This window comes from Roseicyclus amphidinii (assembly GCF_030163755.1).
Lineage (GTDB): Bacteria > Pseudomonadota > Alphaproteobacteria > Rhodobacterales > Rhodobacteraceae > Roseicyclus > Roseicyclus amphidinii.
Map to the genome: position 1 here is coordinate 1 of NZ_JASJOE010000011.1, position 55967 is coordinate 55967.

The 55967-nt window shown below is 63.8% G+C and carries 54 protein-coding genes (1 of these 54 running past the window's edge); 6 read left to right on the forward strand and 48 right to left on the reverse strand.

Features of this window, described 5'->3' with window-relative positions:
* Window positions 1-309 precede the first annotated feature (309 nt).
* Together QQK83_RS05545 and QQK83_RS05550 are read left to right on the forward strand one after the other, a co-directional pair.
* Window positions 310-6705, forward strand: coding sequence for a P-loop domain-containing protein (locus QQK83_RS05545; RefSeq protein ID WP_284262434.1), 6396 nt, complete (start codon window positions 310-312; stop codon window positions 6703-6705).
* A gap of 22 nt (window positions 6706-6727) precedes the next feature.
* Complete coding sequence (locus tag QQK83_RS05550) at window positions 6728-7273, forward strand: hypothetical protein (RefSeq protein WP_284262435.1); 546 nt, start codon at window positions 6728-6730, stop codon at window positions 7271-7273.
* Window positions 7274-7438: 165 nt separating this feature from the next.
* On the opposite strand, the gene QQK83_RS05555 is transcribed toward QQK83_RS05550, so the two are convergent.
* From QQK83_RS05555 to QQK83_RS05580, 6 genes are all read right to left on the reverse strand, one after another.
* The gene (locus QQK83_RS05555) at window positions 7439-8527 is read right to left on the reverse strand and encodes a 5-methylcytosine restriction system specificity protein McrC (protein WP_284262436.1); all 1089 of its coding nucleotides are present in this window, start codon (window positions 8525-8527) and stop codon (window positions 7439-7441) included.
* Window positions 8527-10335, reverse strand: a complete 1809-nt coding sequence (locus QQK83_RS05560; protein ID WP_284262437.1) for an AAA family ATPase — start codon at window positions 10333-10335, stop codon at window positions 8527-8529. Before QQK83_RS05560 ends, QQK83_RS05555 begins: the two co-directional genes overlap by 1 nt.
* A gap of 85 nt (window positions 10336-10420) precedes the next feature.
* Window positions 10421-11863, reverse strand: coding sequence for a type I restriction-modification system subunit M (locus QQK83_RS05565; RefSeq protein ID WP_284262438.1), 1443 nt, complete (start codon window positions 11861-11863; stop codon window positions 10421-10423).
* A gap of 10 nt (window positions 11864-11873) precedes the next feature.
* A complete protein-coding gene (locus tag QQK83_RS05570) occupies window positions 11874-12206 on the reverse strand; it encodes a hypothetical protein (protein ID WP_284262439.1) in 333 nt (110 codons plus the stop codon).
* Window positions 12203-13621, reverse strand: a complete 1419-nt coding sequence (locus QQK83_RS05575; RefSeq protein WP_284262441.1) for a restriction endonuclease subunit S — start codon at window positions 13619-13621, stop codon at window positions 12203-12205. Before QQK83_RS05575 ends, QQK83_RS05570 begins: the two co-directional genes overlap by 4 nt.
* Entirely contained in the window at window positions 13621-16530 is a 2910-nt protein-coding gene (locus QQK83_RS05580; protein ID WP_284262443.1) for a type I restriction endonuclease subunit R, read from the reverse strand. Before QQK83_RS05580 ends, QQK83_RS05575 begins: the two co-directional genes overlap by 1 nt.
* A gap of 2065 nt (window positions 16531-18595) precedes the next feature.
* Between QQK83_RS05580 and QQK83_RS05585 the strand changes: the two genes are divergently transcribed.
* Window positions 18596-18865 carry a hypothetical protein gene (locus QQK83_RS05585; RefSeq protein WP_284262444.1) on the forward strand — a complete coding sequence of 90 codons (270 nt, stop codon included), beginning with the start codon at window positions 18596-18598 and terminating at the stop codon, window positions 18863-18865.
* A gap of 114 nt (window positions 18866-18979) precedes the next feature.
* Window positions 18980-19348, forward strand: a complete 369-nt coding sequence (locus QQK83_RS05590) for a hypothetical protein (RefSeq protein WP_284262445.1) — start codon at window positions 18980-18982, stop codon at window positions 19346-19348.
* A gap of 403 nt (window positions 19349-19751) precedes the next feature.
* Here the strand turns inward: QQK83_RS05590 and QQK83_RS05595 are convergent, their stop codons facing one another.
* From QQK83_RS05595 to QQK83_RS05750, 32 genes are all read right to left on the reverse strand, one after another.
* Entirely contained in the window at window positions 19752-21662 is a 1911-nt protein-coding gene (locus tag QQK83_RS05595; RefSeq protein WP_284262446.1) for a site-specific integrase, read from the reverse strand.
* A gap of 250 nt (window positions 21663-21912) precedes the next feature.
* Entirely contained in the window at window positions 21913-22179 is a 267-nt protein-coding gene (locus QQK83_RS05600) for a hypothetical protein (RefSeq protein ID WP_284262447.1), read from the reverse strand.
* Window positions 22124-22471 (reverse strand): hypothetical protein, encoded by a 348-nt coding sequence (locus QQK83_RS05605; protein WP_284262448.1) that lies wholly within the window; start codon window positions 22469-22471, stop codon window positions 22124-22126. The genes QQK83_RS05600 and QQK83_RS05605 overlap by 56 nt, the downstream gene beginning before the upstream one ends.
* Window positions 22468-23187 carry a D-Ala-D-Ala carboxypeptidase family metallohydrolase gene (locus QQK83_RS05610; RefSeq protein WP_284262449.1) on the reverse strand — a complete coding sequence of 240 codons (720 nt, stop codon included), beginning with the start codon at window positions 23185-23187 and terminating at the stop codon, window positions 22468-22470. Before QQK83_RS05610 ends, QQK83_RS05605 begins: the two co-directional genes overlap by 4 nt.
* Window position 23188: 1 nt before the next feature.
* Entirely contained in the window at window positions 23189-23470 is a 282-nt protein-coding gene (locus tag QQK83_RS05615) for a DUF6127 family protein (RefSeq protein ID WP_284262450.1), read from the reverse strand.
* Window positions 23467-23922 carry a hypothetical protein gene (locus tag QQK83_RS05620; RefSeq protein ID WP_284262451.1) on the reverse strand — a complete coding sequence of 152 codons (456 nt, stop codon included), beginning with the start codon at window positions 23920-23922 and terminating at the stop codon, window positions 23467-23469. Before QQK83_RS05620 ends, QQK83_RS05615 begins: the two co-directional genes overlap by 4 nt.
* Entirely contained in the window at window positions 23922-24284 is a 363-nt protein-coding gene (locus tag QQK83_RS05625) for a DUF1353 domain-containing protein (RefSeq protein WP_284262452.1), read from the reverse strand. The genes QQK83_RS05620 and QQK83_RS05625 overlap by 1 nt, the downstream gene beginning before the upstream one ends.
* A complete protein-coding gene (locus QQK83_RS05630) occupies window positions 24284-24598 on the reverse strand; it encodes a hypothetical protein (protein ID WP_284262453.1) in 315 nt (104 codons plus the stop codon). The genes QQK83_RS05625 and QQK83_RS05630 overlap by 1 nt, the downstream gene beginning before the upstream one ends.
* Window positions 24591-24758, reverse strand: a complete 168-nt coding sequence (locus QQK83_RS05635) for a hypothetical protein (RefSeq protein ID WP_284262454.1) — start codon at window positions 24756-24758, stop codon at window positions 24591-24593. The genes QQK83_RS05630 and QQK83_RS05635 overlap by 8 nt, the downstream gene beginning before the upstream one ends.
* Before the next feature lies 1 nt (window position 24759).
* The gene (locus QQK83_RS05640; RefSeq protein WP_284262455.1) at window positions 24760-25476 is read right to left on the reverse strand and encodes a hypothetical protein; all 717 of its coding nucleotides are present in this window, start codon (window positions 25474-25476) and stop codon (window positions 24760-24762) included.
* A complete protein-coding gene (locus QQK83_RS05645) occupies window positions 25476-25892 on the reverse strand; it encodes a putative Ig domain-containing protein (protein WP_284262456.1) in 417 nt (138 codons plus the stop codon). Before QQK83_RS05645 ends, QQK83_RS05640 begins: the two co-directional genes overlap by 1 nt.
* Window positions 25893-25911: 19 nt before the next feature.
* The gene (locus QQK83_RS05650; RefSeq protein ID WP_284262457.1) at window positions 25912-26187 is read right to left on the reverse strand and encodes a hypothetical protein; all 276 of its coding nucleotides are present in this window, start codon (window positions 26185-26187) and stop codon (window positions 25912-25914) included.
* 42 nt (window positions 26188-26229) lie between these two features.
* The gene (locus QQK83_RS05655; RefSeq protein ID WP_284262458.1) at window positions 26230-27522 is read right to left on the reverse strand and encodes a pyocin knob domain-containing protein; all 1293 of its coding nucleotides are present in this window, start codon (window positions 27520-27522) and stop codon (window positions 26230-26232) included.
* Window positions 27519-30068: a hypothetical protein gene (locus tag QQK83_RS05660; RefSeq protein WP_284262459.1), complete on the reverse strand. Its 2550-nt coding sequence runs from the start codon at window positions 30066-30068 to the stop codon at window positions 27519-27521. Before QQK83_RS05660 ends, QQK83_RS05655 begins: the two co-directional genes overlap by 4 nt.
* A complete protein-coding gene (locus QQK83_RS05665) occupies window positions 30044-33676 on the reverse strand; it encodes a hypothetical protein (RefSeq protein ID WP_284262461.1) in 3633 nt (1210 codons plus the stop codon). The genes QQK83_RS05660 and QQK83_RS05665 overlap by 25 nt, the downstream gene beginning before the upstream one ends.
* Window positions 33673-35736: a hypothetical protein gene (locus QQK83_RS05670; protein ID WP_284262463.1), complete on the reverse strand. Its 2064-nt coding sequence runs from the start codon at window positions 35734-35736 to the stop codon at window positions 33673-33675. Before QQK83_RS05670 ends, QQK83_RS05665 begins: the two co-directional genes overlap by 4 nt.
* Entirely contained in the window at window positions 35733-36248 is a 516-nt protein-coding gene (locus QQK83_RS05675; RefSeq protein ID WP_284262466.1) for a hypothetical protein, read from the reverse strand. The genes QQK83_RS05670 and QQK83_RS05675 overlap by 4 nt, the downstream gene beginning before the upstream one ends.
* A 14-nt stretch (window positions 36249-36262) precedes the next feature.
* Window positions 36263-38509, reverse strand: coding sequence for a phage tail protein (locus QQK83_RS05680; RefSeq protein ID WP_284262467.1), 2247 nt, complete (start codon window positions 38507-38509; stop codon window positions 36263-36265).
* Window positions 38506-39099, reverse strand: coding sequence for a phage connector family protein (locus tag QQK83_RS05685; protein ID WP_284262469.1), 594 nt, complete (start codon window positions 39097-39099; stop codon window positions 38506-38508). The genes QQK83_RS05680 and QQK83_RS05685 overlap by 4 nt, the downstream gene beginning before the upstream one ends.
* A gap of 53 nt (window positions 39100-39152) precedes the next feature.
* The gene (locus QQK83_RS05690) at window positions 39153-39611 is read right to left on the reverse strand and encodes a hypothetical protein (protein WP_284262471.1); all 459 of its coding nucleotides are present in this window, start codon (window positions 39609-39611) and stop codon (window positions 39153-39155) included.
* Window positions 39612-39680: 69 nt separating this feature from the next.
* Window positions 39681-40616 (reverse strand): phage capsid protein, encoded by a 936-nt coding sequence (locus QQK83_RS05695; RefSeq protein ID WP_284262473.1) that lies wholly within the window; start codon window positions 40614-40616, stop codon window positions 39681-39683.
* Between the two features lie 251 nt (window positions 40617-40867).
* Window positions 40868-41899 carry a hypothetical protein gene (locus QQK83_RS05700; RefSeq protein ID WP_284262476.1) on the reverse strand — a complete coding sequence of 344 codons (1032 nt, stop codon included), beginning with the start codon at window positions 41897-41899 and terminating at the stop codon, window positions 40868-40870.
* A complete protein-coding gene (locus tag QQK83_RS05705) occupies window positions 41896-42201 on the reverse strand; it encodes a hypothetical protein (protein ID WP_284262478.1) in 306 nt (101 codons plus the stop codon). Before QQK83_RS05705 ends, QQK83_RS05700 begins: the two co-directional genes overlap by 4 nt.
* Window positions 42198-43835, reverse strand: a complete 1638-nt coding sequence (locus tag QQK83_RS05710; RefSeq protein ID WP_284262479.1) for a portal protein — start codon at window positions 43833-43835, stop codon at window positions 42198-42200. Before QQK83_RS05710 ends, QQK83_RS05705 begins: the two co-directional genes overlap by 4 nt.
* Before the next feature lie 17 nt (window positions 43836-43852).
* Complete coding sequence (locus QQK83_RS05715; protein ID WP_284262480.1) at window positions 43853-44047, reverse strand: hypothetical protein; 195 nt, start codon at window positions 44045-44047, stop codon at window positions 43853-43855.
* Window positions 44048-44090: 43 nt separating this feature from the next.
* Window positions 44091-44588 carry a hypothetical protein gene (locus QQK83_RS05720; protein WP_284262481.1) on the reverse strand — a complete coding sequence of 166 codons (498 nt, stop codon included), beginning with the start codon at window positions 44586-44588 and terminating at the stop codon, window positions 44091-44093.
* Window positions 44589-44591: 3 nt separating this feature from the next.
* A complete protein-coding gene (locus QQK83_RS05725) occupies window positions 44592-44861 on the reverse strand; it encodes a hypothetical protein (protein WP_284262482.1) in 270 nt (89 codons plus the stop codon).
* Between the two features lie 3 nt (window positions 44862-44864).
* Window positions 44865-45401 (reverse strand): DUF2829 domain-containing protein, encoded by a 537-nt coding sequence (locus QQK83_RS05730; RefSeq protein WP_284262483.1) that lies wholly within the window; start codon window positions 45399-45401, stop codon window positions 44865-44867.
* Between the two features lie 4 nt (window positions 45402-45405).
* Entirely contained in the window at window positions 45406-45729 is a 324-nt protein-coding gene (locus QQK83_RS05735) for a hypothetical protein (protein ID WP_284262484.1), read from the reverse strand.
* A 4-nt stretch (window positions 45730-45733) separates the two neighbouring features.
* A complete protein-coding gene (locus tag QQK83_RS05740) occupies window positions 45734-47455 on the reverse strand; it encodes a hypothetical protein (protein WP_284262487.1) in 1722 nt (573 codons plus the stop codon).
* A gap of 204 nt (window positions 47456-47659) precedes the next feature.
* The gene (locus tag QQK83_RS05745; protein WP_284262489.1) at window positions 47660-48397 is read right to left on the reverse strand and encodes a hypothetical protein; all 738 of its coding nucleotides are present in this window, start codon (window positions 48395-48397) and stop codon (window positions 47660-47662) included.
* Window positions 48398-48820: 423 nt separating this feature from the next.
* Entirely contained in the window at window positions 48821-50656 is a 1836-nt protein-coding gene (locus tag QQK83_RS05750; RefSeq protein ID WP_284262490.1) for a hypothetical protein, read from the reverse strand.
* Window positions 50657-50793: 137 nt separating this feature from the next.
* On the opposite strand from QQK83_RS05750, the gene QQK83_RS05755 reads away from it, so the two are divergent.
* Entirely contained in the window at window positions 50794-51015 is a 222-nt protein-coding gene (locus QQK83_RS05755) for a hypothetical protein (RefSeq protein WP_284262492.1), read from the forward strand.
* Entirely contained in the window at window positions 51015-51215 is a 201-nt protein-coding gene (locus QQK83_RS05760; protein WP_284262494.1) for a helix-turn-helix domain-containing protein, read from the forward strand. Before QQK83_RS05755 ends, QQK83_RS05760 begins: the two co-directional genes overlap by 1 nt.
* Before the next feature lie 42 nt (window positions 51216-51257).
* Here the strand turns inward: QQK83_RS05760 and QQK83_RS05765 are convergent, their stop codons facing one another.
* The 10 genes from QQK83_RS05765 to QQK83_RS05810 all read right to left on the reverse strand — a co-directional run.
* Window positions 51258-51593: a hypothetical protein gene (locus QQK83_RS05765; RefSeq protein WP_284262497.1), complete on the reverse strand. Its 336-nt coding sequence runs from the start codon at window positions 51591-51593 to the stop codon at window positions 51258-51260.
* Between the two features lie 147 nt (window positions 51594-51740).
* A complete protein-coding gene (locus QQK83_RS05770) occupies window positions 51741-52052 on the reverse strand; it encodes a hypothetical protein (RefSeq protein ID WP_284262499.1) in 312 nt (103 codons plus the stop codon).
* On the reverse strand, window positions 52042-52446 hold the full coding sequence (locus QQK83_RS05775) for a hypothetical protein (protein WP_284262501.1): 405 nt from the start codon (window positions 52444-52446) through the stop codon (window positions 52042-52044). The genes QQK83_RS05770 and QQK83_RS05775 overlap by 11 nt, the downstream gene beginning before the upstream one ends.
* Window positions 52436-52792, reverse strand: coding sequence for a hypothetical protein (locus tag QQK83_RS05780; RefSeq protein ID WP_284262503.1), 357 nt, complete (start codon window positions 52790-52792; stop codon window positions 52436-52438). The genes QQK83_RS05775 and QQK83_RS05780 overlap by 11 nt, the downstream gene beginning before the upstream one ends.
* Window positions 52789-53088: a hypothetical protein gene (locus QQK83_RS05785; protein ID WP_284262505.1), complete on the reverse strand. Its 300-nt coding sequence runs from the start codon at window positions 53086-53088 to the stop codon at window positions 52789-52791. The genes QQK83_RS05780 and QQK83_RS05785 overlap by 4 nt, the downstream gene beginning before the upstream one ends.
* Window positions 53085-54215, reverse strand: a complete 1131-nt coding sequence (locus tag QQK83_RS05790; protein ID WP_284262506.1) for a DUF7146 domain-containing protein — start codon at window positions 54213-54215, stop codon at window positions 53085-53087. Before QQK83_RS05790 ends, QQK83_RS05785 begins: the two co-directional genes overlap by 4 nt.
* Window positions 54208-54492, reverse strand: a complete 285-nt coding sequence (locus tag QQK83_RS05795) for a hypothetical protein (RefSeq protein WP_284262508.1) — start codon at window positions 54490-54492, stop codon at window positions 54208-54210. The genes QQK83_RS05790 and QQK83_RS05795 overlap by 8 nt, the downstream gene beginning before the upstream one ends.
* Window positions 54489-55619 carry a DUF3310 domain-containing protein gene (locus QQK83_RS05800; RefSeq protein ID WP_284262510.1) on the reverse strand — a complete coding sequence of 377 codons (1131 nt, stop codon included), beginning with the start codon at window positions 55617-55619 and terminating at the stop codon, window positions 54489-54491. Before QQK83_RS05800 ends, QQK83_RS05795 begins: the two co-directional genes overlap by 4 nt.
* Window positions 55616-55957 carry a hypothetical protein gene (locus QQK83_RS05805; RefSeq protein ID WP_284262512.1) on the reverse strand — a complete coding sequence of 114 codons (342 nt, stop codon included), beginning with the start codon at window positions 55955-55957 and terminating at the stop codon, window positions 55616-55618. The genes QQK83_RS05800 and QQK83_RS05805 overlap by 4 nt, the downstream gene beginning before the upstream one ends.
* Window positions 55950-55967, reverse strand: partial view of a hypothetical protein gene (locus QQK83_RS05810; RefSeq protein WP_284262513.1) — the 3' end only. It continues 249 nt past the right edge of the window; only the last 18 of its 267 coding nucleotides appear in the window; the start codon falls outside the window, past its right edge; the stop codon is at window positions 55950-55952. The genes QQK83_RS05805 and QQK83_RS05810 overlap by 8 nt, the downstream gene beginning before the upstream one ends.

Here is a 55967-nt window from a genome sequence, read left to right on the forward strand (position 1 = left end):
ACTTTCCCCATAGGATTGTCCAACACCCCCGCGGCTTCCTCCTTGGGAGGTTTTCCAACGCGGGTCGTGGTCGCACATCAACGCCACCGTTACGCCGCGACCCGCATCAGAAAACCTTCACCATAGCCGACGTTCACGGGGCGAATTCGATGCTGCGTCGCGGCCCGTCATTGACGCCGTTCGCTGCAGCCGCAAAATCGCACGGAGAAGTAAAGACCGTGTCCAGGGACTTGTCTCTAGATGCTAACGGTGAGAGCCTCATAGAGGACACCTCAACAAGATCCACTTAGGAATTGGAAAGAAGAAGTATTGAGTAGACCTATAGATGTACTTGGCGCACCAGCATCAAACGCCGGAGATGAGTTTCATGAAGCCTGGGCGCTCGGAAACGCCCTGAAATTGCTGGACCCGACTACAGGTCTAACTGAGTTAACTGTTGAGGGTGTTAGGGACGCCGCAGAAACAAATGATAACGCCTATTGGGACGGCGTGGACTGCGCACTATACTTTGATGACACCGAAAATTCCGAAAACTCACGCGTTGAACTCGTTCAGCTAAAGTACTCGGTAACCGGTCAGAAAAAAAGTTGGACGCTGGCTCGTTTTTGCTCATCAACAAAGAAGACAGGCAATAACTCAGTGGCGCGGAGGCTTGCAGACGCATTCAAGGGCGCGGCCAAAGGGAAAAGTCCTCGTAAAGTGGAGGTATCGCTGAGCATCAAGCTCGTAACGAACCAGCCAATAGCAAAAGACCTGCTAAGTATTATAGCCAAGGCGGCAAATAGAACGTTGCAGGGAAACGATTACGACACGCTAAAACACGCTACGGGTCTCGGAAAAATCCAACTAGCCCAGTTTTGTAAGGTACTATCACTCGAAGGCGGAGAAAACGCCAGAGCAGAGCTCCGTGAACAGAACACAAAGGCAATCGCCGAACTCGTTTTGAACCCAGTCAAAGACATGGCTGACAATCTGCGGGTGCGCATTCAGGAGCTGCTTGGGCCGGAAGGGAACAGAGCAGTCAAGCGCGACACAGTGTTAAGCTGGTTCAACCTGGGAAGAGGCCAAGGATTGTTTCCTTGCGAACCAAAATTCGAGCCCCTTTCAGAAACGATTCCGCGATCCATTACGGAAACTCTCGCTGGTGCGGTTCAAAAGCACTCACTGGTAGTTCTGCATGGGAAAGGCGGCTGTGGGAAAACGACGACAGCTCGAAGTCTAGAAACCGCTTTGTTACCTGGCTCCCGAACCGTAGTCTACGACTGCTACGGCGCAGGCAGCTATCGTGACCCGTCTAGGCCAAGGCACAATTCGTGGCAGGGGTTCACGCAGTTATCCAATGAACTTGCAAGGTTAACCAATACGCCGCTGTTCTTTCCGTACAAAGAACGCGAAGATATGGCTCCGTCATTCCGCCAGAAGTTGGAAACGGCGTCTGAAATATTTGGTCGAGAGAATCCTGATTCACTGTTGGTGATTGTCATCGACGCTGCGGACAATATTGTAATCCACGCAGCTTCACATACTCCGCCAGAAAGGTGCTTTCTGGATCAGTTGGTTGCGTTCACAGACCTTCCCTCCAACATTCGCATTGTGGTCACGTGTCGCACCTCTAGGCTGCCCAGAATGAATCTGCCTGAGGGAACAGAAAAAGTCCTATGTCCCGAGTTTTCTCTAAGTGAAACAAAGGCAATAGTCGCGCTACATGGTTTGGAAGGAAGCGAGACAGAGATCAGCGATTTTCACGCGCTTTCGCGGTGTATTCCACGTGTTCAAACAAGTGCATTGGCCGGAGCAAGGTCTTTAGCAGATGCGATAGAATTCCTTCGCCCGAATGGAAAGTCACTCAACGAACTCTTTGATGCAAAGGTTAGCGAAGCATTCGACCGTAGTGGAGTCGACATACGGCGGAGCTATTGGTGCGCAGCGTTGGATGAACTCTTCGCTCCCATACCCATCGACGTGCTATCCCGAGTTTGTGAACTTAACAACGAGGTCACCGAAGACATTGTGAACGACCTTGCCCCGAACCTACGCGTAGGTGATCGGGGCGTTGAATTTTCCAACGAGGATTTCGAAGAGTACACTGAGCACACCGCTAAGGAGGCAACGGAAGCGGTTCGTTCGGTGATCGCTGAAGTTCTTGTGTCAGAACGGCTGAACTCGAGTTATGCGGCATCGCATCTGTTCGACGCACTTATCGCTTGCGGCAGAAAATCTGAGATGGGGAAATTTCTTGGGGAAAAGGACGGTACTGCCTCAATCTCAGATCCGATTGTGAGGAGAAGAGTAGATCTTTCACGCCTCCGAGCAGCACTCCACATTGCTTCAAATGATCAAGACGAAATATCAGTTGGAGAGACAATATTTGTTGGGGCCGAGGCGATGCGCACTTCTGGCAAGGTAGACGATCTAATATTGGCGAACTCTGATTTATCGGCTGCGTTTCTCGAAGAAACCATTGGCGCTCTCGTGCTCAATGACCCCGAGCAGCGCAGTAGGCAAGGCTCAGTTTTGTTCCACCTTGCAAGAGAAAAAGTCAGGCAGGGCAAACCCTTTGAAAGCCGCCTAAATCTGCAGGCCGCTGAAGAGTGGATGCGCCAGACCTTCAAAGATGAAAACCGACATCACGATTGGAGCACACAAAGGCGTGACGTAGTAGCAAGGCTTTTGACGTTCTTCGCGCTTCGAGGATGGTCGCTGGTCGAGCGGGATTGTGATCGATGGACGGACGCCGCTTACAGTGTAGCCCTACGCAAATGGGTGCTCGCGAAGATTGTGGTCCAATTCGGCCCGAGCGTGATCGCTGATGTCTTAGGGGGAATGGACCTCCGCTACCATTTTCTGGCAATCAATGCCCTGCGTCGAGCCGATGCTACGCCCTCACCCGAGCAGCTCGAAAATGCTCTCATCGGACTCTCCAAATTCGATTTTGAGATGATTGCGAAAGATGACGGATATGGTTCCGGACCGTCACTTACAGCAGAATTAAGAGATGAAATCCTACTATTTCTCGAGGGGTTAGTGCTCACGGGGGAAATTGCGAAGGAACGTCCGAAGTTAATCTTGGATAGACTTCGAGTTGATTGGCCGCCAAATTTCCAAGGTATTCATCTAACCTATCCTTACCGCATAGACTTTGCGCTTCGCACAGCCATTTTGACGTCGCATTCAAACAGTGAGGAGCCTGACCTCAAAGCTTTCTTGACTGAACCGGAAAGGCCCAAAGAAGAAGAGCAAACTGAGGACAGCGAGAGGGAGTTCAGAATCGCAAAAGAGCGTTATGATGAGGTCTGCGGACTGCTCCCGGTGTATGAAGCTTACGCATCTTTGCTAGGTGGCAGGAATAGTACAGCCACTAAGCATTTGGATCAGAAGATAACCAGCCTGGGTAGCGCAAGTAGCAGGAGTTATCACTTTTCATACGTAAAGAATATTCTGCGCCTCAGAGCGACCGATCTACTGCTTTCGTCTGGGTTGGACCGATCAACCAAAGTCACTTTCTTGAAGTCCTCGCTGGCCAAAGGCGAGGGCTTTTCTGACCATGATGCTGAGCTGTGTACGATAATTCTGCACGATCCCTCAATGAAAGCGGTAGTTGCCGAAATATTGGAGCAAAAGTCTGGGGAAGTTCGACGGCTTCACGTGAGGGCAACCGAAAAATCTGAGTATTTGCTTTCAATAGCGCGCGTTTTCATGGACTTCTCTAAAGACCATGCATCGGCGATCTTTTCGGACGCGCTGAAGACTGCAGAGGAGGTCGATCTCGAAGCATTAGACGTGTTACATGCTTTGTGCCGTGTCGTGAAACGGGAACGCCCAGATACATCAGAAACCAGAGAACTATTGTGCGCGTTTGCGAGCGTTGTACGGCACGCCGGTGAGTTGCTAGGTTCGGAAGATGGGTTTCCATTGGAAGAAGCTTTGGAGGCGATCTCTTTTTCAAACCCACCTGTCGGCGCGATGACAGCTTCTCGTTGGGGGGACGAGGGATTCACTAAACGCTGCGATGAAATGAAGCTCTTCCTAAGAGCTACACTCGACACAGGCTGGCTTAGCGGACCCGATGGATACACACTTGCTCAGATCTTGGGAGATGTCCCGCCATCGCTTGAAGACAGAATTCTGATTGGCTTAGGTGAGGCTTCTGACGATGTACGGGATGAGTTGTTAAGCCATCTCGTTGAGCGAAAGATTTTGGCAACGACACCCTACTCTGATGCCCACATTCCCGACAATCTTGAGAAGTTGTGTCGATCTGGGAAATCCGCAGCGGGAGCATGGTTCCGTCTTGAACGGATCAGGAATTTCAAGGCGAGGGCCCAAGCGCCTCAAAATCCTAATCGCGGAAAAAACAATACAATCCCACCCGAACCCACAAAGGCAAGTAATAAGGATAAAGGTAGAGCTAACTGGGCCTCCGTTGATCCGTTGTCCGCTGATAAAATCGTTGAAGCTCAAGAAGCAGACCGAAATGCAAAAGTCTTCGACTTCAAAGAACGTCTGCTTGAGTTGCGTGCGCGAGTTCAATTTTCAGATCGGACAAAGCACCTCAACACGCTGGCTCAATGCGCACGGACATCAAGATGGCCCGACACAGAGATAAAGGCGATCTTTGCGGCTTTGGACGATTGGCCGGGAAGAGCAACAAGCGATTGGTGCGCAAACGAACTTCCTAAGCTGACTGTGGACCTTGGCGGCAGAACGTTGGGATACAACTGGTATCATGGAGAACAGTTTACAGAGCTCCAGACGCGCTCCGGGCTGCCTGCGGCAGGCAGACGTAAAGTTGTCTTGGACTTGGTTGAACAGAATGCCGCAAAGCTGGGTGCAGCCAGTCTTCTGAAGCTTTTGGCCGAGTATGCGAATAATTTGGATCAGCGTACAGCGGACGAATTATTGGCTCGACTGATCGACCGTACTGAAGTACGCCTACACCTTGGCGACAGTGTACATGAACGGTACTCATTTGATCCGCAAGAACTGCCCTCAATAAAGAGTGAGGTCATCTCTGCTCTAATTTACAGGTATTTGGGCGACATTGATGCAAGAGTGCGCTGGCAGGCTTCTCACGCACTCTTGTGTGCCGTAAAGCTTGGCCTATCTGATTTGATAAAAGGCATCTTTGTCCATGCTATTGGGCCTTTCAATCACCACTACACCCTGCCAGATTGCCCCTTTCAAGAAATGAATGCTGACCAACAATTTTCACTGGTGTTAGCTCGAGCGTCATCGCAACACCCAAATATTATTGAGGAACACGAGGCTGATATACTCAAAGTCTGGGAAAAAAATCAGCCCCACATCCTGATCGGTCACTTCCTGGCGAGAGCTCTTAAACAGGCACGAAAATGCGGCGCGAACGTGGAAGTAGATGAAGTAGCCTTAGTATCAATGAATGGCTCGGCTTCTGAAAGAGCACCGAGATTGAAGGACCGCTATGCTCGTGATTTCGATAGCCACGCAGACCCAGGGTCGAGATTTAGTTTCGACAGCATGGACATCGTACCCTATTGGTACTCCCCTGCCTGCCGCATGTTCGTGGATCTATCATCGAGCGAGTTGATCCAAGTTGCCGAAGAATGGATCGTAGATCGCTGGGGTGGGCACAAAGAGACCAGCCGCTGGGTCAATGAACCCAGAAAAAGACGTATAAGAGATGAAGAATTTGGACTTCATTCGGCGGACCATGGCTCACGACCGACAATCCATCGACACTCGGTCTACTTACAATGGCACGGTTTACACATGGCGGTCGGAGAGCTACTTAAGACGCGCCCGTTGGTCGAGTACGACAACGATCATTACGACGCATTTGAAGGTTGGTTGGAACGCGACGACACGACCTACCCAACAGTCTGGATGTCTGATCTCCTCGGACCGTTGCCTCTCTCAAACGGATATTGGCAACAACCTGAACCTGACCGGGAGGATTGGGTTGGTGAAATCGATACGGTTCATCCGCTGGAAGAAATAGTCGGAGAAGACGGCAGACTGGTTCTTGGTCAATATCGAGAGCACGCGATGTACGAGTATGGAGAGCAAGCAGCCCATAGCGAAGTTCGCAGTAAAGCTGCATTCGTACCAAGCAAAACGGCACCTGCACTTTTGAGGGCCTACGCAGCCACAGCGGATTACTATGACATCTTCATTCCTGACCCCGACGATTTTGAAGAGAATGACGGGAAAGACAGCGATTTTAGCATCATCTCAGCTATCCAGCGGCCTTTGGCCGGTCGTGACCTCGGAGTTGATGAGGAAGACCCGCGCTGCTTCAAGGGGCGCGGTGTTCAAGCAGCCCCCTCAAGGACAGTCCTCGATGTTCTTCAAATACCGTCTGGTCCATCGTGGTCCTCATCTTGGGGCGTTGAGGAGAATGGGATTGCCGATTTGAGCTATAGCGCTTGGAGCACCACTCCGAACGACAGCGAAAGATCGATGCGACATCGATCTTATTCCTACGTCGACGGCTATAGGTTGAGCGTAACTGAACAGGCACTTCAAAAGTCCATGAATGCACTGGAATGTGATTTACTAGTTACAGTAAACCTAGAACGTTCGATTAGGAGCGAATATGGTAAAATCAGGAAAAAAAGCACCACCAACAAAAGGGTCGAAGTCATCCGGCTCGGTCGGGACGGAACGTACGAAACGCGATCAGGCCATAGAGGAACTTGGACGCAAGCTAATCAGCGATCTGGATGATCGGGACATAACCTCGAAATGGATGGCTGCTTATTTGTCTGAGCAGATGATCGCCTCTGATGAAGATGCAACACTCAAACAGGAAACTGCTGATCTGATTTTGAAGCTTTGGCGGGAACGACGCCACTACCCTGGCAGAGATCCAATGCAACGATATGAAAAAGCACTTTCTGCCATGGAGTTACAGCTATCCATCGGTAATCCAGTTTTCCAAATCCGGACACCGTTTGAACCGACGAATGGCGCCAATGAGGATAAACTCAGCTTGGCCAGAAAGCTGAAGCACCATTCTGCAAGTTTGGCCTCCATATTGGTTAAGGAAGTCGTGGCAGAACTAGATCTCGATCAAGACCAGCTTGCTGAGATTGCCAATATTGCCGATCCAGACGCAGAAACACGCTTTCTAAATGTCTTGAAGGTTGTGGTGTACGATACGGAAAAGGGAGACGATCAAAACGACCCGCACGGAGAAATTCGAGAGGCGATATCTGATCTTCGATATACTCTTGAAAGGCTTGAGGCAGCTCTTCTGCAAGAGGTCAAAAATGCGAAGCGAATAAAAAACTAATTTGATGCGCAATCTTGAGACATTGCCTTCCCATAGGATTGTTCATCCTTCTACGCTGTGCGGCACCGCTCTGAGTAAGTAGCGAACGGCAGCTTTGTAGGCAGCGTGCTGGGCCCTTAGCAACTGCCGCGAAGGTCCGCTTCCCGCCCTTCACGGCGCGACCACTCACGGAGGATCTCGTCGACCATTGGCACGCAAGTCTAATATCTGTTGTAACTGACCCTCAAACTGACCCGGGGCTCCGGATAGGTCGATCGTTTTGAAGCGCAAAACATGGCCTTGCAGCTCCATGAGCTCGTCCACGGCTCCACCCGTCTGTGGATGAAGGAGCATGCCTTCCGAGGTAAGGCTGTGCGGATCGTCAGCCCGTTCCTGTGTGCGCAGGTAGGCGTAGAGCTGATAGAGATAGCCGCTCTTGAGGATCTCACTGCGGTAGGTCGAACTGGAGAAGATCGCAGCGAATTTCGTGTCGATCACGATTCTTCGCCCCGTTGGGGGGTGCGAGAGCTGAATGTCTGTCTGCATCCCGGGCAGGATGGCGGCTAGACCGGGACTTTGGGCGGTCACTGGCCAAGACAAGCGGCGCCCCTGCGTCACCGTCCACCCGATCGGTTCCAATTCCAGTCGCAGCGCATTGCCGACCGCCTTTTCGAACAGTCGCCGGATCAATTGGTCCTGAGCTTCCGGCATGGAGCCGGTGGAGCGACCTGCTTCTTCCGAAGGAATGACCGTCTCGAAGACCATCCTGGCAAGGGCCACCATCAAGCGGTCGCTTGTTTCGTTTCTCCCAATCTGGTCGCTGGATATCTCGCCCCAAGACGGGCGCGCCCCGGCCACTCCCATGCGTGTGAAATCTCCGGCAAGCTCGCGGCAACGATGTGCGACGAGGTCATTGGCGACACGCGTAGCCAGCCGTTCCAGCGCGGCTCGGACCAAGCGATTTCTGGGGGTGTCCATGGTATGTTCTTCGAAGCGGCAGGCGACGAGGCCGCGATCCATCAACCGACGTGAATTGGTCTCCAGCATGTCGAGCCGCCCCCGGACCCGGGAAAGCGTAGCCCTGCTGGGTTGGTATCCGCGGGATAGGTTCCGCCGTAACCGCTCTTCGACGACCTTGCTGAGCAGACGCGCCACCAAATCGGGCAGGTCGCGCGCCATCTCAACTTCGCTGTCGAAGCGATCGCGGAACCGAACCAGATCAGCCGCATAGAGGAATAGAAGCCAGATGTTGCGGAGAGGGATCGTGGCCGCCATCAGAGCCCGCTGCGCAGGGCTACGATCGCGTCACGCGCACGATCGGGGGCATCGAACCAGTATTCAGCCAGCAAAGGACCGATCTCGGTGTCGATGACTTGTGAGAACCAACTGGTAGGATCAGCGATGTCATCACCCGATGGCGTTACATATGAGTGACCCACTCGGAACTGGGGTCCCAAGGCTCGGTCCTGAGCGATCGTGTCGTTCAGTGCCATCATGCGATCCCGGATCAGGGCGATCACGTCTTCTGACAGGCCGTGGTTGCGACACCAATCCGCCCAGGCACCATTGAGCGTCGGCTCTAACGAGACGAAGGCGAAGCGGCGACGCAAGGCCAGATCGACGAGCGCGAGGGACCGGTCGGCGATGTTCATCGTGCCGATGATGTGCAGGTTTTCCGGCACATGCACCTTTTCTCCAGGCACCTTGCGATAGGCGAGTTCTATCGCGTCGGCCCTGCTGCGCTTGGTATGCTCCAGCAGCGTCAGCATTTCGCCGAACACCTGCGCGGGGTTGCCGCGATTGATTTCCTCGATGATCAGCACGTGCGGCAGGTCGGGCTGAGCACGCGCTGCTTCGACCACCTGCAAGAAGATCCCGTCGGTGAGGGCCAGACCAGCACCTGAGGGACGATACCCTCGCACGAAGTCTTCATATGACAGCGAAGGATGAAACTGCACGGAACGCAATTGGTCTGGCAGTGGAGTCTCCCGTCCGATCAGCGCGCGGGCGATGCGCTTTGCGAGCCAAGTCTTTCCTGTGCCGGGCGGCCCCTGCAAGATCAGGTTCTTCTTTTCAGACAAAAGCCGGATCAGGCGCATAAGTTCCGCTCGGTCGAGAAATCCACCCTCCTCGATGATGTCGTCGACACTATATGTTGCGACAGCGAGGATTTCTTCGGCTTCCCCTTCTGCCTCATCCTCTGCTTCCGCTTCGCTGAGCGGATCCACCTCGGGAGCAAAGCGCTCGGCCCAGTAAGGTTGCCGCAGGAAATGTGCGTAGTCCTGATCCGCCCCTTCGAAAGTGAAGGCGATAAGCTTCCGGGCCATGTCATCATCTTCGACCCGGGCACGTGCGACCGTCGTTCGGTAGGTGTAGAAATACCATTCCCGCGGAGGGTCGAGCACCTGCCAATCGACATTGACGCTCTGCTTGTCCCCATGGTTCGACGTGATGGTTCCGATCGCCTTAATCCGCATGGCACTGGCGGCGCGGCCGTAGTTCTCGAATGGAACATCGTGCTTGCGCGTAAACGAAGCCTTGATCGCTATCCGATCCCCAAGCTTCATCTGTTTGACGAGGTTTGAGAATTTCTCGTCGTAACCGTTCTGCCAGATGCCGTCGCGCAAGAACCGATCCGTCTGATCACCCGTGCTCCACACTGAGCCCACGAACCAGTAGTTCACGCCTTCTGGAACGAGTTCATCGACAGGGGCTGCTTGTTCGTCTTCATCCCCCACGAAATTGGCATACGCGTTTCGAAAAATCTCGATCGCGGCCTCGGGTGTCGGCTCTGCCAGCCTGCCGGCTTCCGTCAATCCCCAGACACCACGCTTCGGAGCATATAGCATGCCAGCTTTTGAAAGGTAGAAACGGGCGAAATGAACCCTGTTTTCGAACTTGGAGCCACCGTTCTTGTTGGTCAGCGACAAAAACTCGTCCGGGATCTCGTATCGGCGGATCAGCTCATCGAATACCTGCCGCGGACGCGCAGTGCCTCCCAGATCGCGCATGATCTGTAGCATCGGCCCGAAGTAGCTGACGAACTGCGGAACCCCATCGATCTTTTGGTCGTGTAAACCCATTCAGCTATCCATCTGCTTTTTGTGGCCTTTCCCGCGCACCGAAACGCGGTTGTTCTTTCCGGGGCAGTCAGATCTCCGCGGCGGATTATTCCGGGGCTCCGGCCAGTTCACTGGCGACGCTGCGGAACTGTTCGAGAGCGGCTTCGAGGTTGTCCATGATCTCCGATGCCAGAACATCAGGGGCGGGCAGGCTGTCGATGTCCTCTAAGCTGTCATCCTTGAGCCAGAAGATATCGAGGTTCAGCTTGTCCCGCGCGACAAGTTCCTCGTAGGTAAAGCACCGGAACCGCTCGGTTTCCTTCCGCTCCCGATAGCAGGTGACGAAGTCGTCGAAATCGGCGCGGGTCAGGCGCTTGGTTTTCAAAGTCTTGTGGACATTCGTCCGGTAGTCATAGACCCACAGCGCCTTGGTCTGCACCTCGCGCGACGCTGGACGTTTGTCGAAGAACAGGACGTTCGCCTTCACGCCGGGGCTATACCAGATGCCGGTCGGCAGCCGCAGGAGGGTGTGAAAGTTGAACCCCTCCAACAGCCGTTTACGGATGCCTTCACCGGCCCGACCAGCCTCGAACAGCACGTTGTCGGGCAGCACCACGCCCGCCCGCCCATTCGCCTCGAGAATGGTCATGATGTGCTGGAGGAAGTTGAACTGCTTGTTCGAGGTGGTGAACTTGAAATCCTCGCGCTCGTAATTCTCCCGCTCGGTCGAGACGGAGCCATCCTCGCCCACGACCTTGTAGCTCGACTTCTTGCCGAAGGGCGGGTTGGTCAGCACGATCTTGAAACGGTCCCCACCATCGCTGGCAAGAGCATCGCTTTGCACCACGGGACTGCCGCCGTTGCCGATGCCGTGCAGATAGAGGTTCATGGCGCAAAGTCGGACGACCTCGTCCACGATATCGACGCCGGTGAAGGCCGTGTGACGCAGGGCGCGCAGCTTTTCGCGGTCTTGCGTCTGGGTCTTCATGTGGTCGTAAGCGGCAAGGAGGAAGCCGCCCGTCCCGCAGGCGGGGTCGCAGACGGTTTCGCCGATCTTGGGGTCGATGCATTCGACCATGGCCTCGATCACCGGGCGGGGGGTGAAGTATTGTCCAGCCCCGGATTTCACCTCCGAGGCGTTCCGCTCCAACAGGCCCTCGTAAATCTCGCCCTTCACGTCGACCTGAAGGCCAATCCACGGGCCCTCCTTGTCGATCAGGCTGACCACGCGCTTGAGCTTGGCCGGGTCCGACAGCTTGTTTTGCGCCTTGCGGAAGATCGTCCCGATCAGCCCGTCCTCGCGCGCCAGCGCCTCGAGCGTGTGGCGGTATTGGAGTTCCAGCGCGTCGCCATCCTTGTTGGCAAGCTGCGCCCAGCTCCATTTCGGGGGGATGGCCGAGGTTTCGCCCAACAGTTCCTCGCGCTCCTGGTCCATCTTGAGGAAGAGGAGGTAGGTGATCTGCTCTATGTAATCGCCATAGGACACGCCCTGGTCCCGCAGGACATGGGCATAGTTCCAGACCTTGGAGACAAGCTGTTCGTTGGTCATACCCACTCCTTCAGGAAAACGCTTCTTCTGTCGCGACCAACAGATTGGCCGCCGCCGTGTCCCGATCATCGGAGCGCAGCCAATCTAGTATGTCCTCTTCGCTTCCGAACAGAACCTCGCGCGCCTTGATTGCGCCCAGGCGGTATTCGAGGGCCATGATGGATTCTTGACGCAGGGAATTGCCGCAGACCCATGCGCCATAGAGCGTCAGAGAAATGACGTGGGAGTGCGAGAATAGGTTCTCGTCGATCTCCATCCCCGCCATCAGCCGTTCGGCGATCTGTTCGCTCTCAAGCTTGGCGAGAGTGGTCTCTTCCTTGAAGCGTTCGATTGCGGTTTTCATGTGGCTTTGGCTCTTCCACGCTTTGCCGTGGGGCTTTTCTGTGCCGCAATCCGCGCGAGTAGGGCAGCGGCGGGTTCGTCGGTGGGGTCCTGGGGGACGAGGCGGCCTGCGAAAGCATCCTTCAGGATGGACTGGCGCAGGGCAGCGGAGCGGGCGAGTTCGGTTTGGCAGACTTGTTCCGCAAACCTTATGTTTGAGAATGCTTCGTCAATTCGATTCTTGATCTCTGCCTGTTCTGCGCTCGGAGGAAGTGGCACCGCAACGGCGTTCAGGATTTCCAGATTGATATTCTTTTGGGCGGTGGCAGGCGCATATCTGTCGAGATTTTCCTTCGCAGTCCTAATGAAGCATTCGACATACTCGCCGCTCACTTCAGGATGCGGAACCAAGCCCACAACGCTATCTGGAAAGCACGCGTCGATTTCTAGAATTCCAGACTCAGCAATGTTTGCGGCAATTGTTATACAGATAGTTCCCTTGGGCCAAATCTTTGACTGGGCGAGACCGAAGTCGTTATAGAGCGCATCATATTCCGAGATTCGCCCAGCGCTATTCCTAACCCTTCCTGTCTGAAGGAACGGATATTTCCCGTCGCTATAAAGTCGCTTGTCGTTTCGGGGGCGGTGCTTCGACTTTCCTCGCCCGAATTCACCAAGCATGGGTAAGGTCGCCCAAACCCAGCCCTCCGGTAGTTCCGGCAGGTCGGTGGTGTCGGGGGCGGTGGGCTCCTTGTATTTGCCCCTGCCGTCCCAGGTTTCGCGGCGGGTTTGCAGGATGCGGGCGAGCAGGTCGCGGCCATGTTCGAGGCGGTGGGCGTTCTCGGCGCGCCAGTCGGCGGTGAGCTGGCCGGTGACGGCGGCCTTCAGGACGGACTGGCGATAGCGGGCGAGCAGTTTCTGCACGTCGCGCAGCGCCTCTTCGCCCTTGTCCAGCCGGGCGAACAGCGTCTCGATCTTCTCCACTATGCGGCGTTGTTCGTTGAGTGGCGGTAGCTTGAGGGGAATTCCCTTCATACTGGCCTGTGTCAATTTCAGGCGTGTAGTTCCCGAAACAAATCTGTGATAGTCGATCACGTTCAGTTGGTGGCTCAGAAAGCCGTTATCCAGCGACCCGTTTCCACGCAAAATATGCGCATGGTTATTGACCCAGTATCTCCCGGAGACTCGATAGGCTTTGGCCTTGTATGGATCAAAGAATGGTGCGCCATCCTCACCAAGAAGAACAGCATCTCCTTCGAATATGAAATCGTCAATTTCACCAACTTTTCCGGTTGCCCCGTAATATGGATACCGAATTTTGGCATTCGACAGCCGCTCATCCCGCTCCTTGTTGTTCACAGGGATGCGTTGGCTGTCGAGGATTTCAACGGCTTCACCAAGTTCCGCAAGACACCAATTCGAGGGCAAATCCTCCATTAAGCTACCAGCGCCCCCTGCAATTCTTCAAGCATATCGTTCAGCCCCGGACCCAATACCTTGCGCGCCTGCAATATCCCACCCTTGTCGGCGAGGCTTGGCACTTCCATGAAGTCGCGCGGCGCGATCTCGGCATTGGCAGCGATGAAGGATGCGATGGCGCGCAGCCAATCCTCCTGCTCCTGGGTATAGTCGCGGCCCGCCTTCTTCTCGCGCCCCATCCAAAGGTTGAACCGCTGTTCGACGATGGTGGCAAAGGGCTCCAGCACCTCGGTCTGACCCAGGGCGAACCGGACAAGGCTGACCACCTCGGTCAGTTGTTCGTCAACCGGCGCCCCGCGCACACGGGCGGCATCAAGCCGTTTGTAAGCCTGCCAGACGGTCGCGGTGTTCAAATAGGGCGGGCGTTCGCCCATCACCGTCACCAGTTCGCGGATGGCTGCATAGGTCAGCCGCTGTGCGCCATAGGGCTGGTTGTAGAGGATTTGCAGCGCGGTCAGCTCGTCGCGGTTGTCGTCGATGAAGGCGCGGAAGCCGGTGATGGTTTCCTCGGCCCGCTTCATGTCGAAGCCCGCGCCGGTAACCTCATCGGTGGTGATCTCGTCGATCACGATGTCCGTCTTTTGCTTGATGTCCTCGAGCAGATTTCGGGCGGCAGGATTGTCGAAGGGACGGCAGGCGGTGTCGGTCAGCTCCTCGATCACGGCGCGTTCTTGCTCGGGCGTGGGGGCGGGGCCGTGACGTTCGCGGGTGGCCGTCTGTTGCTTGTCGATGTCGATGGCGTCGAGCAGGGCGTTTGCCAGATCGCGCGGCGTCTTGCCGCCCGTGACCTCGGCAATGCGGGCACGGTCCTCATCCCCCAGCTTGCGGTCCAGAATGGCCAGGCGCGCGGCAAGCGACGACAGCGCATCCTCATCCCGCCTGCCCATGGCGATCTGTTCGATCAGGGCGTCGAAGCTGAGGGATTTCTTGCGCTCCAGCGGTTGGGAGGCGTTCTTTTTCGTCTCGGACACGCCGACAGCGTCGATCAGAATGAAGCGGGTCTTGGTCTTGGCGTCAGGCGTGACGGCTTGCAGGTCGGCATCGGGGATGGTGCGGACGCCGCGCCCCTTCATCTGCTCGTAATAGCCTTCGGATTTCACGTCCCGCATGAAGATCAACACCTCGACCGGCTTGATGTCGGTGCCCGTGGCGATCATGTCGACGGTCACTGCGACGCGGGGGAAGGGGTCGACCCGAAAGGCCTTGATCATCGATTTCGGGTCTTCGCCGGTGTTTCGGTAGGTGATCTTCTTGGCGAAGTCATTGCCCTCGCCAAAGACCTCGCGGACGGCATGGACGATCTCCTCAGCGTGGTTGTCGTCCTTGGCGAAGATCAGGGTCTTGGGCAGCCAGTCGCCGGTGCGGTCTGGGAATAGCTCGGTGAAGACCCGGTCCTTGTAGGTCTGCAGGACGGTCCTGATCTGGTTGGGGTTCACGACGGAGCGGTCGAGCTCCTTGGCTGTGTATTCCAGATCGGCGTCGAGCTGTTCATAGCGGACCTTGCGGGTGCGCTTGTCGCGCACGGGCACCTGAAAGCCGGTCTCGTCGGTTTCGACCTTGCCGCCCTGTTCGGTGACGCGGGTGCGGATGCGGTAGATTTCATAACCGACGTTCACGCCATCGGCCACGGAGCGTTCATAGGGGTATTCCGCGACGAGGTTCTGGTTGAAGAAGCCCAGCGTATGCTTGGAGGGCGTGGCCGTCAGCCCGATGATCGAGGCGTCGAAATACTCCAGCACCTGCCTCCACAGGCCGTAGATGGAGCGGTGGCATTCGTCGGTGACCACGAAGTCGAAGGTCTCGATGGGGATGTCGGGATTGTAGGCGAGCGGCAAAGGCTCGCCGTCCTCGCCCTGCCAGGTCTCGAAGCCGGATGCCTCCTCCTCTTCCTCAGGCAGTTCCTGCCCTCGGAGCATGCTGTAGAGACGCTGGATCGTGGTGATCACGACCTTCGCGTCGGGGTCGATCCGGTGGGAGTTTAGGTGCTGGACGATGTATGTGTCCGTGAAGCGATTGGCGGCACCATGGGGGAGGAAGTTCTGAAACTCCTTCAGGGTCTGATCGCCGAGGTTGTTGCGGTCCACCAGAAAGAGGATGCGCTTGGCCCCGCCATGCTTGATCAGGCGGTAGGCGAAGGAACAGGCTGTGAAGGTTTTTCCCGCCCCCGTCGCCAGTTGGATCAAGGCGCGCGGGCGGTCGTTGGCGAAGGATTCCTCAAGGCCGGTGATGGCCTCGACCTGGCAGTCCCTGAGGCCTTTTGTGTCCAGAGGTGGAAGGGCCTGAAGACGGGCTCTGAGCGATGCGGTGTCCTTCAGCGAGGCGTGAAGCGTCTCGGGCCGGTGGAAGGCAAAGAGGCGACGCGAGCGGGGCTTGGGGTCAGCCATGTCGCGGAAAAAGGTCTCATCCCCCGTGCTTTCGTAATCGAACCGCAGGGTGTCTTGCCACCGGGCAAGGTGGTCAGGCAGTTTTGCCATGTATTTTTCGGACTGCTCCGCGACCCCGCTGAGGGTGACCCCGGTCTTCTTGGCCTCGACGACCCCGGCGGCTTTGCCATCGACGAACAGGAGGTAGTCGCAGGGGCCAGCGGGCAGGGAAAACTCCCGCACCGCTACACCAAGGGCGGCATTCTTGTTGAACTGGTCGCGGTCTTGCAGGACCCAGCCCGCTGCCGAAAGCAGCGCGTCGATCTTAGTGCGGGCGATCTGTTCGGGGCCAAGCATATCTTTTTCCGGCAAAAATATGTCGTAGCGTATCAGGCTCCCAATCTGTGGCAACACATGTGCTGACGATTGACCTTGGAGCCGAGCCAGGGGGTTCGAGGCAACCCTAGCATGAGAGGCGCCGGCCTTGAGCCGTGTTGCACTCACATCAGTTTATCCTCGAAGCTATGCAACGAGCCGGACGAGGTGCTCGGGATCAACTGTGTTGCGACCGCCGGTAAAATGACCAGCGTAAGTCTGGCACCCTCACGCCGTATGCCGCCCGTGACGGTGCTGTCTGAACCTGTCCGGTTCCATCTAGATCCTCAGAAGTCTATCGCCCCACGGGATTGGTGGCCGATCGGTCCCGCCGCGCTCTGGGTTTCGAAAATCATTTGCGAAAATATAATTAAAACATATAGTTAGTATTTTTCTGGGCTTCTCTGGGTTCGCGAGTTCTGCTATGGTCTCTGGAAGCAGAAGGGCTGAGGCCGAGCACGATGAACATCTATTCCCTGTTCCGCGGACACCTGTTTCGGGCGTCGTTGCACAACGCCAGGGGTGCCTTCGTCTTCGCCTGTTTGCCATTGCTTGGGGTGCGCCGCATGGTCCCGGATTGCATGAAGCTGGCGCCGTGCCGCGACGGGGGTGAGCGGGAAAGTTCCTCCCGGCATCCCCGTTTCTCCCTCTCGTTGGCCCCCCGGCAGCAAGACACCTCGCACCCCCCCGGTAAAACCCCCACGAGGATCTGCTGATGGCGCGCCCCCGGAAGCCAGAACACGAGAAGCGTAAGCCTTGGGACATCCTGCATGTGACGCAGGCGGATCGTGAGAGTATTCGCGCAAGTGCGGACGCGGCGGGGCTCACGGTCAGCCAATACCTGCTTTCGTTGCACTATCAGACGCCGCGCCGTTCTTCGGTGCGAGGGGCCGATAGCATTGTGGCTCTCGCGCGCGCAGAGTGTCATCTTGCAGACATCGCGAAGTCCGCGCGGGAGGGTCTGTCGGCGTCGAAGGCAATCGAGATCTTGGCGTGTCTCGTTTCGAATGAGCGAGCGTTTCGAGATGCAGTTCTGAAATCGAAATCCGTCGGCGACTCCGGATCGGAGGTTGACGGGCCATGTTGATCACCTTCTCTGAGCATCGCGACGACCCCGCGGGTCCGTCATCGCAAGATGCAGTTGAATATCCATCTGCAGAGTGGGTTCCTAAGCCTAGCGCCGAAGGCCGTGTTCTCATTAGGCGTGTGCCGGCTCCAGAGATCCTGGTAGGCGACCCGGCGATGGCTCGGGCAGCGATCCGTGCGGCGCCGGGGGTGGCAAAATACCGTTCAGGGGTCATGAGCTTCTCGCGGGAGGATGTCGACGTTCGTCTCTTCAACGTTGGGGACGCAGCGGAGCGCTCCGCTGTCGACGTGGCCCTGCGCCTTTTTCTCGAGGTCGGCTTTGCAGGTGTGCCACCAGAGTGTCGGCCGCCAGTGTTCATTTCCAGCCATACTCACACCGGCCGCTTCGAACTTAATCTCCTGGTCCCGCGGTGGGTGACGAGATCCGACGGCAAGGTGCGCAGCTTCAACATCGATCCCCCCGGTGCGGCAAGTCGCGCGATATGGGCGGCTGTCGAAGACCTGTTGAATTCACGGTTCTGCTGGGCCGATCCTCGGGATCCGCGTCGGCAACAGCTCCTGCATGTGCCCGACTGGATGGCAAAAGAGCAGGCCACATCCAAGCGTGAAGGTATGATCGAAACGAGAAATCTTCGTCGTTTTCTGGCAGAACATCTGATGGAAGCTTACTACGATGGGCGCCTCTCCAACAGAGACGACGCGGTCGAATGCCTGCTTTCAGCAGGCCGCCACTATGGTCTGGTGCTTCACTCCTTGCAGCCTTCGAGCGTCACGATCGGCCTTCCCAACGCCCAACCTTCGGAACGCCTACGATTTCGTGGGCTGCTGTTTTCCAAAGAGTTTACGTCGATCGACTACTGCTGGCCGGGAGCGCCGGTTTTCGAAGCCAGGCTAAAGGCTCGGGCTGAGGAGATCGCGACGTCCCCAGAGAGGCTGCAAGCTCTCTGGGAGCGGCGCGCAACATTCAATCGTAGCCGGTTCGGATTAGATGCATGGCCGATCGTCCCGTTCGCAGCATCGGAATGGCTGCTGGAACCCTTGCATCCGCCACGCATGATTGCACCGCGTCGCCTCGATCAGAGGTCACGAATTTTGGAGGAAACAACACATGAAGGACGGTTTGCCGATCGAGGCGCGCGAAGAACAGAGGCAGACGAGCAGGTTGACGCCGCTCGAGCGGGAACTTTTGTCGGCGGTGCAGGATTTTCAGGACGAGGTCAGGCAGACCTTGCAGGCGCAGGATCAGAAGATCGCCGCTCTCGAAGCCCAGATCCGGACTCGCGATGCTGCTATCACGAGCTTGAACTCAACGCTGCGGCACTTGCTCGGCCCTCATTCTTTGGTGGACGAATCCTCTCAGGCATCGCCGCTCGTTTGAAAGCCCTAATCCCAAGGTTGCAGGCACGCGTCGTCATCCGTGCGCTAGAACAAGTTATCCCGATCCAACTGCCGCTTCGCCTGGCCGAACTCAAAGAAAGCCTGGAGGTCCTGAATGGAACACTCGCCTACCGATCAGCACCTGAAAGAAATCGCGGAAACGCTGAAGCGCGTCATGGACATGATCCTGCCGCTACATCAGCTTCTGGAAGCGCAGGAGGGGCTCGACACCGGGGTTTCGCAACGACTGGAGGACATTCTCGAGAACCTCGCGGCGATCGCGAAGAGTATGAAGTCCTCGTCGGACGCCCTCGCGGCCCTCACGGAGTCAGCCGATCGAACCCAAATGGAAGCCGACATTCGGACGTTGATCAAGCTGCAGGAAAATCAGGCTCGTCAAATCTCGCTATTGAATGGACGCATGGAACTCATGATGAACTGGCTGGGAGCGGACCACCAGTCGGAAGTCGGGCCGAAAAGCTGAGGCTTGTTCTGGTTGCGATCCATGAGACAGGGGCGGGGCGTAGTGTGCGCCTCTCGCCGTCCAGATATCAGGGGTTGTCAGTAGGGGAGGGTGTCGGAACACAAAGCACCGAAACCGTTTCGCCCTTGGCGATCATGAATACAGAGACATGGTGGCTCAGAGGTCAAGCCGCGGAGGTTGAGGCTATCCTCGAAAGGCTCGAATACGTCGAGCCGAATATGGTTCTACGGGAAAGAACGGAACCGTCCCTTGACGACGATTTCGATTTTTCCATGTAGCCGGCTTCTGCATCAGAATTAGCCAATCACAGCTACAACTAAAACTTCTTGCGGACCTGCGTTGCCGGCAGTCCATGCTAGTTTGAAGCATGACGTTGCCCGGCAACACAAAACTTCTAGGGCTCTTATAGGGAAAAGATTTCGTCCGGCACCATGCGCGGGAGGCGCTCGACCGCAAACTTGAGCTCCGACATGGGGGTCTGATCTCCATAGTGGCGGGTGTGAACATCATTTCCTTCATGACCGACCAAGTCCCGGCAAACCTTTTCAGGTACCTCCTTATCGAGGTCCAGACAGTGCTGAAAGTGATGCCGCATCGACTTCAAGTTCAAGCCCTTGCCGGTTGGTCCGTAAGTTTCTTCCACGATGTTGGCAATATGCCGCCCGACCTTCCGGCCCAAAACCTTACCTTTCGGCTCGCGAATGTCCGGAAACAGGATGTCGTCAGGGTATCTTTTCCGGGCTTCTTCGATGACATCGAGCAAACCCAGCTTGATAAGGTCTGAGTGGATGGGCACGATACGGTTCGATGCCATTGTCTTGACGCGCCGTACATTGCTTTCTGCAATCCGGAAAAACCAGGTACCATCTGGGTCCTGAAGGCAATCATCCGGAGTCAACCCGCAGGCTTCCTCGCGTCTCGCCCCGGTGTAAGCGACGATAAGAGGCAGCCAGTAGAGGCCGCTTTTCCTCCGTAGCACGAGGGTTGATCCCTTGGGTCTGTCCATCATCGGAGCGATCCAAAAGGGATGGCTGAAGACTGCAACCAACTCGCCGAGCTTGGCAGTGCGGGCCTTGTCTCGTGCCCGCATGTTTTCCGGCCTCCGAAGCTTGTTGGGTTTCAGATTTCTATCGACCCGGATTCCCTCGGAGTCGGCCCATGCTACAAGTGTTCCGAGCTGCTCGAGGTAACGATTGATCGTGGCGGTCGACAAACCGACCTTCTCGGCCGGTAGCGACTTGGCCCTTTCGATGATTTCGGAAATCGGCAAGATGTGATGCGAAGGGCTCTTGCCGAAGCTCTTCGGCAACCGGGTAAGCTGGGCACGGAAATTGGTCGCGTCCGTCTGTCTCAGCTGGCGCACGTCCTCCTTCCCGATGATCCGGATCAAGAGCTTTCCGAACGACCGGTAGTGTTGGGCCGTTTTCTCCTCCAATCCGGTTCCATCGCTTTGCTTGATGGCGATCATGCGCTCGAGAACCGCCATGATCGACGGGTCGAGTTGAGGATTTTCCTCATCGTGTGGGTCTACACGAGGCTCTTCAACCGTGTCGGTGGAGCGCCGATCATGGGTAGAGGGCACAGGCACGAACGTTGTCTCTTGGCTGTCATTCGGGACTGGTCCTGCCGCATGATCCCCCAACTTCACCTCTTTCAACACGGCAGCGACGAGATTGTCGGTGTCACCCGGATCGGGATCGTCCTGAATAGCCGTCAGAGCAGAAATGAAGAGCTCGCGCAGCTGCATGGTTTCGAGTGCGCTTCCTGGTGTCCGTCCATTGACGGCCTCGAATGCGTCTCGCCGTGCCTTGTCACGCGCGGGCGCGGTCGCTCTTTCTTTCACGCTGGTGAGGGCGAGGTCGAGATAACCGATCCAGGCGTCAGAAATGCCGTCGGTCTGGAAACGCGCGAGATCCTCGCTCAAGAAGGTTGCGTTCACCCCTCTGCGATGAATGAGCTTCCAAGCCTGAGCAAAAGCCCAATCCTGACCATCGTCGATATCCCCGCCATGTTCGCAGGCGTCCATTCTGACGACCGTTCGAACCCTCGCCAATTTCTTTCTTTCCGTCGCGATCAGATCCTTGAGGTAGGCTCGTGCTTCGGCCGGGGAAATTTCGGGGAGAAGATCGTGATCCAACATCGTGGTGCTTTTCCAAGTCAAGATTGCCGCGAGTTTAGTCGCGATCGTCCGATCCGTCGTGCCCAGGGAGAGCTGGAAATCCACTGCCGTGCATTTTTTTGTGGAAAACCCCACCAGTTTTCGACGCCAGTAGTATACGTTTCCGCGTCGGAAAAGGTGCTGTGGCTTGGTCATGGTTGCGATCCCGTGTTGGGACCGCCGCGCGAGGTCATGAGCCGCAGGTGATACAGTCAGGTGATACACCTGCGTGTTACACCCCGCAGCCATGCATTGGCTGTGGTAGTCTTTTCAACGACTTGCGGTGAAATTGGCTCCGGCGGTAGGGATCGAACCTACGACCAATTGATTAACAGTCAGAATTAAACGCTTTGATTTCAATGACTTGAAAAGCCACCACGTCCGATTGTGTCCCGTATCCGTCGGATCATCGGACGCGATGGGTGCGGGCCAGCGTGTCGAGCTGACCGGCCATCAGCTGGCGACAGGCGATCTCCGTTTCTACCGCCAGGGCGAACTCAACGCCCAGCTCGGGTGGCGGCCCTGTCCAGCCGGGGCAGGTCTCGTAAAGCCCCGGATCGACGATGGGGGTCGGGTCGATCAGCGCGCCGGGGCGCGGAAGGGGCGGTGGCGGCGCGTTACTCTGGCCACAGGAGCCGAGCAGCATCGCGCAGGGGATCAGGAAGCGGCGCATCGAGGCCCTCCATGTCGGTCAGTGTGTCGATCAGACGTTGGCGCGCGGCCAGCTCACCGGCCAGCCGCTCGGCATGGGCACGCTGCACCGCGGCGCTCTCGGCCCGCGCGGCGTTCTCGGCGCGCAGGCGGTCGATCTCGCGCACCAGCCGGTCGTTATGCACCGCCGCCGCCGCGCGGTCGTCCAGCCATCGCGTGACGGCAGTCACAGCCGTCGCCACAGCGCCGATCGACAGCGCGACCAGCACGCCGACCAGGTGGCGCGACAACCAGCGGGCGACGGCACGGATCACAGGTCATCCCCGTCGCGGCGCAGGCGGCGCAGGGCGGCGCGGATCCCGTCCGGCCCCCAGGCGATCAGCGCCAGCGCCAGGAGCGCCACAGCGCCCACTAGGGCGAGCTGGACGGACTGGGGCAGGCCCTGTGCCGCCTCAAGCGTGGGGGCCACCTCGCGGGCCAGCACGACGCCGCCGACGGCCGTGCCCCCGGCGGTCGCCGCGACACCAGCGCGGCCCGTGGGCGTGGCGACAGGGCGCGGCACCGGCTCGGGCGTTGAGAAGGGCGCGGCATCGACGGGGAACTGCGGCCCGCCGTCCCACGCGGGCGCGCCGAAATCGGTGCGCGTGTCGATGTGGATGAAGCTGCGGTCGGGGTAGCGCCCGACCGAGCCGAACCCGGCGGCGCGGGCCGCGGCCTCGAACGCGCGCGGGTCGTGGTTCGTCATCATCACGTCGAAGGCGACGCCCTCTTTGTGCCAGCTCGCACGCGCGCCGCCGACGGCTTCGTTGTGCTCGGGGCTGCGGTAGGCCGAGGTGAGCATCACGGGCCGCCCCAGCGCCGTGCGCAGCGCCTGCAGCTTGTCGAGCGTGGGCGCGTGGTAGGCCAGCCGCCCGGTGCCCCTGCAGGCCAGCTCCTGCGGCGAGAAATCGGGCCAGCGGGCGGCGTCCCATGGGGCCTCGGACCAGTGGTCGTAGACGACAAGGCCGAGGCGGGGGGTAGTGCGGGTCATGTCATTGACCTCCTGTGTTTTGCCGGAGCCAGGCGGCGACGCCCAGGCCGATAATGCCGAGAAAAACCATGACCGCCGCTTTGACCATGGTCTGCCAGACCGCCCGGCGGGTGTCGCGCCAGGCGGTCAGCAGCGTGCGCAGCTCGTGGATGTCCACGCTGGCGTCGTCGTCCTGCAGCCCGATGGCCCGGAGCGCCTCTATTGCGCCGCGCTTCGCGGCACGGTCGAGCATGGCTTCGAGCTGCGCGTCGGTCAGTGTGGTGATGCCGTCCTGTGGGGTCATGACCGGTCCCTTCCGCCTGTGTTCGATTGCGGCATCCGCGCGAGCGCGTAGGCCAGCCACGCCATGCCGACACCAACGAGGCCCGACCACAGGACCGCGATGTTGACGATGATGTGAGAGTGAAAACCGTCTGCCCGCACTTCCTCGGTCGAGGCGGCGATGAGCACGACCAGCGCGGCCCAGAACGCGACATCGGCCCAACTGTCCCGGCCCCGCCAGCCCTGCACCCGCCATTCGATCAGCAGCGCGTAGCCGACGACCACCATCCAGCCCACGCCCCAGCGTGGCGGCATTTCGCCGACGACCACGAAATAGCTGCAGCTCAGGAACAGGAACAGCCACGCCGCGACGGCCGAGTGGCTGATCTGGTTCGTGACCGCCCCGTATGGTTCGCCCTGAAAATCGGAGGGCGTGTTGAGCATCGCCCAGAAGCGCCGGAGACGTGTCAACATCAGCCCCGCCCCCCGTAAACCGCCCACGCCGCCACGGCGACGAATGCAGACCGCGCTTGCCAGCCGGGCGCGCCGCCCGCCAACGCGCCGTCATACCACTCGGCCGCCGCCTGCGCCCGTCCGTAGACGCCCGCTTCGAGCAGGTAGTCATGCACCAGCGCCGCCAGCAGATACCGCGGATCGTCGGGGTCGATCCACCACCGCGCCCACCATGGAACCGAGCTTTCGAACTCGGTCCCCGCCGGGATCGTCACGCGCAGACCGGTGCCACCCTTCCGGCCCACCTCCCAGACAAGAGGCTGGGTGGACCGCCACCGGCGGCGCAGCCCCGGCGCGAACAGCACGTCGCCCGCCGGGGTCATCACGCGCCCTGCGTCACCGCAAGCGGGGCCACAGCATCCCGTGCGGCCTGTGCTGCCACCTCCTGCTCATACCGCTGGATGTTGGCCGTTGTCCCTGCCGAGATGCCCGACCAGAATGCCTCGATCATCTGCTGGGGGGTGCGCGGGTTGCCCTCCTCGTCCACGCCGTGCGTTGCCACGATGTAATTCAGGAAACGCAGCCGCCCGCTATCGTCCATCATGCTGGCAACCGTGGCGATGACATGATCTGCGCCAGCATGGTCGGTGCTGTTTTTTCGCGTGACGGTCACGCGCACTTCCAGTTCATCAGCCATTGTCGGTGTCCTTGTCTTGATGGATTGTTTCGGCTGCCTCCATTCGCTTCAGAAGCGCAGCGGCGTCGTTCACGGCGCGCAGGCCCAATGCCTTTACGCCAGCGTCGAGCAAGCCTGCCAGAGCTTGCATTTCGTGTTCGGTGAGTTGCAGTTTAACCATGTCAGGTTCCTACCTTTACGGTGCCCGCGTCGTTCCAGAGGATGCCGGGGCCGGGGTTCGCGGTTGGCAATCCAGAGATGTGCAGCACTCGCGTTGTGCCAGTCCCCGCCGCTTCGGGCTTGATCTCCAACGCATTTGCATTCCACCTGAACGTCGCGCGCTCGTAGTTCGAGGAATTGGTGTAGGTGTTGTAGAGGTTGAAGGCTTGGGCGTTGGTGCCGTTTCTTTGGGCAAGTATATGAGCGCCGTCCACAGTAAGAACTGTAGGGTAACCAATACTTCTCCCCATTCTCAATACGTCTGTGCACCAGCCGCTATTTGCAAGCCGTGCAATTGCAGAATTTCCTACAGAAAAATCTAAAATGCCCCCCTGCGTCACCCTAAATCCATAGGGGTCTGTAATTTCCACCCGCTTAGTGGCCGTCCCAAAAAAGGGCGATCCATTTTTATCGATCTTAAACTTACTACTCCCACCAACCTGCAAATCCATCAACAGGGAACCCGACGCCGAGGCGGTATCGGTAACGTCCATCTTGATGGCGGTGAATGTCGTGGCCCCGTTGTTCCACGTATCGGCCATGTCGGAAACCGATTTGGAAACCACCGCTTTCGCGGTGTATACGCTGGGCGCTTCGGCTGATTGGCTGTCAGCGCCGAATAGAATTCCCAAATCCGGAAAAGTCTGGTCCAGTGCTGCCGTTTTCAGATCAAAAGGCATTAGGCCCTCCATTCCAGCGCATTGCCTGCGCCCCATTCAAGGTTTCCACCAGCGCCCCACTGCAGCCCATCGGTCGCCGCCACCCCCAGCGAAAACGCGCTGGTCGTCTCGCGGCCGTGTTCGTCCTGCCCGGTGACGGTGTAGCTGGCCGCGGCCGTCTCGGTCGTCGGCGTCCCGCTCAGGATGCCGTTCGTCGCCAGCGTCAGCCCCGCGGGCAGCGCAGGCGCGATGGTATAGGTCAGCGTGTTGCCGTTCGTCGTGAAATCGGCGCTGACGTCCACGCTGACGGCCTCGCCCGTCGCAAACGTGAACGGCCCAAGCGCGCCCGCGGCGGTGGCTGGGGGCGGGAGCGTAACGCCCCCCGGCCGCTGCAGTACTGCCAGAGACGTCAGCCCAAGGCCCAGTCCGAGATCCATCGCGTGGTCCTCCCGTTTCTCATGCCCGCGCGATCACGTTGACCGACCCGGTGCGCACCTGTTTGACGTTTGCGAATGGTCCGATGAGCTGCCCTGCCGTGACAGGGTAGTCGTTGTCCTGCAGCTCGCCGAGGTGGTTGGGCTCGCGCAAAGTGAGCGTGCCGGTTTCCTGCGCAATGAACGCGCGCGGCTCGAAGGGCAGATCGTTGTCGTGCATGGCCGACGTGATGGTCAGCGCGAAGGGCGACGGGTCACGCGGGCCGTTGAAGCCGACGTTTTTGCGGTCCTTGTCCATGTGGCGGTCCTTTCGGGTCTTGAGGGCAGGCCGATCGTCAGATCAGCCCAGGCGGGTGACGATGAGGGTTGCGCCTTGCGGGCTCACGTCGGCGGCGTAGTTGGCCGCTGGACGGCTGGGCGATGAGTGGGTGGTGTAGGATTGCAGCACGACGCTGGCAGGCGCGGTGAGGGTGACGACGGCCACGACGGCTGTGGAGTTGTTGCCGACATCGCCATCGCCGTCCATCAGGCGCTGCGTGGCACTGGCGGCGATGGTGGCGTTGGTGGTCACATTGAACAACCGCGCCTGCAGCCACTGTTTCGACTGCATGTCGGATACGACATAGCCCTGCAGCAGGTAGGTGCCCGCGGGCAGGGCCACGGCATTTCCGGTAATGGACGCGCCCGCGATGCCGTTGTGGTTGGCCACCAGCTGGCGGTTGACCCAGGCATCGGCGGGCAATGTGAACGCGTTGCTTTCCGCGGCGACCAGGATGCTGGCGCTGAGCGCGGCCTGCACATCGGCGACGACGGGCGGGCCGATGCGGACCCAGTCGTCCCAGTTATTACCGTTGCGGCGCGTGCGCAGGAATATGCGATTGGTTTCCTGCGGTGGGGCGGGCAGACCGAAATGGACGATGGCCAATTGCATCCGCGTCTGCGCATTCCAGTCCATGGTATACAACATGCCTGCCGTGGTATTTGCGCCGCCCGTCGGCGGGCCGTTGGCGTCCAGGACACCAAATCTGCTCCAGACACCGGCCTGGGCATCGTTGCAATCATCGTTGGTGACGGCCATGGGCGGATTGCCCAGGCCCAGGAGTTGGCGCTGCGCGGCGCTGTTGGCGGCCTCGAGCAGGTTGCGGCCTGCCGGGGTCACGTCGGCCAGAAGCGCATTCACGTTGGCCTGCGCCGCCTCGGCATTGGTGACCGCGGCCAGCGCGCGGGCGGCCGCGTCGGCCAGGTCGGCGGCGCTGACCTCGACATCGGCAACCACGGGCAGGACGCGAAGCGCGTCCTGGATCGCCCTTGTCATCCAGTCGAGCACCGTTTCGAGGCCCTTTTCCCGCGATGTCTGACCAGCCCAGCCCTGCTCAATGGCGACGGTGCGACGCTCGATTTCCAATTGCTTGCCCGCGTGCAGCGCGGCGGCGGCGGTCGACAGGGTGATTTGCCCGCCAGTCGCACTGGCAGAGGGCGAAACGCTGAAATCCGCAGCGGGCAGCGCGGTGCGGATGTCGTCGGCGACCACGCGCAGGATCAGCGCGCCCTCGTCGTAGGCATGGCTGACCGTGTAGGGGCCGGTGCCGCTGATGGTCTGCAAAGCGGTCGGGGTGAAGGCTTCCTGGGTCATTGCAGGTCTCCCATGGCGTTGGACAGGTCGGGCGCGCGGAAGGGCAGCATCTCGCCGCGCTCCCACCAGGTGGCGGAGCCGAAATCGCGCTCGCGCTGGCGTTCCTGGCGTCGCCAGTTGGCCTCGGCCTCGGGATCGAGCAGGCGCTGCAGGTTGTCGGCGACGGCCCGGTCATAGGCCGCGCGCGCGTACCAGAGGCTCGAGGCAACGGGGGTGTTGCGACGGACGAAATTCGAAACGCTGCGCCCGATGTTGGGATCGTCACCGTTGGCCATGTCCTGGATCGGCTGCGCGACGAGGCGGATGACATCGCCGCCCGCGCCGACGACAGGGCCTGCGATGGTTTCGGCCAGCCCGCCGCCCGCGCGGCTGGTTTCGCTCGAGAAGAAATCGCCGAAGATGCCCAGCCCGCCGGACTGGAAAAGCGCGGCAAGCCAGAAGCTCGGCGTGTCCATCGGGCGCGGGTCGCGGCCCTTGGCCAGTTCCTTGAGCTGGACCGACAGCGCGCCCAGCATCAGCAGGCCGCTGCCCATCATGGCGGCGTATTTGAGCTTGTCCATGCGGGTGGGCAGGGCGTTGAAGCGGCGGATCTGGTTGAGCGTCAGCGACAGGGCAAAGCTCTTGTACATGCCCAGCGACCGGATCAGCTCGCCCGGCACGCTTCCCGGCTGCACGCCCATCATCATGCGCGCCGTGCCCTCGACATTGGCGGTGGGCACGGCGTATTCCATGTGTTCCTCGATGATCATCTGCAGCCGCATCGCCAGCCCCTCGGCCTGGTCGCGGGGAAGGGCGGTCTGGTGCTCGAGCCAGTAGAAGGGGCTGAGGAAATCCGCGCCGTTGTCGGCCGTGAACCGCCCCTGCGGCGCGCGCAGCATGTCCCAATCGGCCGCCCCGATGCCGCGGCTCGACAGGGCGCGGCGCATCGCCTCGGGGATCTGGTCGAACGCCTGGCCGGCCATGTCGGCCAGCGCGCCCGCGAATTCCATCTGGAAGGCGGTGCGCGCCATGTCGGTCCAATGGCTCAGGCCCGAGGCGCGCATGGTGAAGCCAGCCAGCTTGCGCGCGACATTGGGCACCCAGATATCGCCGACATAGCGCGCCGTCGTCGCACCCGCGTCGGCCAGCGTGTCGGCGACATAGCCCATCCGCGCCGCCGTGCGGCGCGTGGCGCTTGATGCCATGAGCTGGGTGTGACGGCTCAGCACGTTGGCCGGGTTCACGCCCACGGTGCGCGAGGCCATGGTGAGCGTGGCAAGGTCGGTCGGGGACGACAGGATCGCGGATCCCAGCTGGATCGAGGTCAGCACGCTGCGCACGCCCGAAAAGAAAGCGCCCCAGCTCTGGTTGACGGGGCTGTTGGCCGATCCGTCCAGGTGGGCCAGCATGGCGCGGCTCAGCTTGGCCGCGCTTTCGACGCGCGCCTCGAGCGCGCCGTCGGCCAGCCGCCCGGCCTGCCGCTGCGCGAGGGCTTCCGCGAATTGCAGGCCCATCCGCGGGTTCGGCCCCAGCACGCGCATCAGCGCCACGTCGCGGGCCATGCCCGACAGTCCGCCAATGAGCGAGGAAAACAGGTCGCCGTCGCCGAAATCCCTGTTGTATTCGCGCCAGGCCTTGCCCGATTGGAAATGCAGGACACGGTGATCGCCGCGCTTGTTGTAGAGCGCGCGGCCCTGCGTGCCCATGGTGGCCTTGCGCGTGTTCCAGCCGCGGGTGGTGATGTTCTCGTAGACATCGCGCAGGAAACGGTCGGTCACGGCCCGGTCGGGGATCTCGCCCTTCTTGCGGGCGAAGGGCTGGCCGGTGGCGAAATCCTCGATCCGGCTCCAATCGAGCTTGGTGGCGATGGTGTCGCGCCAGGCGTCGAAGCCTTCGCGGCGCATCTTCACCACGTCATGGCTGTGCGAGATGCCGAAATCCTCGAGCTTGCCGATATTGCCGCCATGGGCGTTGAAGGACTGGCGCAGGCGTTCTTGCTGTGCGCGGACCTGGTCGGCCATGCGGCGGGCCAGGGCATCGCCGCTGTCGTCGCCGTGCAGCTCGTCCAGGATGCGGTTCAGGAGGCGCGCGTCGCGGGACTGGCCGATGATGTTCTCGCCGGTGGCTTCCGTCACCTCCGAGATCGCAGCCATGACCGATCGCACCTCGGCGCGGATCATGGATTGCAGGCTTTCGCCGCCGTAGCCTTGCCCCTCGGCATTGGACAGCAGGTTCTTCAGGATCAGGTCGGGACGGTCGCTGGCCTCGATATGAGCGCGCAGGCGCTGCATGGCCTGCAGCTGCGCCAGCGTCGAATGGTAGCGCGCGGGCAGCTGGCGCTCGACGGCGGCGCGGATGTCGCGGGCAGCTTGGGCGCTGGCGGCCTCGGGCGGCATGATCGTGGCATAGCGCGCTTCGAGATCGGCCAGCGTGTTCTTGAGCGCGGTGGCGCGCGCCCGGTCCAGCTCGCCCGCCGCGCGCGCGGTGTCGATGCAGACTGACAGGTTGGCGGCTTTCTGGATGGCGTCGGCGGCATTGACCATCAGCTGGCCCTCCCCAGCATGCATGTGTCGAGAACGCGGTAGGCCTGGATGTCGGCGTCCAGCTCGTCGAGAAGCTGCGCCGCGGTCCAGGTCTGGCCGTCGATGGTGGTCACGTCGAGCTCGAGCATGTCGCCCAGGGCGGCGCGCAGCGCCTCGGTGTCGAGCTCATCGAGGCGGCCCGATGTGGCGATGTCCTCGGCGCTGGCGGCGGCGGGCAGGGGCTGGGCAGGGGGTGTGGCGTCGGCAAGGATGCGTTCCCGTGCATCCCAGCGGACGTCCCAGCGCATGTCGATTTGGTCATCAATGATGCGCCATCGCCACACGTTCCGCATCATCGGATCTTGTTGCCGTGCCAGAAGGCCAGCTTCGAATTGCCGATTGAGCCAGCGGCGCTCGGCTGCGGTCATGCCGTCAAGGGTGGAGGCCACGTCATCGCCCGTTTCAAGTATGCGTTGCAGCCTGGGCGAGGCTCCCGGCGGCACCGTAGAAATCGACAGGGCATCCGCCTCAGAGGTGGCGGTCTCGGCGGCACTGGCAGCGGCGCGCATTTCCGGCGCAGGTTGCGCGACGGACGGGCTTTGCCCGCGCGGCGTGCCGGTTTCGGTCAGGTGCCCGAAGCCCTCCGGGTCGATGGCCTTGAGCGCGTCGAGCGGTCCCGGCGCGTCCAGCAGGCCACCGCCCTGGCCGATCTTGCGCGCCTCGTCGGCGTAGCGGCGCAGGAAGTCGGCCACCTTGTCCGCGGCCAGCACGCGCCCGCCGGGATACATCTTGCGCACCAGCGCCTGCGTGAGCGGCGACAGGAGGCCTTCGAGCAGGTCGTTGTCGGCCAAGAGCTCGTCAATGATGCCCTGCACCGCCTTGCCGCTGGTGCGGGCGATGTCGCGGGCGGCGGCGATGATGCGCACCGCCTCGATCACATGGCCGCCGATGTCGAATTCCGGCGCGACGCGACCGGCCGCGATGTCGGCGCGCAGCGCGGCCCAACTGGGGGCGGCCTGTTCCAGCGCCTCGAGCAGGCTGCGCAGCTCGCCGGGCTGTTCCTCGGCCAGCCGTTCGAGCAGCTCGCGGTCATCGAAGGCGCGGGCGAAGATGGCCCGGTTCATGCGCTCGCGCCCCTCGCGGTTCAACCGGCCTTCGGGGGTGACCAGCGCGGCGCGCTCGGCCTGGGGCAGGCGGGCCAGGGCCGCGCGCAGGAAGCCCGCGTTTTCCGGCGTGTCGAGCGCGGCGGCGGGATCGAAGCGCGCCATGGTGGCGTCGTCGATCATGGCGGCGTCCATCGCTGCCCGCTCGCTCGCGGACATGCGGGCGACGGTGGCGCTGTTTGCTTCGCGCACAAAGAGACGACGGTCGTTGTCACTCAGGTCGCTGCGCCTGCGCGCAACAAGAACGGGCACCTCCATGTCGTCGGGAACCTCGAAGCCCGCTGCGCGGATCGCGCCGCGGTAGGCCGCGATGCGCTCGGGGAAGCGCGCGGCCGCCTCGCGGATCGCGGCGACGCGGCCGTTGCCGCTTTCGACGATGCCGTCGGGGCCGACGATGGGCGCACCCCGGTCGGCCTCGGGGGCGGGCATCAGGCGGGCGGGATCGAGGCGGGCGGCCATGTCGGCGATCTGTTCGGCACTGGCCGCCCGCGTGCGGTCGCGGGGCTGCAGGTCGCCCGTGGCCGCGCGCAGCGTGGCGGCGTCGACGACCTGGTATTCCACGTCGATCGTGCGCACCCCGGTGGTGACCTGCCCGGTGGTGGTGTAGCCGCGCGACGTGGGGGTCCACACGCCCGAGGCGGCTCCGCCGCTTGTCCCGACACCCGCGGGGCTTGCCGCCCGTCCAGCGCCCGCTGCAGCGCCCGTATCGCCCATTTTCGACCGCGCCCAGCCGATCAGGTGGGCGACGGTGAAATCGGCGAAGCGGCGGCCCTGGTAGCGGATCGGGGCATTGGCGGCGATGGCGGCGCGGGACATGACGGTCAGGATCGGTGCGTCACGCGGCGCACGAAGCGCCGCGATGGCCCCCTCGACGCCCGCGAAATGGGCGAGGTAGAGGTTGCCGGGCGTGGGCGGAAACCCGGCCTGGTCGAGGCGCGCGGCGTTGTCGCGGGTATAGGCGACGGTCATTTCCATCGACAGGTCGGGATCGGTGCGCAGCGCGAGGATCTGCGCGCGCGTGCGTCCCTCCATCAGGTCGGGGCGGTGGCGCTCGATCATGGCGAGCCAGGTGCTTTCGATGAACTGCCCGAGGCCCGTGGCCGTGCTGGACCCGTTGCGGGCATTGGGGTCGCCGCCGCTTTCCGCGCCCACGATCCGGCGCGCGATGGCGTCGAAGTCGGGGGCGGCCGGGGCGGCTGGCCGCGCGCTGGCGACGCGCTGTTGCAGCTCGCCCAGGGGGCGGCCGGCAAAGCTGCTGTTGCCGTAGGACCAGCTGCGCCGCGGGCCGGTATCGACATGCAGGATGCCGTTGCCGAAGCCGAAGCCGCTGAACCCGGCCTCGAGCGCGGCATCGACCAGGCGCAGCCGGTCCTCGTTCGACAGGCCCGAAATGTCGAGATCGAGCGCGTCGCCGTGGAAGTGGCGGCTGCCCGGCGTCTGGCGTTCCCGGCTGGTGCCCGCCCGAGCGATGGCGTCGTTGATCGTGACCTCAGCCCCGAAAATCTCCTGCATCCGGGCGAAGGGACCGGCCAGAAGCGCCTCCATGTTCGCCCCCGCGTCGGGCCGCGTCATGTGCGACTGCCGCCCGTCCAGCGTCAGCATCGGGTTCATGGCCGGGTTCGTGCGGATGCCGAAGGCCTGCTCTGCCACGGGATCGTTGGCAAGCATCGTCGCGGCGTCGGCGATGGCGTTTTCGGTGTCGAGCGGGCTGCGCACAGGCGGTGCCTCTGCAGCCTGCGCCGCCCGCGCCGCCTCGCCGGTCCAGATGTGACGGCCTGTAAGGGCATTGCCTCCTGCCTGGAATGCACCGCCCAGAACAGCGCCACCCAGCGCACCGAACATCATGTTTTCGGCCAGGTTGGGGGCAGGCAGCATGAGGCGCTCGGCGGCCTCGCTGCGGCGTTCGAACTGGGCGGCCTCGGTCAAGGCTCCGGCAGCCCCCTCGACCAAGGCGACACGGGCCACGTTTGCACCGCCGAGCGGTGCAGTGGCGACGCCCACGGCGATGTTCTGGGCGTCAGTCAATTCGGACCAGATCGAGCCTGCAAGCTCAGGTGCCCAGGAGCCCGATGGGGCATTGTCGAGGATCTCGCGCTGCTCGTCGTAGTCTGCGCGCGCGCGGGCGTCGAACCAGGCGTCGAATTCCTCGCGCGTGGCGGGCAACCCCGCCAGGGACGGTGTGCGACCACCACCGCTGCGGCGGGCCATTTCGACATGCGACAAGGCCACATTCAGGCGCTCGGTCAACCGCGGCGGGCGATCGCCGCGCCGCCAGCTGGCTCGATCGGTGGCCGGATCCAGGCCGGGGCCGACAGCCTGGAACAGCTCGTCGACCAGCGACCGACGCAGCGCATCATGGGTCTGGTTGATGTCGGCCGCGATGTCATTGGCCTCCTGCGCGGCCAGAAGCCGCTGCAGCGGCGACGGCACTGGCCGGTCCGCGGCGGGAAGGTCCGGGTAGCTCAGCGGCACGTTGTCGGGAATGGTCATGGTGCGACCTCCTGCAGAAGGCGCAGCATGCTGAAGGTGTAGGGCTGGCCGTTTCCGTCGAAGATCATGCGCGATTGACCGCGGTCGTTTCGGATGAAGACATAGCGGTCGGGTCCGACGGCCCGCAGCTCGAGCCCCTCCAGGTCGCGGGGCATGAGGGGCTGGCCGTTGATTTGCGGCGGTTGGCCGGCAAGGCTGGCGTCTGACAGGACCGACAGAACGCGCTCGGTATTGTCTGCCCGTGCCCCGTCAGATGGCGGCTGATTGCGCGGGCGTGTGAACAGACCATCCGGTTGGGTCATGTCTTGCAGCCTGTCCAGCGCCGCCTGGAAATCTCCGGCCGCCACGCCGCGCGGAAACGGGGTCAGGATATCGTTCCACTCCTGGATGCCGCCCGCCGCGTCGCGCCGTCCGACACGGCCCGTGCCGCCCATGACTTCATGGACGGCCTGCGTGTAGATGTCGGCATCGAAATCCCCTGTCGGATCGAGGCGGCGCACGCGCGCCGCGTAGAGCGCGTCCGCCGCGGCGGCGATCTGCGCCTGCGCCGCCTCGCCGCCGGGCACGTTGGCGAAGACCTCGCCGACCACCTCGAAGGCCGCGCCGACGCGCTCGCGCACGGGCGGCATGACCACGTTGCTGGTCTCGATGACCTGCTGGCCGCGCAGGATCTCGGCGCGCAGCTCGGCGGGCACGCCGGTTTGCGCCAGCCCGCCGACATGGGCGAAGACCGGGTCGGTGACGATCCCTTCCGCGCCCGCCTGGGTCAGAAGGTCGGAAAGCTGCGCGCGCGCGGCGGGATCCTGGTCGATGCCCGCCTGGCGCTGGATCTCGAGCCGCTCGGCATCGGTGAAGAGGCGGCGCTCGCTTGTGTAGCCCTGGGCGACCAGGGCATCGGCGGTGATGCGGCGCTCGGCCAGCATGGCCGCGAAGGCATCGGGGGCGGCGGGGTCGAAGGGCACGAAGTCCGGCACGCGAAACCCGACCTCGGCGGCATAGGCGACGGGATCGCTGCCCCAGTTCTGGATCGCCGATGTCAGGGCCTGCTCGAGCACGGTCACGCGCTCGGCCTGCCACTGGCGCGTGATGGGCACCTGGCGTTCCTCGGCAAGGGCCGTGCGCAGCTCGGGGATGGTCATCTGCCGGATCGCGCCGCGCGCCGCCGTCAGGTCGCGGGTGGCGGCGGCCTGCGCATAATTCGGCAAGTCCTGGTAGGCGGGATTTTCGAGGATCGCGGCATTGGCCGCGGGCAGGCCGGTTTCCAGCACGCGGATCAGCTCGGCCAGCTCGGCGTTGCGCTCGGTCTGGGCGGCGGTGGTTTGCCGCTCGAGCTCGCGCGCGGCCTGCACGCGCAGCCGCGCCTGCGCCTCGCCGTCGAGCCCGCCGTAGTCGCCCGCATCGAGCGCCGCCAGCACCGCCGCCGGGTCGCGGTCGATGTCGACGATGGCGCGCGCCTGGTCCATGTCCTGGTTGAGCTGCAACAGGCGGCGCTGGCGCTCCTCGGGCGTGATGACGCCCCTGGCCAGCTGGCCGTCAAGGATTTCGGTTGCCTGTGCGATGGTGGCCTGCCGCACTTCCGGGCCCATGGTGGCGGATTGCGTGGTGGCTGTCTGGTAGTAGCCAAGCCAGTTGGCCTGGCTCTGCGAGTTGCGCAGCTCGAGCGCGCGCGCACCGATCTGGAAGGCGTGACGCCCAGCCACGTCTTCAAAGCGCGTTTCGAAGCGCGAGCGCAGCTCCGGCGGCACGCGCGCTTGGCCGGTGGAGGGGTCTGCCTCGAAATACCGCTGGCGCAGCTCGGTGGTGCGCCGGGTCCAGAAGTCGTCGAGCTGGTCCGGATCGCCGATGGCCTCGGCCTCGAGGCGGGCGGCGTTCATGTCGTTCTGCAGGTCGACGGCCAGCCGCTCGCCGGTGCGGCTGAGGCGTTCCTGCTGGATCGCGGTGCCGATCTGCATCATCCGGTTGCCGAGCTGCGCGATTTCAGCCGCGCCGCCGGGGGCTTCGAACTGCGGCTGCGCGGCCCGACCGGCCGACAGGGGCGCGCGGGGAACGGTCAGGCTCATCCCAGGAGCTCCGGCCAGATTTGCGGCGCGGCGGTGAGAACCGTGTCGGCGACGGTGGTGATCCCCTGGATCCGCGCGGTGCGCCGCCGCGCGGCAAGGATCTGCTGTTGCGAGGTCAGCTCGATCCGGCGGGCGCTGCCCTCGGAGCGGACGCGCTGCGAGGCAAAGGCCATCTCACGCGCCGCCGATATGCCAAGCCGGACGGCGGTCGGGCTCGACAGGTCGACGCCGCGCGCGATCAGCTCGGCAGATTGCTCGGCGAGTTGGCCCTCCATCAGCGCGCGGGTGCGCTGGTCCTCGATGGCGTTGAGCGTGGCTTCGGTGGCCTTTTGCTGCTCGATCGCGGCGGATTGCGCGTCGATGGCGGCCGTCTGGGCCTGCATCTGCCCGATCGAGCCCGCAAGGCTGGTGACCAGCCCGATGGTCTGCAGGATGTTCATGCCCGATCCGGCAGCGACGGCGGCGCCACCGGCTGCCGCTGCACCGCCGCCGACGCCAAGGGCTCCAAGCATTGCTCCGACACACATCAGGCACCTGCCTCTTCTATTCCGGGGGCCAGCCCGGCGATGGTCATGGGCGCGCCGCCGCGCGGGCCGATGCGGACACCGACTTGGGTGCCCTGGCCCGAGACGCCGGGCAGCCGGGTCGTGCCGGTGAAGACCTGTGTCAGGTCCGAGGCAACCTGCAGCAACAGGATGTCGCGCTGGCCCGATGTCTGGCGCGGCTGGCCAAGGCGCTCGCTGTAGGTCTCGACCCAGCCGTCGGCGGTGTTCTGGACCGCAAGGCCGAGATCGGCATTCAGCTTTTGGGCACGGCCGATCGTGCTGCCTTCAGGCGAGGCCGGGATGACAGGCAGGGTTTCGACCAGGTGCGTGTCATCGAAAAGCCCGATTGTCGCGCGCGTGACCGCGGCCTCGAGCGTGACCGTGCCGTCGCCCGCGACGGTCAGCGGCCCGTATTGCCCGGCATCGGTCCAGGCGTAGACGCTTTGCCCGGCCAGGTGCGGCACGCTGAACGTGGTGGCGGCAACCTCGAGCTCGAAGCGGCTGGCGCAGTAGAGGTGGTGCGCTTCGTGCAGCGGGGGCGGGCTGGGCTGCAGCCCGTAGATCAGCCCGAATTCCTCGACGCAGCGCCGCACCTCGCCGCCCAGCGTGCGGCGCACGATGGCGCTGACGATGTCGGGGCCGCCGTCGGGCGCGGGCGTGACGGCGATGTCCTCGATCACGCCGCCCGCGACGGGCAGAACGCACCAGCCCAGCACGTCTTCTGAGCGGTCATAAAGACAGATCACGGCATTGCCGTCGGCGCGGCGCAGCCAGATCAGCGGCTCGGGCGACATCTGTTGCTCGATCTGCAGCAAGCCCGGAGCGCCCAGGTGATTGGACGGCAGAGAGATTTCCAGCGGCACGTTGCGATCGCGCTCGTAGCTGTATTCGATCTCGAAGACGCGCCGTCCGTCTTTGGCGATGAAGATGGGGTTGCCGCTGAAGCTGATGGGCCTGGCCGGGATGGACCCGATCTCGCTGCCGGGGCGAAAGGTCAGCGTGGTCGGGCCGAGCGCGGCATTGCCGTCGGTCGAGGCGGTAGACAACTCCTGCCCGAGCGCGCCGATGTAGAGCCCACGGTTGCCGCTCCTGAGCCAGAGAATGCGGTTGATCGAGCTGCTGCCGCCGATGGTGTAGCCGAAGGCGTCGGTGGCATCCTCGCCTTCATCGAAAACCTCTGTGGTGCCTGCAGCGGAAAAGAAGATGGTGCGCGGATCGCGGGTCGTGGCCGCCGCGATCAGGCGCTGTTCGTGAAGCTCGAGAACGGACGGGTATCCATGCCGGTCGGACCAGGCCCCCTCCGACCACAGGTAGGTCGGGTCATCGACGACACCGTCGGGCAGGGGGGCAAGCACGGTGGCGGTGGCCTGGGTCGGGCTGACGATTGCGGTAATCCGCACGATGCCGAAACTTCCCGACAGGTGTTTCCACGACACGTTTTTGCTGACCTGCTGCGTGCCCGACAGGTGCTGCGGAACAGCCGGGCCGACATTGACGGTGTTGCCGGTGGTTTGCGTCGTGCCGGGCGTGGCGACCAGCTGATACGTGTTGCCCGCATACCGCACCTTGTCGCCAATTCTGAAATCTGTTTCGCCGGTCCAGCCGGGCACGTCCGAAAAATCAATCGGCTCAAGCCGGATCAGCGAGCCGACGTGATCGGCCTCGAAAGTGTCGGTGGAGGCGGTCAGCGTGATGCCGGTGCCCGTGGTGGCGCTGGCCTGGATCGTGTGGGCCTCGTCGGTGTTGAACACGCGGAACGGGCCGTCATCGGGCACGAAGGGGCCGATGTCCCAATTGTCGAGCGCGAGGCGGCGCAGGCGCTGGATCGGGCGCTGGCCGTCGGCGATGTAGATCACGTCGGCGGATTGCACCACGGACAGGCGCGGCAGGTCGGCCTCGAGGAAGGGGGTAACCAGCTCGAAGGGCGAGGCCCCGTCCATCACCAATGCGCCGTAGCGCCAGACGCGCATCGCGCGGTCGGTGAATTCCAGCTCGAGCGCGTCATCCTCGGCGAACTCGAAGCGGATGCGCCGCGCCACGGCGTTGTTGCGGGTGGTGCCCCGATACCAGGTGCCCGGCGCGCGGGTGACCGGACCCTGCCGCGTGGGCAAAAAGCCGCGACAGACGCGCAGCCCGGTCTGGTACTTGCGGTAATCGAAGCGTTGGTTGAGCTGGGGCGAGATTTCGCCGCTGCTGAACGCGACCTGGGGGGGGCGGGTCCGGGTCATCGCACGGCCTCGCGGTCCCAATATTCGTGGTCATCGTCCCAAGCCGATTGCGGACTGGCGTTGCGGCCGTCCTGGCGCAGCGCCAGGCCGGTCAGCCGTTCGAGGCGGCTTTCGAGATCGACCTGCTTTGTGCGGGTGGTCAGGTAGGCTCCGGCAAGAAGCAGGGCCATTTGCGCCGCGACCAGCGTGCGGAAGGTGGCGGGCATCCGCGTCTCGTTCTGGATCAGCGACGTGTAGCGGATGCGCAGCGGGCCGGGTTCGGTGCAGCGGATGTAGCCCATGTCGAGCCGCCATTGCACCTGCAGCCCATGGACCTCGCGCAGCGCAACCAGGTCGGGCGGCGGCAGGTAGACATGGGGCAGATCGGGATCGGCGGCATCGCCCGCGAGCAGCTGCGCCTCGGGCAGGGTGACGATGCGCGAGGCAAAGGACCATTCCGCGATTTCCAGCGCCATGCGCAGGGCCTCGGGATAGACGGCCGCGGCCGCGGCGGCCTCGGGGCTTTCGTCGGCGAAGCTCGACAGCGGGGCCAGCTCGAGAAAGCGGAAGGCCTGCGCGGGGATGGTGCTGGCGGCGATCGGCGGCGTCATGAACCCGGCCCGGAAAAGGGGCGTGGCCCCGGTCGGCGACCGGGGCCAGCGCGTCAGCTGGTGTGGATGTAGTGGACTTGGAACGGCATCTCGCCCGCGCCGGTGGCGTTGGCGATGGCATGCGCGTAAAGCGCGATATGGCCGCCGGGGTCGGCGGCCAGGCCCAGCACCTGCCACAGCGGCTTGCCGTGGTTGGCATCCCCCTTGGCGATGGGATCGACCTGGTTTCCGGCGGATTTCAGGACCGACACCAGGGCGTCGACATCGGTTTCGGTGCCGATGCGGATGGCGGCGAAGCCCCAGTTCTGGACGTCGAAGAACGTGTCGGGGTGCAGGTAGCAGCTCGAGGGCAGATCGACGAGCCGATAGCTCGACAGGTTGCTGTCGTCGGCGGCGTTGGTGACGGTGCCGGTGGCGATGCGGAGCGTGCCCGCGACGGCATGGGGATCGGGATGGGCAGCACCGCCAAGGGCGCGCGGCACCAGGTTGGAGTGCTTTTTCACGACGGGCATGATCGGGTTCCTTGAGTGATCGGGACGGGGAAACCGGCGCGGAGCCCGCGCCGGTCAGGGCCTCATGGATCAGGCGGGCTCGGTGCAGGGCACGATGTAGACGCCCTTGTCCTGCACCCGCGTCGCGTCGATGCAGCACGAGGCGTAGATGTAGGGCAGGTTTTTCTGGCTGGTGTCGTTCCAGATGTCGCCCGACAGCGCCTCCCATTCGGCGGCGACGATGTTGGACTTGTCCCAGAAGACAGTCATGCGCTTGCCGTTGGCGTCCAGCGGCAGGCGGTTCGTGAAGATCCAGTTGAAGCCCATGAGCGAGGTGGGCTTGCCGGTCTGCAGCTGCTCGATCGCAAAGGCGTTGAGCGACGTGCCGGTGGCGGCCGCGATGCCGATCAGGTCATCCTTCTGCTCCGGCGTGATCAGCCCGTAAAACTGCGCCTCCATCTCGAGGCCGTAGTTGGATTTCTCGAGCTTTTTCTTGACCTCGCGCAGCTTGTCGAGCGTCAGGCCGGTGTTGTCGCCGTCGGCGATGATCTGGCTGGCGGGGATCGGCGTCTTGGTCGATCCGGTCTTGCCGTTGCTGGCCTGGCCGAGGATGCCGGTTTGACCGACCGAGAAGCTGCCGTTCTCACTCTCGACGATGCCGAGGATCGCGTCGAACTCGCCGCGGCGCACGGCCGCGATATTGGCGCGGAACAGCGCCGAGGTGGGGTCCATCGCCATGTCCCACTTGTCGGCCTTGTCGATGTATTCGCCCGTTTCGATTTCTTCAGGCCGAAAGATGCCGCGCCGGGACCGGGGCGTCGGGTTGTCGGGATTGCGGCGGTCGCGGTCGGCGGCGCGGCGCGCGCGCTTTTCGCCGAGCAGGTCGGCGATGGATATGAACTCGCCGCGGCCGGGCACGATGGTGACGGCGTTGCGCAGCGGGTTCTGCATCTGCTGCGCGACCATGATCACGTTTTCGCGGAAGGTGGTGCGGTGATGCGCTTCCACATTCTGGTGGTAGGACATGCTGCCTCCGAAAGCAGGGTGTTGATCTTGGGGGGTGTTTCGGAGGGGCTGCCCGTGACCGGACCCGGCACCTGGCCGCTATCGGAGCCTACCCGCCGCACTGTTCACGGGGTCAACCGGACGCGCCTGGGCTTGATGCAGCGCGCGCTCCCCGGATTTGGGGGGCAGAATGTGAGAAAAGCGCAAAATATGTCAAGGAAAAACCGCATGTGCCGCCTGCATCGTGCGCAGGCGGCACATCTTGGGGCGGGTCAGCGCCCGCCCGAGGCCAGCTTGTCGAGCTGCTCGAGGCGCGGGCGCAGCTTGGCCATGGCCGCGCGGTCGCCTTTTTCCACGGCCACATACCATTCGCCGCCCGGCGCGCGCAGGGCGGCGGCTTGCGCCCGCGCCTCGGCGGGCGTGGTGGCGAAGGCCCCGGCCCCTTTGCCCAGCCCCAGCGCGGTGTCGTCGCCCATGGCCTGCCCGATCGCGTGGAACAGGCGCAGCACGTTGGCGTCCCCGGTCTTTTCGGCCATCAGCTGCAGCGTGGCGGCCAGACCGTCGCCGTCCATGCCCGCCTGTTCGGCGATGACCTGGGCGGCCTGCCGGGCGCGGGCCTTGTTCGGCTCGAGCTGGTCGCCCCAGTCTTTCGCCAGCTGCGCGTTCATGGTCTGCGTGGCCTGCGCGAGATTGTCCTGCTCCTGCGCGAACAGGCCCTTGACATGGTCGGCGAAGGCCCCGGTCAGGGCCTTCATCGCGGCGGGGGGAACGCCCGCCTCGAAGCCGATGGCCTGCATGCGCTTGGCCAGATCGCCATCCCACTCGCCCTCGAAACCCTCGGGCTTTTCGATGGCGTAATCCTCGGCCTTTTCGGGCAGGCCGAAAAGCTCGCGGTTGGCCTTCATCCAGTCGGCCAGCTCCTGCCCTTCCTTGGGTCGCGTGACCAGGTCCTCGGGCTTGTGGCCAACGAGCTTCTGCGCGTGGCGCGCCATGTCGGCGGCCTTGCGCGCCGCCTCGGCCGGGTCATCGACGGTCAACCCGTTGGCCTTGAAGAACTGGCGGGTTTCCTCAGGCATGCCGTCGGCTTCCCACCAGCCGCGCTGGCCACCGCCCGCGACGGTGTCGGTTCCGCCGCCCGCAAGGGTGTCGGTCCCGCCGCCGGACACGGTGTCCGCGCCGCCACCAGCGACGGTGTCGCTGCCCGCGCCGCCCGCGCCGGTGTCGCCATTCGCGCCGCCCGCACCTCCATCCTCCGGGGACCAGGTGGGGCGGGTGAAAAGCTGCTCGTTCAGGGTCAGGTTCATTGCTCTTGCTCCATGGTTTCTTCAAGCTCGGTCGGGTCGATCTGCCCCAGGGCCAAGAGCTCGAGGGCCAGGGCGCGCCGCCCGGCCTCGACGCCCAGCTGGTAGGGGGTCTTGTCTTCGACGACCGGAACGCGGTCGATCAGGTCCACGGTGGGCAGCTCGAGGATGCCGCCCAGCCGGATCAGGTCATGTTTCAGCGCCGGGTCTTTCAGGAAGGCGCGCCGCCAGCGCGCGGCGAACTCGGCCGCGCGGCGGCGAAGCCCGAAGCGCGCGGCCAGGATCGAGGCGGGGGACCAGATCATTGCGCCGGTGCCCCCATGCCGCCCGCGGCCCCCGCGGCCTGCGCCAGGTTGCGGACCACCTCGGCCCCCTGGCCTGCCATGGCCATGCCCTGCGCCGCCCCTTGCGCCTCGGCGCGTTCGCGGGTGAGCGCATCGGCTTGCTCGCGCGACCGCAGGATCGAGGCGGGCGCGCCGCGCGCCTCGTGCAGGGCCTCGATCAGGGCATCTTCGTCGATCCGGTCGGCCAGCCGCGGCTTCAGCCCGATCAGCGGGCTGATGTCGGCCAAGATGCGCATGATCGCAGCCCCCTCGGCCGAACGTTGCGCCATGGCCGCGGCCGACTGGTAGCTGACGTTCAGCGGCTGCTCCTCGGCCTCGGGCGGGGGCGGCGGGATCTGGCCGGCCTTGACCAGGGCGGCGAAGCGGCGGGCGATCTTGGGGCGCAGGAACTCATGCTGCACCCGGCCGAGGTTCGGGGCCATCAGGCGCATCCGTTCTTCCTGGATTTCCATCGCCTCGAGCGGCGTCACGCCGGTGCGCCCGTGCAGGTTCATCAGCTGGCCGTAGAAGGCATCGTTGATCGCCGCGAATTTCTCGCGCTTCTCTTCGATGGTCAGGCCGATGTTGCCATGGGCTTCGAGCTGCTGGACCATTTTCTGGCCCGCCGCGTTCACGCCGCCGTAGATGAAGGATCCGGGGCGCAGCTTGCCCGACAGCTCCCACACGTCGCGGTCGGGCACGAGCTTGGTTGGGTCGGCGGCATTCTGCGCCGCCCGGATCGTGGCCGCGTCCATCAGCTGCGCCGTGCGCGCCGAGGCGAGCGCCACGAAGCCCGGCCCGACGCCGCAGGTGAAGCCGGTTTCGACCTCCCAGCGGGGGATGTCGAAGGGCATTTCGTCGAAGCCCTTTTCCGAGATCAGCGCCTCGCCCTCTTCGCTGACGTAGCGCGACAGCCAGGCCTTGCCCTTCGCGCCCATCCGTCCCTTGATCCGGTCGGGGTTGCGCAGGACGTGCTGGTAGAAGCGGAACTTGTGCGGATCGAGCTTGGCGGCGCGGTCCATGATCGCTTCGGGCAGGGGGCCGCGGCCGCGGAACATGTCGGCGGCGGCATGGGCCGTGATGGTGAAGCGGCGCACGACCTCGGTGACCTCGCCCCAGGCGTCGATATCCCAGACCACTTCGGCCAGCGAGACGGTCACGTCCATGAAACGCCGCCGCTCCAGGACCAGCTCGTCGTATTGCGCGCCGTTTCCGAAGCTGGCGATGTCGGAATAGAGCTGCACCGTGGCCGGGTAGAAGCTGGCCACCGACGACCGGAAGGACGCCAGCACGCGGGCCGAGGCCGCGTCGAGCCATTCCTTCGTCGTCTTGTAGCGGTTCAGGTCGGGATCCTCGAAGGCCAGCCCCATCCACTTGTTCGACGGGTTGTTCATCGTCCCGAAGAGGTTGGCCGCGAAATTCTGCTGGGCCATGATCGGCTGGCTGTTCAGCGGCTTCTCGAGGGTGCGGTCGCCGACCTCGCCATGGCCGAAGCCGCCCCGCTGGGGGCGGATCAGGCGGGCGATGTCGTTCCAGTCGGGCTCGAACCGAGCGCGCTCCTGGCGCAGCTCGTCCCAGCGGCGGATCGCAAGCTGGGCGCGGGGGTCTTTCTCCATGAGGCGGGACTGGTCCATTACTGGCCCCCGCCCATGGTGGCGCTGCCCGCGGGGATGCCCACGGGGCTGGTCAGAACGTTGGCGGCGGCTCCGCTGCGCATGCGGCGGATGCGGGCCTCCATCGTGGCGCGGCGCGTGGCCTCGGCGTTGTCGGGGGCGGCGATGGCCTGGCGGGCGGGGGTGGGCATCTTGGGCTGGCGGAACATGCACATGGGGCGCGGTCCTTTCAGGGGCAGGGGTGACAGGGTCAGAGGGTCAGAGGGTCAGGGCGAAAAGCCGGAAGGTGTAGGCGCCGCCCCGGCCCGTGCCGGGAAGGTCGCATTGGTGGCTGAACCCGAAATGGGCCAGGAAGGCCGGGGCCGTCGGATGATCGGCCCAGCAGCGCGCCTCGACGCGGGAAATGCCGCCGTTCTGGCACGCCTCGAGGAAGAGGGGGCGGAACTGCACCGCCGCGCGCCCGATCGACCAGCGATGCTTGCGGTGATCGGATGCGAGAAACGCAACCTCGGCCAGGCCCGCCGTGCCGGTGTTGGCCAGCCCCGCCACGGCGAAGGGCCGCAGGCCGAGCGGCCCGCGACGGGCCAGCACCACGGTGGCAAGGTGCTGGCGGGCCACCGCATGCCAGTCGCCGAACAGGCCGAGGTAATGCTGCGGCGCGCCGCGCACCGCCTCGGCCTCGAGCCTGTCCCAGGGGTCCAGGTCGCGGAACACCGCGGCCGCCAGGTCAGGCTGGTAGGGCAGGAGCTCGATCATGCGTCAGAGCCCGTCACAATCGAGGAGGCGCGCGCCCGGATCATCTGCGGCCCGCGCAAAAAAGAACGGGTTATCGCATTCGTCGAGCGCATCGGCCAAGAATTTGGGCGAGACGTTGAAGACCGCGGCGGCCATGGCAACGGTTCTTTCGCCGAAGGGCTGGCAATAGAACCAGATTTCGACGCCCCGCACGAGGTCGGCGGCGTCGAAGCCAATCTCGCCTTCATCGGTGATTTCCTTGAAGGCGAAGATGTTTTCAGCATTGTGCGCCATCCCTCAGCCCTCCGCGTTCGGATGCACGACGCACCAATCTTCGGCCAGCAGATCGGTCTGGCTGGCAAGCCAGCCGACGATGATCGTGCCGTCGGCCGCGCGCATGTCGATGTGCGGGGCAAGCTCGATTTCCGCCTCGGGATCGTCCAGCTCGATGGCCCGCGCAGCGGCGGCATGCCCGCATTTTGCATGGCGCGCCTCAAAGGCCGAACCGGGCGTCAGCTTGATCCACATGCCCTTGCCGTTCCAGCCCGCGCGCGCGACGCACGCCCCCATCTTGAGAGCCATGAGGGCATGGCCAAAGCTCATTTTACTGGTTGGCTGGTAGGCATTGACGAACACGCTTTCGGGCGACCACGACACGTACCCCGCATGGCTCGGGTGGTTGCTCGGGCCACCGTCTAGGTACTCGACCAGAAAGCCCGGATCGCTGCCGTCTTGATCAGACGGCAGGGTCCACCCGCGGTAATCGTTGTATTCCTGCCGGGTCATCGGTCGGGCGAGGATGCGCTTGGTCCCGTAGAACGCCATCATGTCCATGGGCTTAGCCCTCCGCTTTGAGCAGCTGGCGGCGCGCCGCGTTGGCCCAGTTTTTCAGCGCCAGCCGGATGATGGGCGAGGGGCTGCCCTCGATGCCGTGCATCCGGGCCGTGAAGGTCAGGGCCTTGCTTTTCGGCAGTTTCAGCTTGTGATCCTCGGTCAGGTCCAGCACCAGCGTGTCGATATGGGCGTCGGCCTTGGCGTCGATCAGCGCAATGGCCGCGCTGATCTTTTCGCGGTCGAGCTTGGGGGCGGCCTTGGCCTTGGCGGGGGCCTTGGCGGCGGGCGCGGCCTTGCGCGTGGTCTTGAATTCGGGCGTGGTTTCCATCGGGTCAGTCTCCGTAGGGGTTGTGGATGTCATGCGCATGGATCAGCCCCATGCGCTCGGGCGGCTGCGGACGGCGCGAAGCCGGGCCGGAGCGTTTCAGGGGGGCGGTGCCCGCGCTTGTGCCGTCGCCGCGCACCTGGCTCAGAAGCAGGTATTGCAGCGCGTCCATCACGTTGGCCTCGACCTTGGACTTGTCGGGGATTTTCCGCTTGTCGCCCGTCTGGTCGATGTCCTCGGCCCAGACGTAGCGGGCCTCAAACCCGCGGATCAGCATGGTGCAGGACGGGTCGATCAGCAGGCCCGGCTCGCCGCGGTGGACCGGGGCTTCGAGCGCCGCGCGCACGGCTTCGAGGCGCGGCTGGATGCGGTTCGTGCCGATGCGCTGGGGCTTGATCGGCAGACCCGAGACCTGGCTGACGATCCGGTTCCAGGTCGCGTTTTCGGTCGCGGCCTGGCTGGCCCCGTGCTCGCCCGCCATGTCGCCCCAGCCCTGGCGCAGCTGGATGTGCCCGAAGCGCGGCCCGTCCAGCAGCTGGCCCAGCTCGAGGCCGAACTGCCGCGCCAGCAGGCGCTTCTTGGGGAACATCAGCTCGGCCAGGATGCGCCACTGGTGCGGCGGTTTCAGCTGGGCGATGACGGCCGCGCCCTTGAAGCCCTGGTCGAGCCCGACCAGCAAGGGCAGCTCGGCGATCACGGGTATGGTGGCGCGCGCGACGTGGATCTGCGGGTTGAGCTCTTCCTCGAAGACCGGGTCGCCGACCCTCAGATAGGTGATCTGGTTGAAGACCAGGCGCTTGTTCAGGTCGCCGCGCCCGACCAGCCGGTTGGCGGCGATCTGCGCGTCGTAATACCCGGCTTTCAGGTTCTGCAGGTTTTCGCAGCCCGGCTGGCCGTAGCCAGGCTGGTTGAAGAACTCGATCTTGATCTCGACGCCCGCGCCCGCCTGGGCGTTGATGTCGGTCAGGATCTGGGTGCGGCGCTCTTCGTCGTGGAACAGCTCGAAGGTCCAGTTTTCCTCGTCGGGCGCGTTGAAGTCGCAGTCGATGCAGCCGATGTTGGTGGCGGCGCGGTCATACCCTTCGAAGTGCTTTTCGCCCGGCCAGCGTTTGATCCGGCCCAGGCCGACCGACAGGATCTCGACCGGCATGGTGTCGGCCTCGTTCAGGTCCAGGTCGACGGTCTGCAGGCCGCGCATCGAGGCGATCAGGTCATCGCCGAAGGCCATGAATTCGGCGATGAACTCGATCGGGCCGAAGCCGTCGTCGAATTCGATCCGATGCGTCACCGGATCCCCACGCCCGCCCGACCACTCGCCCCACCCCTTCGGGAAGGTTTCGAGATAGGATGGGATCGTGGTTGACCACAGCTGCCGGTAGGTGTGGCGGCAGAAGATGACCTTGTAGCGCCGCACCCCGTCGATGGAGCTAGGCGGCATTTCGCGGGCGCGGCGCAGCTTGCGCCGCATCTTCGTGGTGGTCTTGCCGCTGCCCACCGGCCCCTGGATGCCGACGATGTCGGCGTCGGACCAGTAATAGGCCTCGGCGATCGGACCGGGAAAGCTGAGCTGCGTCAGATCGGGCTTGAACTCGGCGTCGGGCAGGTTAAGCTCGGCGATCAGTGCTTTCGCGCTCAGCCCTGCGATCTGCTCGTCGCTCGGCCCCCTGCTCGCCCCGGCCAGCACGGATCCCCCAGACCCCCCGGCTTCGAGCCCCAGGACGGGCTGCACCCCCCCACCCCCGTCGCGCTGTCCCGATGTCGCGCTCATTTTGCGGGGGCTCTCGAGGCCGAGATGATGAATGGGGTCGGAGAGAGGGGCCACGGGTCACGGCGTCGGGACCACCCCCCCCCGGTCAGCGCGCGCGCGGCCACCAGGCGACGGGGCGGGGTGCGTCCGACAAGCATGTGATTTCCAATCAACTGGTCCAGCGCCCTAAGCATCTGTTTCCCCTGCATTTTCCTCGCCCGTCCGACTTGGCGCGGCATCGCCCGAGGTGGGCGACACGCCAAGCTCTTGATTTTCCACGGTTTCGGCATCCTGCGCCCGACGCCGCGCCGCGGCCTGCCAGGGCGCTTCTCCGGGCCGGTCGGGCGTCACGTCGCGCGCCTGGTGCGGCGCGGGCTGGCCGGGGTGGCTGGGGGCCATGGGCACCATCACGACGAGCTGGCGCGCCTGGTCGCCCTCGGGGCTGGCCTTGGGCGCGCCGTAGGGCAGGAGCGCCTCGGCCGCGCGCAGCTTCATGGCGTAGAGCCCCCTGAAGAGCTCGATCCGCGCCTCGGGCGTGGCCTGCCACGCGCCGTCCAGCTCCCGGTGGCGCTTGCCGTCCCAGATGATGTTGCGCGCCCCGTCGCCCGCCCAGGCCAGCACGCGCTCGGCCTCGATGATGGCCTCCTGCATCAGGTCGCTGTCGCCGCGCGCCATGCCCAGCATCTGGCCCAGGACTTCCTCGGGCATCCGGTAGCCGCGATGCGCCAGCCAGTCGCGCACCTGGCTCGACACCTTGCCCTTCGCGCCCTTGGGCCGCCCAGGGCCGCGCGCCTCGCCACCCTCGACCGTCTCCGGCACCTCGTCCGGCAGGAGCGTCAGCTGCCGCCGCAGCTCCCCGTCGCGCTGGATCCGCTCAGCCGCCGCCGCGGCCAGCGCCTGCGCCTCGCTGTCAGGCCCAGCCATGGTTTTTCCCCGATTTTTTATTGCAGATCAGAGGCTTGGCCAGCGCGGCCAGCCAGCCACTACAGCCGCCACTACAGGCCCGGCGCGCTGTAGTGGCCGATGTAGTGGCAAAATCTCCTGATATCTCAAAGAGATAAGAGATTATCACTACATCACTACAGGAAAAGGTAAGGTCTCGCATGCGCGCGCGCGCATACACACACATACGAGCGAAATCGCTGTAGTGGTGTAGTGGTGTAGTGATTGCCGGGTAAGTCGTTGATCTAGCGGCACAATCTGCCACTACATCGCCCACTACAGTGTTTTTCGGGGTGTAGTGGCCGAACCCCCGCGCCCCAGGCCGAAAATGGCCCCGCGCCGCGCGAATGATGGCACAGAAATGGGGTGCGGGGAAAGCGGCGAATTTCGTGGGATCACAGGCCATTAGACAAAACCCTCGATGTCGTCGGGGTGCGTGGATGTGGGCGGGCGCTCCGGCCGGTGGGCGGGCAGGCTCAGCAGGCCGGGAACCGACGCAAAGGGAATGCAGGTCGCCCGCGTCGGGATGCCGTTCATCGTGACCGGCACGCTGGCCTGCGCGCCGGGCAGGCGGCGCGCGGCCTGGCTCCATCCGCCCTCGGCCCATTGCGTGTCCCGGAACAGGTCGACCAGGCCCTGCAGCTGCGCGGTGGCGATCAGGATCTGCGCCTCGCGGCCACGGCCGCGCACGCGCAGCCCGAACTGCGCCAGGAGCTTGTTGGCCGCGCCCGGGTCGCTCACCTCGCCCAGCACCTCCGGCGCGCCGTCGGTGCGCCCGGCATACATCAGCCACTCGGCCACCGTGTGCTTCTGGCCGCGCCGCCACACGTCGAGCGGCTGGCTCAACAGATGCACCAGCATGTCCTCGGCGTTCGAGCCCACGACGACGCTGTCTTCCGTGATGGCATGGCCCAGCTTGCCCGACCATGCGCGCAGGATCTCTTGCGACAGGGGTCCGGGGTTGAGCGCCATGTCAGCCAACGCCAGCGCCGTGCCGTAGTTGTCCGCGCCGCGCCCGGTCTGCCCGTTCTCGGCCAGCGCCCCACGCCACGCCTCGAGGCGCTCGGGCCACTCGGCCCAGCGGTCGATCAGCATGGCGCGCAGCTCGGCCCCGATGGCCCGCAGTCGGCGCGGGTCGAGCTTCACCTTGCGCGCGCCCTCGGGGATCCGATCAAGGTCCAACAGGATCAGGCGCGATCGGTCTTGGCTGGGCATGGGCGGCACCAGGATCGAGCTGAACAGGAAACAGCTGTATGCGTTGGATTGGTGGCCCTTCTGGTCGCTTGAGCCGCGGAAGATCTGCGCGCCGGATGACGCGCGCCGCGCCAGCTCCACCACGCTTTTGACCTTCTTGGGGTTGTCCTTGTCGGGCTCGAGCTCGTCGATTGCCACGGGCAGCGACGAATAGCCCACGACGCTGCGGATCCCCGCGTCGGTCGCATCCGCCGCCTGCAGCAGGCCGCCAGGGCCGCCATGGACGTGCAACAGCAGGCTCTGCAGGGTCGACTTGCCGGTCGCCGCATCCCCGGTGAACCACCCCACGGGCCGCCATTCCAGCGCGCCGCCCAGCATCTGCGCCAGGATCAGGCCCAGCATCAGCTGCGGGTCGGTGTCGGGCCTGCGCCAGTGCCAGGTGGCGATCAGCTCCATCAGGTCACGCGCGGCGCGCGGGTTGCCGGGGCCGTCGGCCGGGCGCGGCACGGTATCGCTGGCCGGGTAGACATGCTGGCCGTAGATGCCGGGCGGGCACCACTCGCCCCCGATCAGCACCTCGTCGCCCGCATGCATGACCAGGCGGCCGTCATCGTCGACCCAGCAGCCGGGGCCGCGCACCTTGTTGGTGGGCGACCAGACGCCGCGCTCCTCGCAGGCCTCGATCATGGCGGCGCTGAGGTGCGTGGCGTTGAACGCGCGGGGCTTGGGCACGCCGTCCTTGTCGAACTGCGGGAACTGCGATGCCAGCAGGCCGAGGCGGCCGCCGAACACATGCAGCATCTTCTGGTTGGTGTGGTTGTCGATGCCGCGCAGCTGGCCCGTGACGTCCAGATACCAGCTGACATCGCCATAGACGCCCAGGGCGCGCACCGGGCAGCCGCGCCAGATTTCGCCCCAGGGACGGCCGCGGCCGTCATCGGGCGGGGCGCTGTCCTGGTCGCGGTCATCGGGGCGCGCCTGGTCGTTTGCACCGGCCAGCGGCGGGGCCTCCGGCGCGTTCAACAGCTCTTCGCGCAGGTCGCTCATGGCCGCACCCCGCGCATGGGGTGGGCACCCCCCAAAAAATATCGCTTTGCGTTATTTTTCCAGTTGACCGACATATCGCTTTGCGATATGTATGGGCTATCAGCAACGGCCCAACCGCCCGAAATGGAGACAGACAGATGACCATATACACCACCCGCACCGCAGAGCTTGGCCAAATCACCTTTTCCGCGCCCGCCGCAACCGAGACATATGACGGCTACGTTTGGGTCGAAACCAACGACGGTCGCCGCCGCCAGATTTGCGAGGGTGGTGGCTTCATGGGTGGCACTGTGACCGCCAAAAGCGGCGATCTGAAAAAAGCTGCCCAGAAATGGATGCGCCAGCGCCGCCAGAATTGATGAACTCCGCCGAGTTTCAGCAGGCCCGGCAAACGCTCGGCCTGCCTGCCGCCGATCTGGCCCGCATGCTCGGCGTAAGCTCCGAGCGTGCGGTGCAGACGTTTTCGGATTGGGCCAACGGGCGACGCCAGATCGACCAGGGTCGCGCGCGGCTGTTGCGGGCGTATCTAGACGGATACCGCCCGCCCGATTGGCCCTGACGACATGTTTGCGGCCGTTGGGGTTGGGGGCTGTGGGGTGGGTTAGAAGGGCTCGAGGATGGCCGGAACGGCCACGCCCAATAACAGCAAGACGGCCCCGATCCAGATCAGCGGTTGGCGCGTTGCCTCGGGCTGGCGCGCGCCGAAGATCATCACCAGCATGCCGCCGCCGCAGCCAAGGGCCGCGACCCAAGCCCATGGATTGGTGAAGTTTTCCGTCACGGATATGACAAGTAGCGCAGGGGCAAGGATGACGCCGATCAAAACCCAATCGCCCTCGTCCAGCACCCCGACACTGCGGCGCGGGCGCTTTGCCTTGGGCGGTTTTTCCGCCTTGGGCTTGGGCAGGTATTTTCGGGCGGGATCGTCGTCGTCCATGACCAGCACTCGCGTTTACCAGGCGGCCAGACTGACATTCCGCGCCGGTTTCGGCAAGCCGCGGCGGCACAGGTCCGCGCGGTGACGCAGCAGGCCGCGCGCCTGCACTGACAGGGTGATCCCCTGCGGCGATGTCGCGGGGGATCGTCATGCGGCCTCGGTCTCCGGCGCGGCGGCGGGGGCGGTCACCGGCTGCGGGGCCTCGGCCATGCGGATCAGCTCGACCAGGGCGGCGGGGCGCAGGTAGCGGTAGCGGATGACTTGGGCGCATTCGGGGTCACCCGACCAGGTACCTTGTTCCTGCGGGTGAACAGGGAACTGATGATAGTGCGACGGACCATCCCAGGGGCGCAGCATATTGATGGTGTCCTCGTCGAACTCCCGCTCGCACATCGTGCCCAGCGGCAGGGGGCATCCGCTGCCGTCATGCTGGATCCAGTCGGACCACTCACCACTCATGGACCCGCCCTCCCTCGATGACGCTCAGCGGCGCGTAGGGGACGCCCATCTGCCACTGGAACACCATGCGCAGCCGCCGGATCAGCGCGCCGCCGCTGTCCTCGTCGGGAAACGCCCGGTGCGGGGTGGTCATGAATTCCCAAGCGAGCCCGTCGGTCAGCAGGAAGCCGTGGCTGAGGAAGATCAGCCGCACGCGGCGATGCGCGGCCATGGCGCGGAGCTGCCACCAGCGCGGGCGTTCCAGGTGCCGGATCCAGTGCAGCCGGTCCTCGAACGCGCCGCTCAGGTCGCGGTAGAGCGCCAGGAACATCAGCTGGATCGCCTCGTCGCTGGGCGTGGGCACATGGACGACATCGCGGGCGGGGATATGGGCGACATGGGGGTCAGGATGCATGGGCGAAACCTTCCTGGTGGACAAGGGCGGCCCGCGCGGCGGCGCGGGCGGGATTGCGGGCGTCGAGCGGCACGAGGGTCAGGGCGCAGCGGCCGCGGCCGCGCTTCGCGCGCTGGATGTGCCAGCCGAACGGGTGCAGCTTGGCATCGCTGTGGTAGATCGTTTGCCGCAGGCATGCCTCGGCCCATGTGGGCTCGTTGCCGCGATAGACCGCCATGAGCAGATCGGGGTAGGTCAGCGGCCGCTCGGCCAGCGCGCGCACGATCATGGCCAGCGTGGGCGAGCGCAGCGCGCGGGTGACGTGCTGGATCGGGGCAGGCCAGCTCTGGCCGGTGGTGTCGGTCATTGGCCAAATCCTTCGTGCGCGGCGGCGTGATTGCAGGCATGGGCCAACAGCCCCAAGAACGCGCGGCGATCCTGCGACTTGGCCGTGCCGATGCTTTTTAAGGCATTGGCTTTCATCAGGCGGGGCAGGTGCTCCGTGACGATCCGGCGCGCGACGGCAGCGAACTGATTGTCGGGGCTCAGCACGCTTTCATCGACGATGCGACCGCGCCCGTCGATCAGGAACGCGCTGTTTAAGCCGAAAGCCAGCACATGCTCGCCTGTTTTAATCCATCCCGTTTCAACGCGAAAATTCATGCCGCATCTCCCTTCAGCTGGGCGCGGAGTGCATCGTTCAGATCCTTGCCCCCGCGGGTGTTGCGCCAGACGGACACGCGCCGCCCGGCTGTCTGGTGCAGGACCACGGCGCGGTCCAACTGCGCGCGCGCCTGCTCGTTCTCGTCCTGGTCGGCGATCAGCGTGACGTGATCGACGGTGGGGGGCAGGGTGACGCCGCCCATGTTCGACAGGCTGATGGCCGCCAGGATCCGCGCCTCGGGCAGGAGCATGGCCGCGCTCAGCGCGTCCTCGATCCCCTCGGCGATGAACACGCGCAGCGGGCCGGGGGCCTGCCACAGGCTCGCGGGCTTGCCGCCGCGCGGACCCTGGCCGCGCCAGATGTGGATCGCGTGGCCCGCGTAATCGCCCAGCACCTTCTTGCTGGCGGGCAGGTCGGCCTTGGACCAGCTGCCGCCCTTGAGCTGCAGGTAGGTCCGGTGCAGCGCCACGCCGCGGCCCTGCCGGTTGCTGACCAGCGCCACCATGGCGGGCAGGCGGGCCTCGATGATCTCGCCGGTTTTCGGGTCGGTGTGCCGGAAATAGCATTCGGGCATGTAGCGCAGCGCGCGCGGCTGGCGGCCGAGCTGGCCCAGGTCGATGCCGCGGGCATCGGCCAGGTATCGCTCGACCGGCGTGCCGCGCAGCCCTTCGCGCGCGCCCAGCCACAGGGCAAACGCTTGGTCGGCGGCGCGCCGCCGCGTCTCGGCATGCTGGCGCTCGGCCTCGAGGCGGCGGGCCTTGGCCTCGGCCGCGGATTTCTCGCGCTGGCGCACCAGGGCGGGATCAGCGACGTTCAGCCCGAGGAACGCGCGCGCCTCGCGCAGCGCGTCGACCAGGCTGCAGCCGAGGTTGAGCCGGATCAGGTCGAGCAGGTCGCCATACTGGCCGGTGGCGTAGTCGTTCCAGGTGCCCGCTTTGGGCCCGGTCAGCCGCACGACGAAACTGCCGACGCTGCGGTCGGCCCGACCGGGGTTAAGCGTGAAATACAGGCCCCTGTCGGTGTAGCTGGCGGCGCAGGGCGGCGCGTAGTGATGCGCCACCTGGTCGACCTTGGCGACCAGCATGTCCTTGATGTCCTCGATCGAATGGCTGTGGCGACTACTCACTGCGCTCGGCCCCCGCGCGCTCGGACAGGACCGCTTGCGTGGCCGCCAGATCTGAATGGGTGCAGGGCTTTGGCAGCAGCCGATAGGCTCGGGCAAACAAGGTGCTGTGGACATAGCCGGTTTCTTGCTTGACGGCTTCGAGCCCCCCCCCAGCTGGATTGACGGCAAAGCCGAGAAGCGTCAGGTCATGTTGCCACGTCAGTTTTTTCGGCCGGGCGGGCAGGGCGTCGATGCGCGCGGCATGTTTCAGCCGCTCGATGCGTTCCAGCGCCGTCATCTCTTGATCCACATCATCTCAGCGTCCAGCGCCCGCTCCCTCAGCTCGGCCATCAGCGCGGACTGGCCGTCGATCGACAGGCCCTTGCCGGTGCGGATTTGCTCGGTCAGCAGCTGCCAGCGCGCGCGGCAATCCTCGGACGGGATCTCGATTTCCATCGCGGCCCCGGCGATGCCGTCGCCCCGGACGATGCACTCGGCCAACGCCAGGTCCTTGGCGGGTGTCCAGGTGGCATCGTTGTTCACCATGGTCAGCCATTGCGCCACCTCGCGCCGGATCCCCGTCTTTGCCCCACCGACCTGCGCGGACGGGGCGGAAAAGGAGCCGGACGGCACGGCAGCGCCGCCCGGCTCAGGTGGCCGCGACCCGGAAACGGGGGGCGGGTGCGGCACGGCAACAGGTGCGGCGGGGCGCTCGGCCACCGCCTGACGGGGGCCGGGCGTGTGGGGCTGGACGCCCGGCTGGGGCGCGGGCTTGCCCTTCGGATACGCCTTGCGGGCGCGCCGGATGGCGACATGCACACCGCGCGGATCACGGTTAAGCGCGGCGGCGATTTCAGGCGCGCCCTTGCCCGCGCGCAGCAGGGCCGCAGCCTGCTCGATCTCGGCCTCGCTGTAGGGACCGGTGACATAAGCGCCCCCCGACGGGCCACCTGTGGTGTCTGCTTGCACGTCGGGGGACTGGACCGCGCCGGGCAGGGAGGACACCTGCGGCGCTGTCGTCTCGGAAACCGCGCCCCCCGGCGCGCCGCACGAGGGATCGACGGCCGCGTCGGGGGGCTGGACCGCGGCTTCGGCCAGGGACGTGCCGTCGGCCGCGGGATTGGAGTTTGGCGGTGCATCGGTTGGCACCGGACGGGGCACCGACGACAGGATGGAGCGCGCTGCCCGGATCACGTCGATGCGCTTGGCGGTGTCGACCTCGGGCTCGAGGCGGGCGATTTCGCGGGCGAGATAGAACTGCGCTTTGCGCAGGTCTTCGACAGGATCATCGGTTTTGAGCCCCGCGCGCCAGATATACTTGATCGCGTTGCCCAGGCAGAAACTGTAGTGCTCGGTAATTTCGATGCACTCCACGCCGGACGGGTGCGCGGTGTAGTGCGGTGGGTGGTTGATCATGTCGATCATGCTGCGGCCCCCGTCTTGGGCGCGCTGGCGATCGCGGCCTGGATCAGCCCCATGCGCCACAGCGTGAAGGGCGTCAGGACGCGCGCCGCCGCCATGCGGGCGGAAAACAGGGCATCGCGGCGCAGCGTCCCCGGCTTGGCGTCGGCCTCGATGAACGCCTGCGCAACGTCGATCAGCGGGGCCATGCGCGGGTTGTCCCAGTTGCAGCCTTTCAGCTGCACCGACATTTCCGCGATCACCATGCGCTGCTCGCCGTCCGGGACGATCAGCCCGGCCGAGAGGTAGATCAGCGCGTTGACGACGAACTGGTCGGGCAGGGTCAGCTTGTGCTCAGCCATAAATGTCCCT

Bases quoted from the DNA above. Each gene is read 5' to 3' on its own strand.
- QQK83_RS05620 (WP_284262451.1), bottom strand. From the start codon at position 23,922: ATGTTGACACGTCTCCGGCGCTTCTGGGCGATGCTCAACACGCCCTCC.
- QQK83_RS05665 (WP_284262461.1), bottom strand. From the start codon at position 33,676: ATGACCATTCCCGACAACGTGCCGCTGAGCTACCCGGACCTTCCCGCC.
- QQK83_RS05600 (WP_284262447.1), bottom strand. From the start codon at position 22,179: ATGCGCCGCTTCCTGATCCCCTGCGCGATGCTGCTCGGCTCCTGTGGC.
- QQK83_RS05735 (WP_284262484.1), bottom strand. From the start codon at position 45,729: ATGGAAACCACGCCCGAATTCAAGACCACGCGCAAGGCCGCGCCCGCC.
- QQK83_RS05615 (WP_284262450.1), bottom strand. From the start codon at position 23,470: ATGACCCCACAGGACGGCATCACCACACTGACCGACGCGCAGCTCGAA.
- QQK83_RS05690 (WP_284262471.1), bottom strand. From the start codon at position 39,611: ATGCCCGTCGTGAAAAAGCACTCCAACCTGGTGCCGCGCGCCCTTGGC.
- QQK83_RS05745 (WP_284262489.1), bottom strand. From the start codon at position 48,397: ATGGCTGGGCCTGACAGCGAGGCGCAGGCGCTGGCCGCGGCGGCGGCT.
- QQK83_RS05575 (WP_284262441.1), bottom strand. From the start codon at position 13,621: ATGGAGGATTTGCCCTCGAATTGGTGTCTTGCGGAACTTGGTGAAGCC.
- QQK83_RS05730 (WP_284262483.1), bottom strand. From the start codon at position 45,401: ATGGACATGATGGCGTTCTACGGGACCAAGCGCATCCTCGCCCGACCG.
- QQK83_RS05795 (WP_284262508.1), bottom strand. From the start codon at position 54,492: ATGACGGCGCTGGAACGCATCGAGCGGCTGAAACATGCCGCGCGCATC.
- QQK83_RS05775 (WP_284262501.1), bottom strand. From the start codon at position 52,446: ATGCATCCTGACCCCCATGTCGCCCATATCCCCGCCCGCGATGTCGTC.
- QQK83_RS05720 (WP_284262481.1), bottom strand. From the start codon at position 44,588: ATGATCGAGCTCCTGCCCTACCAGCCTGACCTGGCGGCCGCGGTGTTC.
- QQK83_RS05805 (WP_284262512.1), bottom strand. From the start codon at position 55,957: ATGGCTGAGCACAAGCTGACCCTGCCCGACCAGTTCGTCGTCAACGCG.
- QQK83_RS05785 (WP_284262505.1), bottom strand. From the start codon at position 53,088: ATGAATTTTCGCGTTGAAACGGGATGGATTAAAACAGGCGAGCATGTG.
- QQK83_RS05675 (WP_284262466.1), bottom strand. From the start codon at position 36,248: ATGCTTGGAGCCCTTGGCGTCGGCGGCGGTGCAGCGGCAGCCGGTGGC.
- QQK83_RS05655 (WP_284262458.1), bottom strand. From the start codon at position 27,522: ATGACCCAGGAAGCCTTCACCCCGACCGCTTTGCAGACCATCAGCGGC.
- QQK83_RS05595 (WP_284262446.1), bottom strand. From the start codon at position 21,662: ATGACCAAGCCACAGCACCTTTTCCGACGCGGAAACGTATACTACTGG.
- QQK83_RS05565 (WP_284262438.1), bottom strand. From the start codon at position 11,863: ATGACCAACGAACAGCTTGTCTCCAAGGTCTGGAACTATGCCCATGTC.
- QQK83_RS05725 (WP_284262482.1), bottom strand. From the start codon at position 44,861: ATGGCGCACAATGCTGAAAACATCTTCGCCTTCAAGGAAATCACCGAT.
- QQK83_RS05750 (WP_284262490.1), bottom strand. From the start codon at position 50,656: ATGAGCGACCTGCGCGAAGAGCTGTTGAACGCGCCGGAGGCCCCGCCG.
- QQK83_RS05700 (WP_284262476.1), bottom strand. From the start codon at position 41,899: ATGAACCTGACCCTGAACGAGCAGCTTTTCACCCGCCCCACCTGGTCC.
- QQK83_RS05710 (WP_284262479.1), bottom strand. From the start codon at position 43,835: ATGGAGAAAGACCCCCGCGCCCAGCTTGCGATCCGCCGCTGGGACGAG.
- QQK83_RS05640 (WP_284262455.1), bottom strand. From the start codon at position 25,476: ATGCCTTTTGATCTGAAAACGGCAGCACTGGACCAGACTTTTCCGGAT.
- QQK83_RS05685 (WP_284262469.1), bottom strand. From the start codon at position 39,099: ATGACGCCGCCGATCGCCGCCAGCACCATCCCCGCGCAGGCCTTCCGC.
- QQK83_RS05645 (WP_284262456.1), bottom strand. From the start codon at position 25,892: ATGGATCTCGGACTGGGCCTTGGGCTGACGTCTCTGGCAGTACTGCAG.
- QQK83_RS05760 (WP_284262494.1), top strand. From the start codon at position 51,015: ATGAACTCCGCCGAGTTTCAGCAGGCCCGGCAAACGCTCGGCCTGCCT.
- QQK83_RS05800 (WP_284262510.1), bottom strand. From the start codon at position 55,619: ATGATCGACATGATCAACCACCCACCGCACTACACCGCGCACCCGTCC.
- QQK83_RS05765 (WP_284262497.1), bottom strand. From the start codon at position 51,593: ATGGACGACGACGATCCCGCCCGAAAATACCTGCCCAAGCCCAAGGCG.
- QQK83_RS05550 (WP_284262435.1), top strand. From the start codon at position 6,728: ATGGCTGCTTATTTGTCTGAGCAGATGATCGCCTCTGATGAAGATGCA.
- QQK83_RS05680 (WP_284262467.1), bottom strand. From the start codon at position 38,509: ATGACCCGGACCCGCCCCCCCCAGGTCGCGTTCAGCAGCGGCGAAATC.
- QQK83_RS05780 (WP_284262503.1), bottom strand. From the start codon at position 52,792: ATGACCGACACCACCGGCCAGAGCTGGCCTGCCCCGATCCAGCACGTC.
- QQK83_RS05650 (WP_284262457.1), bottom strand. From the start codon at position 26,187: ATGGACAAGGACCGCAAAAACGTCGGCTTCAACGGCCCGCGTGACCCG.
- QQK83_RS05590 (WP_284262445.1), top strand. From the start codon at position 18,980: ATGGAACACTCGCCTACCGATCAGCACCTGAAAGAAATCGCGGAAACG.
- QQK83_RS05635 (WP_284262454.1), bottom strand. From the start codon at position 24,758: ATGGTTAAACTGCAACTCACCGAACACGAAATGCAAGCTCTGGCAGGC.
- QQK83_RS05585 (WP_284262444.1), top strand. From the start codon at position 18,596: ATGAAGGACGGTTTGCCGATCGAGGCGCGCGAAGAACAGAGGCAGACG.
- QQK83_RS05660 (WP_284262459.1), bottom strand. From the start codon at position 30,068: ATGCATGCTGGGGAGGGCCAGCTGATGGTCAATGCCGCCGACGCCATC.
- QQK83_RS05715 (WP_284262480.1), bottom strand. From the start codon at position 44,047: ATGTGCATGTTCCGCCAGCCCAAGATGCCCACCCCCGCCCGCCAGGCC.
- QQK83_RS05695 (WP_284262473.1), bottom strand. From the start codon at position 40,616: ATGTCCTACCACCAGAATGTGGAAGCGCATCACCGCACCACCTTCCGC.
- QQK83_RS05630 (WP_284262453.1), bottom strand. From the start codon at position 24,598: ATGGCTGATGAACTGGAAGTGCGCGTGACCGTCACGCGAAAAAACAGC.
- QQK83_RS05560 (WP_284262437.1), bottom strand. From the start codon at position 10,335: ATGGGTTTACACGACCAAAAGATCGATGGGGTTCCGCAGTTCGTCAGC.
- QQK83_RS05610 (WP_284262449.1), bottom strand. From the start codon at position 23,187: ATGACCCGCACTACCCCCCGCCTCGGCCTTGTCGTCTACGACCACTGG.
- QQK83_RS05755 (WP_284262492.1), top strand. From the start codon at position 50,794: ATGACCATATACACCACCCGCACCGCAGAGCTTGGCCAAATCACCTTT.
- QQK83_RS05625 (WP_284262452.1), bottom strand. From the start codon at position 24,284: ATGACCCCGGCGGGCGACGTGCTGTTCGCGCCGGGGCTGCGCCGCCGG.
- QQK83_RS05770 (WP_284262499.1), bottom strand. From the start codon at position 52,052: ATGAGTGGTGAGTGGTCCGACTGGATCCAGCATGACGGCAGCGGATGC.
- QQK83_RS05705 (WP_284262478.1), bottom strand. From the start codon at position 42,201: ATGATCTGGTCCCCCGCCTCGATCCTGGCCGCGCGCTTCGGGCTTCGC.
- QQK83_RS05555 (WP_284262436.1), bottom strand. From the start codon at position 8,527: ATGGCGGCCACGATCCCTCTCCGCAACATCTGGCTTCTATTCCTCTAT.
- QQK83_RS05670 (WP_284262463.1), bottom strand. From the start codon at position 35,736: ATGAGCCTGACCGTTCCCCGCGCGCCCCTGTCGGCCGGTCGGGCCGCG.
- QQK83_RS05570 (WP_284262439.1), bottom strand. From the start codon at position 12,206: ATGAAAACCGCAATCGAACGCTTCAAGGAAGAGACCACTCTCGCCAAG.